26 protein-coding genes and 1 pseudogene (1 of these 27 cut by a window edge) are annotated in these 43,751 nt (G+C 38.6%); 9 read left to right on the forward strand and 18 right to left on the reverse strand.

Annotated features, from left to right (window positions below; translation table 11 throughout):
• The 12 genes from D7004_RS10190 to D7004_RS10245 all read right to left on the reverse strand — a co-directional run.
• Positions 1 to 662: the start of a TolC family protein gene (locus D7004_RS10190; protein ID WP_123205763.1), read on the reverse strand. Its footprint begins 745 nt before the window's first position; only the first 662 of its 1,407 coding nucleotides appear in the window; its start codon is at positions 660 to 662; the stop codon falls past the left edge of the window.
• The gene (locus tag D7004_RS10195) at positions 649 to 3,843 is read right to left on the reverse strand and encodes an efflux RND transporter permease subunit (protein ID WP_123205764.1); all 3,195 of its coding nucleotides are present in this window, start codon (positions 3,841 to 3,843) and stop codon (positions 649 to 651) included. The genes D7004_RS10190 and D7004_RS10195 overlap by 14 nt, the downstream gene beginning before the upstream one ends.
• Before the next feature lie 38 nt (positions 3,844 to 3,881).
• Positions 3,882 to 5,018, reverse strand: a complete 1,137-nt coding sequence (locus tag D7004_RS10200) for an efflux RND transporter periplasmic adaptor subunit (protein WP_407946539.1) — start codon at positions 5,016 to 5,018, stop codon at positions 3,882 to 3,884.
• A gap of 136 nt (positions 5,019 to 5,154) precedes the next feature.
• The gene (locus D7004_RS10205; protein WP_123205766.1) at positions 5,155 to 5,760 is read right to left on the reverse strand and encodes a TetR/AcrR family transcriptional regulator; all 606 of its coding nucleotides are present in this window, start codon (positions 5,758 to 5,760) and stop codon (positions 5,155 to 5,157) included.
• Positions 5,761 to 5,931: 171 nt separating this feature from the next.
• Positions 5,932 to 8,154, reverse strand: a complete 2,223-nt coding sequence (locus tag D7004_RS10210) for a xanthine dehydrogenase family protein molybdopterin-binding subunit (protein WP_208646820.1) — start codon at positions 8,152 to 8,154, stop codon at positions 5,932 to 5,934.
• A 5-nt stretch (positions 8,155 to 8,159) separates the two neighbouring features.
• Positions 8,160 to 9,158: an FAD binding domain-containing protein gene (locus D7004_RS10215; RefSeq protein WP_123205768.1), complete on the reverse strand. Its 999-nt coding sequence runs from the start codon at positions 9,156 to 9,158 to the stop codon at positions 8,160 to 8,162.
• On the reverse strand, positions 9,151 to 9,651 hold the full coding sequence (locus D7004_RS10220) for a (2Fe-2S)-binding protein (RefSeq protein ID WP_123205769.1): 501 nt from the start codon (positions 9,649 to 9,651) through the stop codon (positions 9,151 to 9,153). The genes D7004_RS10215 and D7004_RS10220 overlap by 8 nt, the downstream gene beginning before the upstream one ends.
• A gap of 628 nt (positions 9,652 to 10,279) precedes the next feature.
• Positions 10,280 to 12,121, reverse strand: coding sequence for a glycoside hydrolase family 13 protein (locus D7004_RS10225; RefSeq protein ID WP_123205770.1), 1,842 nt, complete (start codon positions 12,119 to 12,121; stop codon positions 10,280 to 10,282).
• 17 nt (positions 12,122 to 12,138) lie between these two features.
• Positions 12,139 to 13,503, reverse strand: a complete 1,365-nt coding sequence (locus D7004_RS10230; protein ID WP_123205771.1) for an alpha-amylase family glycosyl hydrolase — start codon at positions 13,501 to 13,503, stop codon at positions 12,139 to 12,141.
• A gap of 64 nt (positions 13,504 to 13,567) precedes the next feature.
• A complete protein-coding gene (locus D7004_RS10235; RefSeq protein WP_123205772.1) occupies positions 13,568 to 15,037 on the reverse strand; it encodes a RagB/SusD family nutrient uptake outer membrane protein in 1,470 nt (489 codons plus the stop codon).
• A gap of 4 nt (positions 15,038 to 15,041) precedes the next feature.
• Positions 15,042 to 17,978, reverse strand: a complete 2,937-nt coding sequence (locus tag D7004_RS10240) for a SusC/RagA family TonB-linked outer membrane protein (protein ID WP_123205773.1) — start codon at positions 17,976 to 17,978, stop codon at positions 15,042 to 15,044.
• 329 nt (positions 17,979 to 18,307) lie between these two features.
• Complete coding sequence (locus D7004_RS10245) at positions 18,308 to 20,023, reverse strand: DUF6377 domain-containing protein (RefSeq protein ID WP_148042783.1); 1,716 nt, start codon at positions 20,021 to 20,023, stop codon at positions 18,308 to 18,310.
• Between the two features lie 366 nt (positions 20,024 to 20,389).
• On the opposite strand from D7004_RS10245, the pseudogene D7004_RS10255 reads away from it, so the two are divergent.
• A pseudogene (locus D7004_RS10255) lies at positions 20,390 to 21,457 on the forward strand (DUF6588 family protein).
• 76 nt (positions 21,458 to 21,533) lie between these two features.
• Here D7004_RS10255 and D7004_RS10260 read toward each other — a convergent pair.
• Both D7004_RS10260 and D7004_RS10265 read right to left on the reverse strand, forming a co-directional pair.
• A complete protein-coding gene (locus D7004_RS10260; protein ID WP_123205777.1) occupies positions 21,534 to 22,778 on the reverse strand; it encodes an arsenic transporter in 1,245 nt (414 codons plus the stop codon).
• A 170-nt stretch (positions 22,779 to 22,948) separates the two neighbouring features.
• Complete coding sequence (locus D7004_RS10265) at positions 22,949 to 24,169, reverse strand: MFS transporter (protein ID WP_208646821.1); 1,221 nt, start codon at positions 24,167 to 24,169, stop codon at positions 22,949 to 22,951.
• A 737-nt stretch (positions 24,170 to 24,906) separates the two neighbouring features.
• On the opposite strand from D7004_RS10265, the gene D7004_RS10270 reads away from it, so the two are divergent.
• The 4 genes from D7004_RS10270 to D7004_RS10285 are packed head-to-tail and all read left to right on the forward strand — an operon-like array spanning position 24,907 to position 38,233.
• Positions 24,907 to 28,311 (forward strand): DUF6603 domain-containing protein, encoded by a 3,405-nt coding sequence (locus tag D7004_RS10270; protein WP_148042784.1) that lies wholly within the window; start codon positions 24,907 to 24,909, stop codon positions 28,309 to 28,311.
• Positions 28,312 to 28,313: 2 nt separating this feature from the next.
• Positions 28,314 to 31,529 carry a hypothetical protein gene (locus tag D7004_RS10275; protein ID WP_123205779.1) on the forward strand — a complete coding sequence of 1,072 codons (3,216 nt, stop codon included), beginning with the start codon at positions 28,314 to 28,316 and terminating at the stop codon, positions 31,527 to 31,529.
• A 39-nt stretch (positions 31,530 to 31,568) separates the two neighbouring features.
• Complete coding sequence (locus tag D7004_RS10280; RefSeq protein ID WP_123205780.1) at positions 31,569 to 36,464, forward strand: hypothetical protein; 4,896 nt, start codon at positions 31,569 to 31,571, stop codon at positions 36,462 to 36,464.
• The gene (locus tag D7004_RS10285; protein WP_123205781.1) at positions 36,461 to 38,233 is read left to right on the forward strand and encodes a hypothetical protein; all 1,773 of its coding nucleotides are present in this window, start codon (positions 36,461 to 36,463) and stop codon (positions 38,231 to 38,233) included. Before D7004_RS10280 ends, D7004_RS10285 begins: the two co-directional genes overlap by 4 nt.
• Before the next feature lie 247 nt (positions 38,234 to 38,480).
• On the opposite strand, the gene D7004_RS10290 is transcribed toward D7004_RS10285, so the two are convergent.
• Positions 38,481 to 39,308 carry a helix-turn-helix domain-containing protein gene (locus D7004_RS10290; RefSeq protein ID WP_123205782.1) on the reverse strand — a complete coding sequence of 276 codons (828 nt, stop codon included), beginning with the start codon at positions 39,306 to 39,308 and terminating at the stop codon, positions 38,481 to 38,483.
• 103 nt (positions 39,309 to 39,411) lie between these two features.
• Here D7004_RS10290 and D7004_RS10295 point away from each other — a divergent pair, with 103 nt between their 5' ends.
• From D7004_RS10295 to D7004_RS21000, 4 genes are read left to right on the forward strand one after another with little or no spacing between them, the layout of a single operon-like run.
• Positions 39,412 to 39,978 carry a DapH/DapD/GlmU-related protein gene (locus D7004_RS10295; RefSeq protein WP_123205783.1) on the forward strand — a complete coding sequence of 189 codons (567 nt, stop codon included), beginning with the start codon at positions 39,412 to 39,414 and terminating at the stop codon, positions 39,976 to 39,978.
• A gap of 11 nt (positions 39,979 to 39,989) precedes the next feature.
• Positions 39,990 to 40,508: a cupin domain-containing protein gene (locus D7004_RS10300; RefSeq protein WP_123205792.1), complete on the forward strand. Its 519-nt coding sequence runs from the start codon at positions 39,990 to 39,992 to the stop codon at positions 40,506 to 40,508.
• On the forward strand, positions 40,508 to 40,786 hold the full coding sequence (locus tag D7004_RS10305) for a carboxymuconolactone decarboxylase family protein (protein WP_123205784.1): 279 nt from the start codon (positions 40,508 to 40,510) through the stop codon (positions 40,784 to 40,786). Before D7004_RS10300 ends, D7004_RS10305 begins: the two co-directional genes overlap by 1 nt.
• Positions 40,707 to 41,555 (forward strand): antibiotic biosynthesis monooxygenase, encoded by an 849-nt coding sequence (locus D7004_RS21000; RefSeq protein ID WP_123205785.1) that lies wholly within the window; start codon positions 40,707 to 40,709, stop codon positions 41,553 to 41,555. The genes D7004_RS10305 and D7004_RS21000 overlap by 80 nt, the downstream gene beginning before the upstream one ends.
• Positions 41,556 to 41,591: 36 nt before the next feature.
• Here D7004_RS21000 and D7004_RS10315 read toward each other — a convergent pair whose 3' ends face one another.
• From D7004_RS10315 to D7004_RS10325, 3 genes are all read right to left on the reverse strand, one after another.
• Complete coding sequence (locus tag D7004_RS10315; protein WP_123205786.1) at positions 41,592 to 42,200, reverse strand: hypothetical protein; 609 nt, start codon at positions 42,198 to 42,200, stop codon at positions 41,592 to 41,594.
• Positions 42,201 to 42,845: 645 nt separating this feature from the next.
• A complete protein-coding gene (locus D7004_RS10320; RefSeq protein ID WP_123205787.1) occupies positions 42,846 to 43,418 on the reverse strand; it encodes a hypothetical protein in 573 nt (190 codons plus the stop codon).
• Between the two features lie 3 nt (positions 43,419 to 43,421).
• Positions 43,422 to 43,622, reverse strand: coding sequence for a hypothetical protein (locus D7004_RS10325; RefSeq protein ID WP_123205788.1), 201 nt, complete (start codon positions 43,620 to 43,622; stop codon positions 43,422 to 43,424).
• Positions 43,623 to 43,751: the final 129 nt, after the last annotated feature.

The following is a 43,751-nucleotide window of genomic DNA, read 5'->3' on the forward strand; positions in this document are numbered from 1 at the left end:
GCCAAAGAAGTAAGCTGTCCGGCATCAAACTGTAAATTGATAATTCTTAAGGTACTATCATTCAGTTTTAAGTTCTTTTTTGCGATTTCCAGTTGTGCATCAAGCATCAACAAATTATAATAACCTTGCGCAACGTTGGCAACTAAACGGGTTTGAACCGCCTTCCGAGCCTCTTCAGTTTGCAAAAAACTGGCTAAAGCGCCAGCTTTTTGATTGCGAATTTTCCCCCAGATATCAGCCTCCCAAAACACACCCAAATTAGCACTGTAATCTTCAATGTGCGTTGAACCCGTAAATTGGTTCAGGCTTAATCCATTTAAACTGTTATCAGATGGGCGACTTGAACTCGCCGCCACCTGCAATTTCAATTCTGGTAAATAGCCCAATTTTGATTGTTTAAATAATACTTCAGCAGCATCAATATTTTTTAGTGCAATCTGCATATCGTAATTCTTCAGCAAAGCCGTATCAATTAAATTTTGCACGGTAAGGTCGTTGATAAAGCTTTTTAGAGGCAAATCGCCAACGCTCGAAGAATCTTTTTGCAGTGTATTTCTAAATAATCCTGGCGCAACATTAGGCAGAGATAAATCTTTAGAAATCGAACATCCGCTCCAGATAATTGCAAGGAGCAGGATGGTAATGATATTAAACCGTTTCATAAACAACGTGATTTACAGGTTCTTCCTCATGATGAGCAACAACCTTTTGTGATTTTTTTGAAATTTTTTCTTGAATAGATTGGAAGATGATAAAGAGTACCGGAATGATAAACAAACCTAAAATTACACCTGATATCATACCTCCGGCAGCACCAATACTTATCGAATGATTACCTTGAGCCGATGGACCTGTGGCGCCCATCATCGGGATTAAACCAACAATGAAAGCAAGCGATGTCATGATAATTGGTCGCAATCTTGATTTTGCCGCTTCTAAAGCTGATGCAACCAATGGTTGTCCGCCTCTTCGCCTTTGAACCGCAAATTCTACAATCAGAATGGCGTTTTTAGCCAGCAAACCAATGAGCATAATTAAGGCCACCTGAACATAAATATTGTTCTCAATTCCCGTTAAACCGATGGCTACAAACACACCAAATATTCCGGCAGGAATGGATAAAATTACCGCTAAAGGCAAAATATAACTTTCATATTGAGCAGAAAGGAGGAAGTAAATAAATACCAAACACAACATAAATATTACCGTTGATTGCCCTCCCGATGAGATTTCTTCTCGGGTTTGACCAGAAAATTCATAGCTATAACCTGCTGGTAATTGCTTCTCTGCAACTTCTTCAATCGCTTTAATGGCATCACCAGAACTAAAACCTGGTTTTGGTATCGCATTGATGGAAATGGAATTAAATAAGTTATACCTCGATGCTGTTTCCGAACCATAAATCCGGGTTAGTTTCACTAAAGTATTCATTGGAACCATTTCACCACGGTTACTTTTTACAAACACACGGTCGATAGATGATGGGTCTGCCCTATCCTGCACATCAGCTTGAACAACCACACGATAATATTTACCAAAACGGTTGAAATCCGATGCCTGTGCGCTACCAAAATAGGTTTGCATGGTTTGCAAAATATCTTTCACATTCACACCCAATTGGTCGGCTTTTTCATCATTGATATCCAATTGCAATTGCGGATAATCGGCTTTAAAGCTGGTAAAGGCCACAGCAATTTCCGGGCGTTTCATTAACTCGCCAATAAATTGTTGAGAGATTCCGCTGAATTTATCCAGCTTACCGCCTGTTTTATCTTGCAGAACCATATCCAAAGCTTCTACGTTACTAAAACCCGGAACAGTTGGGAAACTGAATACGAAGAAACTTCCACCAGAAATGGCGCCAAGTTTTCCACGAACCTGGTTCATAATCTCCTCGATGTTTTTCACCTTTCCACGGTCTTCATTAGGTTTAAGCAGCACGAAAACTACAGCCGACGATGGACTGGTTGAATTGGTTAACAGATTAAATCCTGATACCGCAGTTACATCTCTCGAGGCATCCAATTTACTCAAAACCTCTTCTGCCTGAGTCATCACTTTTTGTGTTCCATCCAAAGAAGTTCCTGATGGAGTGTTTACTGCAATGGCAATAAATCCCTGGTCTTCTGTTGGAATAAAACCCGCTGGTGTGGTTTTAACCATGAAAACGGTAACCAAAGTGATTAACGCCAAACCACCTAAACTTAGCCATTTGTTGCGGACTAAAAATTTCAAACCTCCCACATAACGATTGGTTAGGGAATTAAAACTATGGTTAAATCCGTTGAAGAAACGCTGTTTAAAATTCGGTTTTACAGCAGAATGCTCAGCATGTGCAGAATGGTTATCTTTTAAAAATAAGGCAGCCAAAGCAGGACTCAAAGTCAACGCATTTACCGCAGAAATTACAATTGCGATGGCCATGGTAAAGGCAAACTGTCGGTAGAAAACACCTGTAGAACCTTCCATAAAACCAACAGGTAAAAAAACCGCAGCCATAACCAAAGTAATGGATATAATTGCTCCGGTAATTTCGTGCATCGCCTCGTGGGTTGCGGCTTTCGGACCTAAACCTTTGTGTTCCATCTTTGCATGCACCGCCTCAACGACGACAATCGCATCATCTACCACAATACCAATGGCCAGGATTAAAGCGAATAAAGTCAGTAAGTTTATCGAGAAACCGAACAATTGCATAAAGAAAAACGTACCCAAAATGGCAACCGGAACGGCAATAGCAGGAATTAACGTCGACCTAAAATCTTGTAGAAAGATAAATACAACGATGAAAACCAAGATAAAAGCCTCTACCAGAGTGTGTTCTACCTGCTCAATCGATTGGTCTAGGGAAACTTTTGTGCTGTAAAAAATATTCTTCTTTATTCCGGCAGGAAAGGTTTTTTCTGATTTTTCCATCAGTTTATTAATCGCCACCTGGATATCGTTCGAGTTGGAACCAGCCAACTGAATGATACCAATTACGATTCCTTTTTTACCGTTTAAGCGGGTAATGCTGTTGTAAGAATAAGCACCCAATTCTACTCTCGCAACATCTTTCAGGTGCAAAATAGAACCATCGGCATTGGCACGTATAGCTATATTTTCATACTCTTCGGGCTTGGTTAGTTTACCTTTGTATTTAATTACATATTCGAAAACTTCTTTACTTTTCTCGCCAAATTTACCTGGTGCAGCCTCCAAACTTTTATCCTGAATGGCTTTCATCACCTCGTTCGGGGTAACTTTATAGGTTGTCATTTGTGTTGGATTTAACCAAACACGCATCGAATAATCTTTAACACCTCCAAAAATTGCAGCAGAACCTACACCCGGAATACGTTTTATTTCAGGAATGATGTTGATTTGCGCATAATTAGCCACAAAAGTTTGGTCATATTTGTCCTCGTCTTCTGTGTACAAACCAATCGCCATGATGAAACTGTTTTGCTGTTTCGCGGTGGTAACACCTTGCTGCACCACTTCTGCAGGCAGCTGACTGGTTGCTTGCGCTACCCGGTTTTGAACATTTACCGCAGCTTGGTCTGCATTGGTACCTAGTTTAAAGAAAACTGTAATCGCCAAAGAGCCATCATTACTGGCTGTTGAACTCATATAAGTCATGTTTTCTACACCATTTATAGATTCTTCTAGCGATGGTGCTACCGAACGTAAAACTGTTTCGGCATTTGCTCCTGGATAAACTGCTGTCACCAAAACCGATGGTGGTGCAATATCAGGAAACTGTTGTAAAGGCAATTTTGTAAGGCCAAGTACACCCAAAATCACCAATAAAATGGAAATTACGGTTGCCAATACCGGCCTTTGTATAAATATCTTGAACATTTTTTTATTATTTATTTAATCACTATGCGCTTTAAGCTTTAGTCTTTCAGTTTTAATCTTGCTGCCTTATCCGTTCCCTTTTCTGGTTGAATCACTTGTCCTTCCTGCAAGCGGTCTAAACCGCTCAGCACGATTTGGTCGCCAGATTTAACACCATCTTTTACCAGATAATTGGCACCGCTTTTTCCGATAACCGTAATCGGCATTTTGCTTACTTTGTTATCTTTGCTTACCGCGAAAACGAAAACTTTATCCTGCATTTCTACAGTTGCCGCCTGTGGAATCAAAATCGCATCATTATGTTGCAAACCCAATCTAACCTTACCTGTATTTCCAGAACGTAATGTTCCACTTGAATTTGAAAAAGTGGCTCTCAGAGTAATAGCGCCAGTATTTTTATCGAACTGACCATCAATCATATCGATTTTTCCTTTGATGGGATAAGTAGTATTATCTGATAAAAGCAATTCTACTGACGGCAAATGTTTAATTCTATCCGCCGGAGATTTACCCGGATAGTTCACATTAAAGCTGTTGAAATCATTCTCGGCCAGAGCGAAATAAACATGAACCTCATGAATATCAGATAATTGGGTTAGTGCAATCTGGTCGGTTGGCGAAACCAAACTACCCTGTTTTTTAGGGATACGACCAATATAGCCGCTTACCGTAGCCTTCACATTGGTATAGCCTAAGTTGATTTTAGCTGAAGCGACACCTGCCCTTGCTTGCTCTGCATTTGCCTGGGCAATTTTGTAAGCAGTTTTTGCAGTTTTTAACTGAAACTCTGATACCACTTTATTTTGTACCAATGGTGTTAATTTGTCGACCTCCAATTGGGCATTTAAAATCGCAGCTTCGGCTGCATGCAGACTAGCTTTCGCATTATTTAGGGCCTCACGATAAGGATTTTCATTGATTTTAAATAGTGTTTGCCCGGCAGTTACGTAAGCGCCTTCATTAACTAGAACACTTTGTAAATAGCCACTAACCTGAGGACGAACATCAATATCAACAGCACCTTGAATGGCGGCCGGGTAATCAATATACGTAGTTTGCGAACTTTCGCTCACCAAACTTACCGGTAAAATGGGTGGCGGTGGTGCAGCAGCCGATTGGTCGGGTGCCGATTTACAACTAGCTAAAACAATAGCTAGCGTAGACAAAATTAACATTGACTTAACTTTATTAAATGATTTAACGGTGTTAAGTAAAATAAACAGACGATGGATAGCATTCATATTATAAAAATTATAGTGGATTTATGGTGAATAAATAATCTAACAGTGTTAAATTACAGGGTAAAAAAATTTAACTATTAATGGAAAGTGTGATGCCTTTTATAGCATCTTTTAAAATTTGTTGGTTTAGTTCATCTGTTGTTCTGCCATTCGGGCGAACCAAGTTAATGGAAATTAAGCCGTGAATGATAGACCAGTACGTGTAGTATTTTGTGCAAATATCGTTTTCGGATACAGGTTTCTTTTTAAATAGCGATTCGATTACTTCGCCAAGCATGTTACTTACATTTTCCGCCTCGGGCATTGCACTTTTCACGGTACAACAAACCATATCCACGCCGTACATCAGTTGGTAAAACTCTTTGTGCGAAAAGGCGAAATTCCAATACGCAACCCACATGGCTTGCATTTGGTCTTCGGGCAACTCATGACTATCCCTCGCCTCTCTAATATCTTTCCCTAAAATCTGATAACCTCTTCTGGTTAGCTCCAGCAAAATACCTTCTTTGTTAGAAAAATATTCGTAAATAATTGGAGCGGTGTATTCAATCTGGTCGGCAATTTTACGCATACTCAAAGCCTGCCAACCCTCCGTTTGAACAATGTTCAAGGCCGCATCCAGAATACTGGTTCTGGTTTCTTCTTTTAGTCGTAAAATTCTTTCTTTGCTTCCCATGATGTGGAATATAAGGTGATAAATAATCTAACACCGTTAAGCAAATGTATAACCAATTATTAAATTGACAATCATTAAATTGTCAAATATAACTTACATGATTTATTTAATCATAGCTTACCTAGTATTTAAGTAAGTTATCAATCCAACAAATGCTTGTCATAGAATGATTTAGCTTTCCATTAGTTCATCAAAATGGATTGGAAACCGATTAATTCTTTTACCGGTTGCATGGTAAATTGCATTGGCAATAGCTGGAGGCATCGCAACCAGCCCGACTTCTCCAACTCCTTTAATTCCCAATTCGTTGATAATTTTATCATCCTCTTGAACAAAAAGAACATCAAGTTCATTAATATCTGCATGTACCGGGATATGATATTCTGCGAAGCTCTGATTGATGTATTTGCCCAGCTGAGCATCCATAATGGTTTCTTCCATTAGTGCCTTGGAAATACTCCAGACCATTCCGCCCAACACCTGACTGCGAGCAGTTTTAGGATTGATGATACGACCCGCAGCAACAGCAGTTAATGCCCTGGTTACTTTAATTGTTCCAAGCTCTTGATCCACCTCAACTTCAACAAATGATGCACTGTGAACCGCCCTGGCATATTTCCTCAACTTTAAAGCATGAGGATAACCAAAATTGGTTGTACGAATTGGCTTATCTTTATTTGTATTTATAATTTCCAAAAATGAAATGCTGCAGTCTTTATAAATCATCATACCATTCTTAAAAGTCACTTCTTCAATTTCAGCTTTTTTAAAAGCTTCATTACTAGTCTTTGCTATTTTAAGCAGTTTCTTTTTGAGCGCTTTACTTGCAAATACTATTGCTGTACCAACAGTGGCTGTAGTAAAAGAACCTCCTTGAATTGGAGCAAATGGCAGCTTACTGTCGCCATAAAAAAATAATACATCTTCCATATTCAAACCAAATTCATCAGCAGCTATTTGTGTCATCACGGTAAGCGTACCTACACCAATATCAGTTACAGCGCTTTTAACATGCAATTTTCCATCTTTGGTGATGATGGCTTCTGCCCTTGCAGGCAATTGCATGGCATCCCATATACCTGTGGCCATACCGTAACCTACCAATTTCTGACCCCTACTCATACTGCGGGGTTGAGGGCTGCGCTTATACCATCCAAATTTTTCGGCACCCTGTAAGTAGCAGGCCTTCAACTCTTTGCTGGAATAAGGTTTCTTTTCTGCGTTATTAAAGGTGCTGTAATTGATCAAACGAAGTTCGAGCGGATCGATATTAAGCTTGTAAGAAATTTCGTCCATGGTCGCTTCAATGGCATGGAGTCCGGTAGAGCCGCCTGGTGCACGCATATCCATGGGACTATTTACATCTAAGGATACTAACTTTTGTTCAAAAAGTGTATTATCGGCAGGATACATCATTGATGACCAATTTGTTACATTTTCCGTATAATCCTCAAATTGAGAAGTTTCCGCCACGGAAGTGTGATTAAGAGCCGTAATTTTGCCCTCCTGAGTTGCACCAAACCGGGTGTGCTGAATGGTTTGGGGACGATGACCAAATGAAAACATCTGGCTTCTATCCAATGTAACCCTAACATGCCGCTTTAAATCCAATGCTGCCATTACTGAAAGAAACAATTGATATTGGGGCCTTAAGCCAGAGCCAAAAGCTCCACCGACAAATGGAGATACTACCCTCACATTTTTAAAATGCAAACCAAAAACATTACCTACATATAGTTGACAATTTATCGTCCCTTGTGTTTTGTCGTAAATTGTTAACTTTCCTTTACCGTCATAAAGCGTAGTCGTAGTGAAAAGTTCCATTGGATTATGGTGTTCAGTACTATGAATAAATTCACCTGAGGCTTTGAAATCCGATTCTGCATAAGCTTTTTCAAAATCACCAGTTGGTTTTGGCGGAGGTGGCTTAAGCAATGTGGCCATTCCTTTTTTTGCATCTCTCGCAGCAGCTAGGTTTGAATGCAAATCTGTCTGAAATTTCGTTTCCTGGTAATCTACCTTTATCATTGAAGCACCCTCTCTGGCTGCCTCAAATGTTTCAGCAACAACCAAAGCGATAGGTTGTCCGTTAAATTTTATTTCATCATTGTGCAACGGACGGAACGAAGCTCCGGGTGGAGCGTCCATATCGGCATATTGCATATCAAACCAAGCCTTACCAGGCCTGTTCAAATGAGTAAATATCTTTACAACACCCTTTATTTTTTCAGCAGATTCAGTGTGTATTTTTATAATTTTACCTTTGGTTATTGCGCTACTTACCACATAACCGTATAAAAGGTTGGGTACTTTGTATTCACCAGAATACTTCGCAGCGCCAGTAACTTTTAATTTGCCTTCCAGGCGACTAATTGGTTGTCCTATTTGAGTCATGGTATTTATGCTGATGGCTGTGCGCCTGGTAATTGTGTGGATGGATCAAGAGCCATCATGCAGTTGCGAACAATCGCTTTTTTCGCCAGTTTAATCTTGAAGGTGTTATGAGCAAATCCAACTGCCCCTTGCAAGATAATATCTGCGGCAGCAGAGAAGTTTTCCCTATCGGCTTTCTTGCCAATAAGGTAATGTTCTGCATCTTTCACCCGCCATGGTTTATGTGAAACCCCACCTAATGTAATTCTTACATCCCGGATGGTATCTCCATCAAGTTCAAGTCCCGTAGCTACCGAAACCAGCGCAAAGGCATAAGAAGCCCTGTCTCGGAGTTTCAAATACGAATAGTTTTTTGCAAATCCCTTCAATGGCAAATCTATGCTGGTAATGAATTCTCCAGGTTTCAGGTTGTTATCTATTGGAGGCGTATCACCCGGCAGTCGATGGAAATCAGCAAAATCTACCGAACGCTCTCCATCTTCACTTTTGATATTAATTATTGCATCTAAAGCAGACAGTGCAATACTCATATCTGAAGGAAAGACCGCTATACAATTTTCACTTGTACCCAGGATAGCCATGTTACGGTTATAACCGTTAATGGCAGAACATCCTGAACCGGGCAAACGCTTATTGCATGGTGCATGGGGGTCATAAAAATAATAGCAGCGGGTACGTTGTAAAAGGTTACCTCCGTTAGTCGCCATATTTCTAATCTGCGCAGAGGCACCAGCCAGAATAGCCCTTGACAATAAGGGATAACGCTGTTCAATTATGGGGTGATATGCAGTGTCCGCATTGGTTGCTAGTGCACCCAAACGGACGCCATCTTCTATTTCCAAAATATCATGATGCTCGCCAATGGTATTGATGTCGATGAGCGTCGCTGCATTGGTAAGATTATACTTAAGCAAATCAATAAGATTTGTTCCTCCCGCGACAAAGGTTGATTTGCCAACAACATCAGAGACTGTTGCAGCCTTTTGATAATCAAAATTATTCATTATCACCTCCTTTGACTTGCATAATTGCGTCAATAATCTGCTGATTGGCACCGCAACGACATAGGTTACCACTCATTGAATCCTTCACTTCTTCCCTGCTTTTTACTTTTCCTTCTTCCAGCAAACCGATTGCACTGCAGATTTGACCTGGAGTACAATACCCACATTGAAAGGCATCGTGATCGATAAATGCTTGCTGTATAGGATGATTTATCCCTTCGATAGTCGTAATCTTTGCGCCTTCCTTCATCACTGCCAGAGTGAGGCAGCTAATAATCCGTTTTCCATCACAGATTACGGTACATGCACCGCACTGCCCGTGATCACAACCTTTTTTAGTGCCCGTGAGATCCAAGTATTCCCTCAAGGCATCTAATAAACTTACATAAGGCAAGATAGTCAAGGCGTGCTGCTGACCGTTGATGCTTAGGGTAATCGTACGGGGCGTTACGGTAGTAGCCTGATGGGTTTTTGTAAAAGATTCCGTTTCCATAAATTAAAAACAATTTACTTGATTAACCAAAAATAAGTTCAGATGTTTTAAAATCTTAATCAATGCCATTTCACCTGAAATGCCACACTGATAATCTGCCAGAACATGAATTTGAACGTTTTTTGGGACTTTTAAGAAAGTTTATAAACCTTTTGGATATCACAATCTGGATAAATCCAAATTCAATTTTGCATCCTATGAATATGGATTGATATGCAATCATTAGTCAAGCTTCTTGGATTGCTTTTGCGATATTATTAGGATATCTGAAAGATTAAATTCTTTAATTTATCGACTTAAATCTTATTTATTAAAGGATGAATACGACTATGCATAGGCGTTATTAAAGACAGTCATTAAAGGGTATCCAGATATTTTGAAAGTAAAACTTTAAGCTAATTATTGCTACCAATAGGAAGATAAATGAATTGGAACAGCAGTTTCACTTTACACAAAAACCGGTTAAGAAGACCATTTCATAGTTTTCTTAACCGGCCATCTCATAAAAAATTTAACAATCAGCTAAAATTCATTAATCAATAGAAAGTGTAAATAGTAAAACGCGTAAATAAGTGTCATCTTGTTGAGAGAAATCACCTACAGTACAATCTCCTACGCTAGCCAGAAATTATTGCTCCAGTTCTAGTATATAATTACCCTTTGCTGGTATTGAAATTTTATCTTTAAGTTGAAAAGTTTTGCCAGCAATTACATCCTTACCTTTGCTGAATTTGCCCGTTAAGTCGCTATAACGCTCAAGGGTAATATCCTGATCTTTAATTGCACTGTTTAATATTACCAAAACAGTCTTATCATTATGAATTCTCCCATATACATATATTCCACTTTTTGGAGCATAATGAATTAGAGTACCTTTTGTTATGGCCAAACTGGTTTTGCGCCATTGTAATAATTTCTGCAAATAATCCCAAGCTTCATTCTGGATAGGGGAACGTCCGCCTTTATTAAATTCATCTTTTTTATCTCCAGGCCAGCCGCCCGGAAAATCTACCCTTAATCGACCATCCCCATCTTCCTTAGTACCCGTCATAAGTACCTCAGTACCATAATACAACTGGGGAATTCCACGCATGGTTAGCAGATAAGCCAATCCCTGCTTGTAGCGCTTCAAGTCTGTATCTTCTTTTCGTGAAAATCTTCCAAGGTCATGATTGTCTAAAAATGTAAGTACATTGTAGGCATCAGCATAAACGAAATCCTGAGCAACATCTTCGAATAATTCATTTAAATATCCATTATCACTTACCCCATCAAAAGCTTTTTGCATGGTAAATGTTAAAGAGAAATCCATAGGTGTTTTTAGTTGGGAGTTGTTCTTATTCAGAACGGAATTTGCCTGCCACCATGCAGGTGATGTTTTTTTGTTATACCACGTTTCACCTACAATATTAAAATCAGGATACTCTTGGTAAACTTCTTTATTCCAACGAGATAGGAAATCAAAATCCATATAAGAATAAGTATCCTGGCGAATGCCATCTATCCTTGCATATTCAATCCACCAGATACTGTTTTGAATTAAATAAGTTGCAAGATGCGGGTTGCGTTGGTTCAAATCTGGCATACCACGGGTAAACCAACCATTTAAAAAGGTATTTCGCTCGGTTTGCGAAGCATGTATATCCATTACTGAAACTGTTGCGTGATTGGTTTGAAGAAATACCCCATCATTGTTTATCCAGTCTTTGGATGGTAAATCTTTCATCCACCAATGGCTGCTGCCGCAATGGTTAAGCACCATGTCCATCACCATTTTCATTCCCTTATTATGAGTTGCTTCAGTCAATTGCTTGAACTCCAGATTGCTGCCAAATCTTGGATCAGACTGATAAAAATCGGTGATTGCATAACCATGATAAGAGCCACCACGCATTCTATTTTCTTGTATGGGATTTAACCAAACGGTACTTATCCCTAAATCTTTCATATAATCCAGCTTTTGAAGCATTCCGGCATAATCGCCACCATGCCTGGCATTCGGACTACCGCGGTTTACCGAAACGCTATCTAAATTATCATTTGACGGATTTCCATTAGCAAAACGGTCGGGGGTGATAAGATAAAGCACATCTGATGCATCAAATCCCTTAGCCCCGGATTTATCCGTTCGGTTCAATAATGGATACTGATATACAAATTTTTCCGTTCCTGATTTAAAAGTAATGGGCAGGCTTCCCGCTTTGGCAGTTTTTGATACTTCCAGGTATAAGAAAATATAATTCGGGTTTTCAACCTTTGCAACTTCCTTAATTTTAACTCCTAGATAATTCAGGCTTATTGAAGCGGTACTAATATTCGGACCGTAAAGCAGGATTTGAAACTGTGTATTTTTCATACCTGTCCACCAATTTTGTGGCTCAACCCGGCTCACTGTTATTGCTGCAAAAGCCTGTCCAAAGGTTATCAGGCACAATAAGAGCGTGATTAATTGTTTTTTGATCAATATCATGTTTAATAGATGTTAGGTTAATTGTTCAGAACCAGGTATTCATAAGGTTTAAGCTCGATGGATTCTGATAATTTATAAGTGTTTTTGGAAAAAGCATCTCTCCATTTTATCGCTCTAAGCTCGGATGGTATGATATAATTAGCCGGTTTATTGCGCAGATTTGAGAAAACAAGAACCTGTTCCTTTGTCCCTTTTTTGGTGAATACGCAAACATCATCACTACTAAAACTCTTCAGGCTGCCGCGGCGTATCGCTTCGCTTTTATTGCGAAAAGCAATTACCTTTTTATATTCGGCGGTGACATTTTGATTTTGACTGGCTAAAGACCAATCTATTTTCCGACCAGTAAAGGGAAAAGTCAGGCGGAAAGGTGTAGCAATTTCCTGCCCATTGTAAACCATTGGAATTCCTTTCATGTAAGCAACAACAATAAAAGCAGCCATTGACCCTCTTTGTCCACCAAATAAATCTAAAGGTGTTCCATCCGAACCATTTACATCATGGTTGGTAAGATACCTAACCACAGCCTGGCCTTCCGCGGCACCGTTAAAGTCACGCACGTTTAATTCATCTATAGATTTAACGGATTTATTTCTGTTGTAAATGGCCTTAAGGTTACCGAAATAGTTAAAACCAAAGCTATAATCAAAGCCTGCACTAAAATATTTAGAACTGGCTCCCTCGGCAAGCATCAACAGTTTGTGTGTTTTAATGGTTTTAAGACTATCGTTAACTTGCTTCCAGAAATCCAACGGTGGACCATCAGCGTAATCGCAACGGAAACCATCGATGTTGGCCTTATAAACCCAGGATTTCATTGAACGTATCAAAGATTGGCGAAGTTCCTGGTTTTTAAAATCCAATTGGGCAACATCTTTCCAGGTTTCAGGATATTTTATCTGACCTAAACTATCCTTAACATAATAATCAGGTTTGTTTATCCAAGGATGATCCCAGGAGGTGTGGTTGGCAACGATATCGAGCATAACAGAAAGATTTCGTTTATGTGCACCATCAACAAGTGTCCGTAAATCTTCTAGTGTACCGAATTCTTTGCCTACAGCATCGTAATCTTGGGTGGCGTATGGAGAATTAGCACCTTTAAGCTTACCAACGGGATAAATGGGCATCAAATAAATTACATTCACACCCAATGATTTTATGGAATCCAATCTTGCTGTTACCCCTGCAAAATTACCTGATGCGCTAAAAGACCGGGTATTTACCTGATAGAGCGTTACATCCCTTCTATCCGGCACACCTTTAAATGGCTTGCCATACTGAGGTGGATAGGTAAAATTTTGTTGTGCATTTGCCTCATCTGACTTTAAAATAATGAGCAATGTTAATACGCTAAGTGAAAATAAATAAGGGAACTTCATATATAAGAAATAAATAAAATTAACAATTACAGCCGTACAAGCTTTTACCGTACCGCAAAAGAAATTAATAGCCAGGGTTTTGTTTTAGATTAGGATTTGCGTTCATCGCAGCAGTTGGTATGGGGAAAAGTTGCCAATGGGAATCAACAGCAGGAACCAATCCGTGAGCGAGGGTAAAGGTACCAAATCGAATCATATCTTGCCTTCTATGTCCTTCCCAATTCAATTCGAATCCTCGTTCATCGTAAATTTGTTCTAATGAGGGATTACCTGGAAGTGCCGCAAGTCCTGCCCTAAGCCTTACCTGATCAATAAAAGGTTTGGCGGCAGCTGCATTTCCTAGACGCAAATGGCATTCTGCAATCATAAGCAAAACATCTGCATAGCGGTATATTGGAAAATCATTTGAACTACCACTTCCATCATTTGGTGCAACAGGATAAAATTTGACTCCCCTAACCCCTTCCGTAATACCAGCACCAGGATTAATCAAAGAGCTAACCTTTGGTGTATAAGTTACTCCCCCAGGTTGAGGTCCGATTAAAAATTGTTTTCTTCTGATATCTTCGGCTGCATATTTATTATATGTTTCTTCAGGCACAATCGTTCCATTCCAACCCGAAAAACCAAACATGGCAAGACCATTTGGGCCATTAACACTTCTTAAAGCAAGTACATTGTTTCCAATAACATTACGTTTCAGCCAGATTGCCAAAATGGTTTCATCATCAGGGCATACATCTCCAAATAATTCAAAGTAGCGGTTTCCTAAAGGGCTCGATGCGTTCGATGTACCAGGGTGAAGCGTGTATCCACCACTGGCTACTTTCTGACAAGCCGCCAGGCATTCTGCCCATTTAGGTGTTCCGGTGTAAACACCAGCATTCAGATACATTTTCGCTAAAAAGGTATAAGCAGCCCATTTATTAAACCGACCATAAAAAACACCCCCTTTAGTTTCCGGCAGCTGATCAGCGTTTGAGGTAATCTCGGTTACAATCCAGTTAAAAATCTGAGACCGGGTTTGAGTTTTAAGTTGTGCAGTGGTAATATTATTGTCGGTATAAAAGGGCACATCGCCAAAGTCATCAATAAGCAAATAATAAAACCATGCTCGGAGAATTTTTACTTCTGAAATCTTCGCGGCCGGTGCATTCGCCTTAATCAATTGGTCTACTGCCAGATTCGCCAGGTAAATCGAATTGTAGCAAGCGTTCCAGGTGGTGTTTATCTGACCTAAAGTTGGTGTCCATGCACGGGTGTAGAGGTATGCATTTTCAGGGCCCCAATCACCACTAACCCTGTGTGGCACAACCTGTTCATCGGTAGACATATTATTGGTGTCATAATAGCCATTATCTCCACCACCGAATTGAGGCATTCGGGCATAAACACTTGCCAATGCAATATCTGGACCTTTAGGATCGGCATAGAACTCATCTGCAGTATACTTATCGTAAATATTTTCGTCGACTTTTGTACAACCTGATGCCAACAGCAAGGCAGCAAGCGTGTAAAATATAATTTTTTTCATGTTGTTATTTTAAAATGATGTTTAACCCTAATGCGAAATTGCGAACCCTTGGATAAATTCCATTGTCTCCTCCGGTTTCTTCAGGATCGATTCCGGAATATTTTGTAATGAGCCATAAATTTTGTCCTGTTAGTGAAAAGCGAACGGCGCTAATGTGTTTAGATTTACTTGTAGGAATTTTATAACCCAAATTAACGTTCTCTAAACGAATGAACTTTCCGTCTTCCAGCCAATAATCTGAAGCTAAAGGAAAGGCAGAAGTGAACATATTATCATCAATTGCACTGGCAAGCAAATTTGATTTACCAAGATTTTCTAAAAAGCTTAGGTTTGATCTTAAGCTATTGTAAAGTTTATTACCACCCGATCCGCGAATTAAAAGAGAAGCATCAAAATTTTTGTAACTAAAACTCGGCGTAAAGGCAAAGGTATATTTGGGTTGTGCCTGCCCTGCAAAAATCCTGTCAGGGCTCGTAGCTCCGGCATCAATTCTTCCATTTTTATCTTGATCAACGATGGTTTCAGCACCATTTGTACCAACCCCAAGGTGTTGCAGCACATAAAAGGCGCCTATGGGTTGTCCAACAACCAGATATGCATTCTGCCCACCGTATCCAACATTATTGGTTATTAGCGGTACCCCATTTAAAGAACCGCTCAGGTTATTTACCTTTGAATCCATTAAAGTCAGGTTTCCACCCAGGGTTAACCTAGTAGAAGCATTGCTTATCAAATCATAACCTAATGCCATTTCGATGCCCCTACCTTGAATACTCCCAACGTTGGCTTGAATTGAACCAGTAGGAAAAGGAGGTTGAGGTACGGTATAGGCGTATAATAATTTATCCGTTACGTTTTTATACACATCAAAACTACCACTTAGCCTACCTTTTAATAAAGCAAAATCCAATCCTATGTTTGTAGATTTTTTCTGTTCCCATTCCAGGTCGGCATTAGAATTCTGGGTAGTTCTAAAATTGGTTTGCACATTACCTGCAAAATATACCGTACCTGAACCTTGTACAATTTGCAGAGACTGCAAAACATTTAATGGCTGCTGATTACCAGTAATTCCAAAACCGGCCCTAAGTTTTAGTGTAGTAAATATGCTCTGGTTTTTCATAAACGGCTCCTGATCAATCTTCCAGGCAACTGAGGCAGATGGGAAATTTCCCCATTTATGGTTTGCGCCAAATACTGTAGCACCATCTCTCCTAAAATTTGCGGTCAGTAAATACCGGTCAAGGAAAGCATAATTGAAGCGACCCAAAACCGATACAGTGCGACGCTGGTTCCGGTAAGAAGAGTAGTCTCCAGCCTGAACTTTTGAAAAATCACCAAGCCCCAAATTGTTATAGGTAGCAAGGTCGTTGACAAAGCCACGGGCTGCACTTCCGCTTCCCGAATCCATTTGTGCTTGCCACTCATAAACCGCAGCGGCATCAAAATGGTGCTTTCCGAAGTCTTTAGAATAATTTAACTGAAAATCCATCAGCTTATAATCTGAATTTCCATTGCTTACACTTGCATATCCTTTTTGGTCTATCGCAGCTGCTACTGTAGAAACTGCAGGCGTATAATTACCAGAGGTTCCGTTAGTCTTTTGCCAGCTTCCAAAGGCTTCAGCAGAAAGTCCATCGAAAATTTTATAGTTAATCCTAACCGAACCGAGTAAACGGTTTGTTTCGGATTCGCTGATAATGGTATTGGCAGCAGCTAAAACGTTTAGCGGCTGGAATAGATTTGGATCAGTAAAATAACTGCCATCTGGTCTGTAAACCGGGTCAGTCGGTCTGGAAATGTAAGCATTAGAAATCAGGTTGGAAGTGAATGCTGCTCTACCAATAGAACCTGGACTACCATTATTTTCTGAATTGGTTCCATTCAGGGTCATCGTAATGGATAGTTTATTATCTAAAGCCTTCTGAGTTGCTTCTATTCGACCAATGTAACGCTGATTATCCGATCGAATAACAATACCCCTTTGCAAAATCATACCTAGCGAAGCGCGATAAGAGAAGCCATCGTGGGCACCTCCAAGTGTTAGCGTATGATTTTGTGTGGTTCCGTTTCTGGTTAGTAAACCGAACCAATCGGTATCAGCACCAAAATTTGAACTGGCAGGAATTCCTCTGGCTGCAGCCTGGGTAGACCACTCTTGGGCAGTCAGCATTTTAAGCTGGCGAGTGACTACATCAATCGAAGAATTAGCATTATATTCAATTGATGTGCCAGAGCGGCTTTTCTTCATCGTTACAATCAAAACACCCGATGCACCTCTGGAGCCATATATTGCCGTTGCCGAAGCATCTTTAAGCACCTCAATACTTTGGATCTCCGTTGGAGGAATCTGATTCAACAACCCAACATCTCCCTGCACACCATCAATCACCACCAATGGATTATTATTACCCTGTATAGAAGTTATCCCTCTAATTCTGATATTGGGAGCACTGCCAGGTTCGCTGCCGGTTTGCGTAATGGTTACCCCGGCTGCCTTCCCCGCAATTTGTTGTAGCGGACTGGTAATAGCACCTTGATTGAAATCTTTTGCTCCAATACTGGCTACGGCACCGGTAAGGTCTGATTTTTTAGTCGTTCCGTAGCCGACTACTACCACTTCAGAGAGTGATTTTGCATCGAGCTGAAGCTGAATAACCACTTCTCTGGCAGGAGAAATGGTACGCTCGGCCGGATCATAACCTATAAACCTTATCTGAATCGTTAACGAATTTTGATTTAAGTTAAAGGTAAATAAGCCTTTATCATTTGTTAGTGATGTTTGCTGGGTACCTTTGATTTGAACAGATGCCCCGGGCAATGCCTGGTTCTGCTCATCTACGACTTTGCCGGTAAATACATTTTGCTGCGCATAGCCTGTAAAGCCGATGAACAGAAAAAGCAAAATTAATCCATACTTAAATAAGTAATTTTTTCTCATAATAGTTAACTGGTTATTATTTGGTTAGGTGCAAACTTTGGTAAGAGAACACGAATCAAAGTAATAGCAGTTGATAATGAAATGCAATAGAGGAAATATGAAATATTAAAAATAATCTAACTTTAAATATAATAAGTATTTGATAATCAAATTATTGAAACATAAATTAGCTTAGACAAATATTAATAAGGGAAGCTGATTGATAGCTATCAGAACCATTTTATGGCGTGGTTTGATGTGAGATGTAGCAGGGATTTAGCGAAGGATGCTAACGGTACTTCCAAAAAAGAGCAAAAAGTTAGTGTGCCAGAGATTAACTATAATGTTAATCAAACTACATCATTTATTAGCTCCATTTTTATCGCTTTAATCGATAGAATTCTTTCTTTAAACTCATCATTTGGAATTAAAGATCGATTTTTAACTTTAGTTTTATAGGTGTAAATGGTATTAACAGAGTAGTTCAATATCTTGGCAATCGTTTCATTTTCATCTATACCTAAGCGGATAAGAGCGAAAATTCTTAACTCATTATTAAGCAACTGGCCATGAACAGGCTGACTTTGATGTTCTGCATCAAAAAGAGCATTAAACTGAGCAATAAAATCAGGGAAAAGGTTTAAAAAAACCTCATCAAAACTTCTGTAAAAGTGCTCCCTTTCCGAATTGGTGTTTAGCCTATTGAGAATAACCTGAATTTCATCGTACTGTTGAGCATTAATTATCTTTTCGAGTGAACGCTTAAGCCTATCAAGTTTTTCGATGTATGTAGCATTAACATTAAAAAAATAACCAATATATTCTTCTTTAATCAAGTTTGCCTCATCGAGTTTTTGATTGGTATTGATTAAGCTTTGATTGGCTACATCTAGTGTCTTGTTAATTTTTCGCAGCTGACTATTTGCCTGATTCAAATCCAGGTTTTGTTCGATAATGAGTTTATCCGCTTTGCGCAATTTATTAAGTTGGCGGAAATAAGTAGTAGCAAAATATATGGTAAGAATAATTAAAATGGTAATGATCGAAGCATATATGATCAAAGATCGTTTCTGTTTTTCAATATCATCGATTTTGCTGCGCTCGATGATGGGAAGGATATTGCTGATTTCAACCTTACGTTGTTTTGCTCCATAGAAGTTATTGTCCTCAATTGAATAATGTATGTAGCTAAACGCCTCTTTAATCCAGCCCAGCAGGTAAATTTGTTTAGCCAAGTTCAACAACGCCAGTGATTCTTTAATGGAATGAACGTTATCAATTATAGCCGATTCATATAGGTATTCTAAACCTTTTTCAGGTTGATTTATACTGTAATATAAATAGCTGAGACAGCTGTAATTGATGGCACTGTCGCGGTAATTGCTTTTCATTAGCAGCAATTTTTGATATGAAGATATCGCGGCAGCATATTTTTTACTTCTTAGTAACTTGAGCCCCAATCCGGATAGATATTCTGATGAATTTTCAGGATAATTGTTTATGATGGAATCACAATAATTTAAGCCCCGTTGGGTATAGAGTTGGCCGTAATAGTCAATTTTATTATAATCGGTTAGGTCAAAATTTGCTCTCGCTGCCAGATAATAATATTCATAGCGTTCTTTTTGATTTAAAAAATTTACCCGGACTGTTTTCATGGTATCCAGACCTTCCTTAAACATTCCTGATGATATAAGTACAAAGCTTAAATTGACTTTGGCATAATTGACTTTATTTTTATCCTCCAATAATTCTGCACATTGCTTTGCCTTTTTACAATACACATATGCAGAATCATTATTGAAAGATTTATAGGCTTCGAAAAGCCCCATGTACAATCCGTAACGCCCAGATAACGTTTCATCCTGCTTTTTAAATTTTTCAAAAACGTTCAAAATCTCTTTTTGCTTTAACTTATCATATAAGGGCTTCCTCAAAAGCACACTATTTAATTGCGCTTTTAGAGTATCCAGACGCGTTTCGGCCTGAACCAATGTAACTAAAAACAAAAACATAACGGAGAGCCATATTCTGCAGCACACAGGATGTTCGAAATTAATTTTCATTGATTAAATCTTTAATGAAGAAAGGGATTGAGATGGTAGGATCTTAGAGCTATATGTGGTTAATTCAAATATATATTTTTAGACTTCATTTAGACTAGTATAACTATAATTTTACCTGTATGAGCATAGATTGATTGACTTTAATTCGTTTTTCGAAATCAATGGATAATTTGCTTTAAATTGGCCCCACTTCGCCTAAAATGTTTTTCTTGTAATAAGCTAGTTATTAATGAGCTTGCAAATAATCGAAATTGGTGCAATTAGGTCGAATTAATTTGTTTGTGCAACAGCCGGCAATTTTTAAACATTTTGCCTTTTTTTCGGTTTGAACAGAAGTATGCAGAAACTAATTGATGTTTTGTGATTATGAGAAAATTTTTACTAAGATCCTTCGGAATTATCATTCTATTACCGCTGAGCCTACACGCCCAGTTTAATTTTGAGCAACTTATAAAATCGGGTCCTGCAGATGCGGAAAAACTTGTCGATGCTTACGCCCGGCCGTTATTCTATGGTTTGGGTCTTGGTATGAACAGTGCGTGGACCAATACCGCTCAAACACTCAAACCTCTGCATTTTGACCTCAGAATTGTAGCAACAGGAGCCTTCGTACCGTCCTCTAAACAATCTTTCGATGTCAGCGAAATCGGGCTATGAAGCAATCTTCGCCCTGCGGATGCTACCAGGACAGTTTCGCCGACTTTTACCGGAGACACAGAGAATAATGGTCCGCTGGTGGATCTTTTTGACGGAAATAACAACAAGCTGATTTCTTTCCAGCTACCGAGCGCAGTTATCGGAAATATTGTTCCAACGCCTCAGCTTCAGCTCAATGTTGGATTTTTTGCTAATACCGAACTCATGGTACGGGCGGCACCGAAAATAAAATTCGGAGAACGATTCGGTTCTGTAACCTTATTTGGAGTTGGGATAAAACATAACCTGATCAGAGACTTTATCAACGAAAAGACATCCCCAATACCTTTTGATTTATCTTTACTGTTCGGTTATAATACGCTAAATTACAGCTTGCCACTAAAGTTATATCCGACAGAGGGCATGGTACCTGAAAATGAGCAACAGGTAGCTGATTTTACCACTCAGGAGATATATTCGAGATTCAACAAATATATAATTCAGGCCACGCTATCCAAACAGCTTTCATTCTTCACGCCATTTATATCTGCCGGTTATAGCGTATCTGGATTTAAACTCGGCCTTAAGGGTAATTTTCCCATCGTAAACAGCATAAGGGATAATCAAATTGCATACATTACCTATTCAGATCCCTTCAATCTGAACACAACCTATTTAAAAACATTTCGTGGCGATGTTGGCTTTCAGATAAAACTGCCAGTTCTCAGAATTTATGCTTCCTACGGATTTTCAGGAGGTTATGGTATGGCAAGTGGTGGTATCGGTCTGGGCTTTTAAGGATGTGTAAATGTAAACTAGTGGCTCTGTCTATAAACTCAGCAAGCCTATGATTTCTAAAATAAATCTTAAAAGATTAGATAAATAGACAGGCAAGTGCTGATAGCAAAGCGAGAGTCATTACAACGGAACCAATTTTCAAAAACTGCCAGGCACTTACATCCTGCTTTTCTTTTCTAAGGGCCACCAGCCAAAGTATTGTTGCTAAAGATCCGGTAATAGAGAGATTTGGGCCTATATCTACCCCGATCAAAACCGCACGTTGAATTAGTCCAGAGGAATGCGCTTGCTGCATTACATTACCAGCAATTAACCCCGCTGGAAGATTATTCATTAAGTTACAACCTAAAGCTGTTATTCCTCCAACAAGCCACACTGCACCATCGCCCCATCTTGTAACCGCGACATTTAGTTGGGCAGTAATGGTTGAAGTCAAACCAGTTTGATTAAGGGCTTCAACAATTATAAATAAGCCTGCTACCAAGGGAATCACGCCCCAGGATACTCCTTTAATTATTTTTACAGGAGACTTTTTTGATCTCAGCAGCACTAATAAAGATGTTAAAATGCCGGTAACTGCGGTGGGCAGGCCTAGAGGATAATCCAGTGCTGAACAAACTAGAAGCAATACAGCAGTAAAACCTATACCAATCATTGCTGCTTTTGCACCATCCTCAAATGGTGGAAGGGAAATATTGAGGTTTATTTTTTGCTTCAGATCTTCTCTTTGGGTATAATACAAGCTAAAATAGGTCACCAAAATGGCTGCAATTGATGGTACGGTATAATAACTAAGCCACTGCCCAAGCGCAGGCAAGTGTTCACCATAAATAACCAGGTTTGCCGGATTTGAAATCGGTAAAACAAAAGAAGCTGCATTTGCAATAAAGGCACAAATGAGTAAATAGGGTAAAGGTTTCTCAAACTTGGCAGCCTTTACCGCGGCTGCAACAGCTGGAGTCAATACCACTGCTGCGGCATCATTGGATAAAAAGGTTGTCACGAAAATTCCCACAAGATAAATTAAGGCGAATAACCTAACCGAAGAGCCCTTTGATAAAAGTGTTGCGTGGGCAGCTAACCAGTCGAAGAGTCGCTCTTCTCTGGCCGTCTCTGCAAGCAGCATCATGCCTATCAAAAAAAGATAAACATCAAGTCCTTTTAGCACACCAGAAATCGCAGCAGCGGGATTCAAGAACTTAAAAATGATCAGCAGGATGGCTCCCGTAATGGCGTAATAGGCCTCAGAACATTTAAATGGACGGATAATTACTCCGGCTATAGATAGCCCAGAGATAATCCAGATGGCGGCATTGTTCATCAGGGGTTATTTGTTTTTTTCATTTCTATTTAAAACCTGTTGCATTCCGAATATTCCGTTTTCTTTTCTATCAGTTAATTATATTCTATAAACTCAAAATTTCCTGCAAAAGAAATAATTTTTTTTAATAAATGTTTAATAAACTGATTTGTGCTGTTTTTAAGACTATCTTATGAAGAAGACTCCTTTATGGTATTGGAAAAAATTACCCAAAGCAGTATCGATCCGATGGCAAAAGCCCCTAAAATCATAAAGGTAGCGCTGTAGCCAATTCCGTTTGCTATCCAGCCCCCTATTGCCGGACTAAAAGAAGCGCCAAGCCCTTGAACAGTCATAACTGCACCCTGGCCTATATTAACCCTACCCGTTCCATTTAGTATGTGGGCAACTAAACCTGGAACAGCAACACTCTGCAGTCCGGCACCAATACCATCCAAAATCTGAACAGGATAAATACCAACATTACTAACCATATAGGCGGCAATCAATCCCCGGATGGGTAATGCGATAAAGGAGATAAAAAGAACCAGCCAATAACCTTTTGTTTCCGACATTTTCATCGCCAGTAGCGAAGTGACGATCATGGTCAGTTGTGCAATAACAATTGTCATTGCAACAAACATCGATGCATTACCCGAATGTTTTTCCGCCTCCGCTAAACCGTATAAAGGCAACATCGCACCGTTACCAAGATGGAAAAAAGCCAGCGCAGCGGCCAGGATTAATAGAGGTTTGCATTGCAGCAACACTTGGAGTCCACTTGCTTTATCCTCACCCGCCCCTTCTTTCATTCCCCTGGCTGCCTTATCATCAATTGCTTTTGCAGGAATCATCAAAACGGATAAAATGGACAGCAAACCAAAAATACCAGCCAACAAGAAAATGGCCGGCATACCATATTTATAACCCAAAAAGCCTGAAAGCGCCGAACCAACTACGTTTCCCGCATGATTAAATGCCTGATTGTAACCGTTCTGTTTATTAAAGCCTTTCTGGCGAACAATGCCAAGTGTGATGCCTATAATTGCTGGTCCGATGACAGATCCAGCAATAGCCGTTGCGACCTGGGAAATACTCACCAACCAAAAATTCTGGCTCAGTAAGATAAGGCCGGAGGAGATTATGGTAAAGGCTGCCGAAAGCACCACATAGAAGCGTTTTTTTTTCGTCGCATCAATCAACGCACCTGCGGGGATAGTCATAATCATGCCTGCCACACCCCCTATTGTCATAACCGAACCTATTAAACCAGCATTCCAGTGATGTGCCAAAAGAAAAATCCCTAAGAAAGGACCCACACCAGCTTGTAAATCGGCCATAAAAAAATTCAGTGATTGTAGTGGCCATTTGATATTTTTACCAAGTGAGGCCTGGTTAGTATGCTTAGTCATTTTCAGCAATAGAAACAGCACTTAAACCGTTTTGTTTTTCGATTTAATAAGATTATTATCAGTGGATTACTCCTGATTAGAATGGGTTAAATTCCATTTTGAAACCTTCAATCTGAGCGCACTTAGTTACCTATTATCGCTTCCACCATGAAACACTGTTAACCGATTCGGAATTTAGCAAAGGATTGTATACAACCATTCAGAATGAAGTCTTTTATGTGACAAAAAAGAATTAAAGTAAATAACAAACTTATTTAATCAAACCCGCTCTTTTGTTTCATTGGGTTATCGCCCATGATGGGTTTAGAGTTAACTTAATGTTTGTCGATTTACATCGATATGGTATATTCTATTAACTTATTTAAAATGTCAAATTAGTTAAAACCACCCTAAAATCAAGAGTAATATATAGAATATCAAACTTATCTCGACTAAAACCTACCAAAATATTAAACGGATATTTTCAGCAAACTTAATGAGCATCAATATTTTATATAAATTATTTCGTATTTCCTTTGGATTTAAACATATAATAAGCTAGCTTGGCATACGTCTTAATAGTCAGCTCAACATTCTTTTAGATATGAACACTCATTGTTCATTTATTCCTGATACCAAATAACAACACACAGTGAATTTTTTGTAAAGGTTAGTAACCATTTTTTATACTTTAACTGAGTAATGCAGAATAAATGCGTGTTCTTAGGAAAAGTTGTAACCTAAAAAATTCAATGTTTATGGCAGCAGCAGGTACAATTGAATCCATAACTTTAGCATTAGCAAAAGCACTTAAGCCACTTCCAGCTTTGCTAAATCCAGATTTGTTTACAAAACTTGGCGTTCCTTTACCTCAAAGTATCGAAAATAACGCCGGAATCAATACCAAACTTGCCGAAGTTAAAACACTAGCTCTTGATTTACCTGCTTTAATAGCCGCTTTGGAAGCTTCAAGTCACAATGAGAATATTCCTAATATTATCGCAGACGGCGCCAAATTAATAAAGAAAATTACCGATATAATTCTGAAAATTAAAGAATTAGGTATTGCCTTAAATACAGCGATATTAGGATTACCTGCAAGCATACAAGCAGACCTTAAAACCCTTGCAGATAAACTACCTATCAGAATTTTAGAATATTGCCTTGTTGGTTATCTTGGTGAGCATTTACCCTTACTAACCCGTTCTTTAAACTTAATTGGTACAATAGATAAAGAAATCACTTTACCACCAGGAATGGTTTTAAATACACCACTTCCAGGATTTGTGCCTCGTAGAATATATTTAAACAGACTTTTACAGATACTTTCAAATCCTCAGGCTTATCTACAAGAAACTTATAAACTCGGTTTGGCTTCTTTAACCGGGAAAGAAATCTTTGAAAGAACCAGGGCTTTCCTTATCAGTCTGGGTATTCCTGCTGAAATTGCACAAATCGGTTCGGGACCATTAATTTTAGAATCTGATTATTTTAAAGCAGAGTTAGATACCTCCATCAATCCTCCAGGAATTAAATTTGAAGCAAAGGTTAGTGGCAATAACACCTTCGAAAAAAGCTATTCAATTTCTGATTTATGGAAAGCGAAAATACAAAATACGCGTTCTTTTAATGCCGGATTAAAGGGTAAGCTGCAGTATCCTTTGATATTAACTCTACAACCCGCAAGTGGCTCTGCGTTAATGGATACATCCCTATCTTTAATCGCAAAGAAAAGCAATAACGAAGCTTTTATGTTATTGGGATTAACGAAAGGAACACGACTTGAAGCTAAAAGCATTAATGCCAGTGTATCTCTAAATACAGCTTTAAACAATGGAACAAATCAAATTGCCCCTTCTGTAAATGTTGCTATTGAAGGCGGAAAGCTGATTATCGACTTTTCAGAAGGAGATGGTTTCATTAAATCTATTTTATCAAATATAAAAACCGAAGCTAGTTTTGATTTAAAAGCAAATTGGGACGCTGCAAATGGACTTCGCTTAGAAGGAAGTGGTGGTTTCGAATTATTAATTCCGCTTCATATCGATCTAGCTTTATTACTTATAGAAGGCATATACTTTAAATTAGGATTTGAAAATTCGAAGCTTAACGTTGGTTTAAGCGTTATTATAAAAACCAATTTAGGTCCGCTAGTTGCAGTTATAGATGGCATAGGTACAAATTTTCCAATAAGTTTTCCTGATAATTTAGATGGAAACATGTCATTTGCCAACCTTGGCAGTAGTTTCGTTCCACCAACACGTATTGGATTATCAATTGATACAGGCGTAATTAAAGGTGGTGGATTTTTAGGCCTGAATGTAGAAAAAGGTGAATATATTGGTGCGCTTGAACTCTCTTTTCAAGGTTTTATAGACCTTAAAGCAATCGCTATTATTTCTACAAAAATGCCGGATGGTAGCGAGGGTTTCGCATTACTCATTTTAGTTACTGCTGAATTTGTGCCAATTCAACTTGGCTTTGGCTTTACCCTTATTGGTGTTGGTGGATTATTAGCTGTAAACCGAAGAACAGAAGTAGATGCATTGAAAGAAGGTATCCGAACCGGGGCAGTAAAAAGTATTTTATTTCCACAGGATATTGTAAACAACATTACCCGAATCATTAGCGATTTGCAACAGGTTTTTCCGATATCGGAAGGAACATTCATTATTGCACCGATGGCAAAAATCGGTTGGGGCACACCTACCCTAATCTCTTTAGAAATGGGTATTATCATCGATATCCCGGCGACAAAGCTAATTATTCTGGGTGTTCTGCGTTGCATCCTCCCAACCGAGGAAGCGCCATTACTGAAATTACAAGTTAACTTTTTAGGCATTATCGATTTTAGTCAGGGTATTTCCTTTAATGCTGTGTTGTTCGATTCTCGCCTGTTAGCATTCACGCTAACAGGAGAAATGGCCTTGCGAATTGGATGGGGCGATAAACCAATCTTTGTTTTATCAGTTGGTGGATTCCACCCGTCATTTAATGAAGTACCAACCGATTTAAGGAACATGAAGCGGATAACCATTTCCTTGCTTTCAGGTAAAAATCCTCGAATTAGTGTAGCTACTTATTTTGCAGTAACTTCAAATTCAGTACAATCTGGTGCCCGTGTAGAACTTTACGCCGAAGCCTGCAGCTTTAATGTTTTTGGTTATTTGGGATATGATTTATTGGTACAGTTTAATCCTTTCTATTTTATTGCCCAAATTGAAGCGGGTATTGCACTTCGGCGTGGAAGCAGCGAAATTGCCGGAATACACCTTGCCGGACAATTAAGCGGGCCAACACCATGGAGAGCACTTGGTAAGGCCAGTTTAAAAATATTGTTTGTTAAAGTAAGCGTTAAATTTGATGTATCCTGGGGCGAACAGGCTCCGCCTCAACTAGAAGAATCAATAGACATTAAAAAACTTATTGTAGATGCGATAAAGGACGACCGTAACTGGAAAGCTGATTTACCAGCCAACACAAATACTAATGTTACTTTACGTAAACTCGAACTGCCTGATGGAAAGATTATCATCCATCCGTTTACCATTCTATCGCTTAGCCAGAAAGTTACTCCTTTAGATATGGAAATCAATAAGTTCGGTCATAATAAACCATCCGTTGATACCTATTTTACTATTTCTGTAACCGATAATTCTGCAACCCAACCCACATTTGAAGAATTTGCAATCGGAAATTTCATCAAGCTAAAAGATAGTGAAAAGCTTTCTCGAAGTTCGTTCAATCGCATGAAAAGCGGCATCTTCTTCCAAACCACCAATGAGATTTTTCATGGTACAGAGTTACAAAAAGAAGTCATTTATGAATTAAGCTATGTTCACCGGAAGAAAGGAATTGCTTTACTAATTAAAGTTGCCGGTTTTAAACTATTTGATAAGGTTTTCAATATTTTCTCTAAAGGAAATGCAATCAGCAAAAATGCTTATTCGGTAAGTCGTAAAACAGCCGTAATTAAACCTGCAAAAGTAGAATTCAACACCGGGTTATACAGCGTAGTCAACACAAAAGATTTAACTGCTTTTAGCGGTACAGATAACTTAAATTCTGAAGCAGAAGCCTATGCTTTGCATGATGAACTTTTAAGAAAAAATCCGGCATTAAAGAATCAGTTGCAAGTCGTTTCACAATTTGAACTAAACTAAAGATGAGTATAAAAGTTGCAAAATATACCTTTGGCTCATGGTTGCGTAAAGGCATTGCTGGTCGTATTATTACGGTTGATAATCTTGGAAATGGGGCAAGCTCTGGCACACTCCGCTCTGAAGTTAATATTGAAGTTAAAGTAAACGATCAGGTAGAACTGAAAGATTTTCAATTACTCGGTCCTGGTGATATTATTGGCATAAACCCAGCAATGGTAGTGCGCACAGAACCGCTAAACTGGATTAGCAATTTCGAGCCCAATTATTTGCCGTTTATCGAGTTTTACGATGAAGATTTTTTGTGGCGATATACACCAGCAAAAGCAAATGGCGATAAACTCAGACCTTGGCTTTCCCTGATAGTTTTGAAAGATGAGCAGCAGCCAGGAACAGGAGAATTTACATTTAACGAAAGCAAATTACCATTGGCTTCCGTTACGGTTAAAAGTGCAAATAATCTTCCACCTGCCAACCAAATATGGGCATGGAGCCATGTGCATGTAAATGAAGGCCATGATTCTACAACCGAGTTTGAAGCATTCTTAAAAACGCTTAACGATTTAGACAACCCTAACAGCGACCAGATTATTAGTAGGTTAATGTGTCCGCGGAAATTAGATAGCAATACCGCCTATCGGGCATTTTTAGTTCCGGCATTTGAAACGGGCAGACTCTCTGGTTTAGGCTTAGAAAATACCAGTATTGACGCTCAGCAAGCCTCTTGGAACAATACTTCAAATAACATTGAGTTCCCCGTTTATTACCACTGGTTTTTTAGAACTGGCGAAAACCAGGATTTTGAATCATTAGTAAAAATACTGGAACCCAGAATTATGGATTCCCGCTTAGGAATCCGCGATATGGATGGCAGCGCACCAGGTTTCGGCATGACGGAAGCTACTGATATTGGTCAAACAACAACCTTAAATATTATCGGATTAGAAGGCGCATTAAAAGCACCAACAACGGTTTCCGAACCCAAACAATTGGATATCGGAAAACCATTTTTTAATGAACTTCAATCGATTTTAAATTTCCCGGAAACCCTTAAAAACGCATCAAATACCGTTAGTGATCCGGTGGTTAGCCCACCAATTTACGGCCAGAATCATGCACTTACAAACCAAATTGATACTGATAAAAGTAGTTGGCTGCATGAACTCAATAAAGATCCAAGAAACCGGGTTGCAGCCGGCTTTGGAACCAATGTTGTACAAAAGGATCAGGAAAAATATGTTGCTGATGCCTGGAAGCAGGTAGAATCAGTTAAGAAAGCCAATATAAAAATTAAGCTTATTGCTTTTGCCATGAATGTAAGTTATGTTATCAAAACAAAATTTACAAGTAAACTCACACCCGGTCAGTCATTGCTATTTTTATCTCCTTTGTTGAAAAAAGTAAAAGGCTCACCTACAACACTTAGCTATCAATTAGAAGACAGCCTATTACCTGCTGCTGCTGTAAGCTCCACATTACGTAGAATATTAAGACCTCGTGGCCCATTTTTCAGAAAGATCGCAGTTGCAAATCCGGGTTTCACACATACTGGTTTGCTAACAGATATAAATGAGGGAAAAATTACAGCCGCACCTCCAAAAATAATCCCTGTTGGCTTGCCAACGGTTGATGAGAAGCTGAATTCAATCCCAGCCAAAAATCATAACCCCATTCTTATTTGGATTTTAAATCATCTCCTAATCTGCTTATTACTGGTGCTTGCCGCAATTTTTATCTTCGGGGTAATCACTGGCGCCTGGTATGCATGCATTATTGCCGCAGTTATTACTATTGGTGCTTATTTTAAACTCCTTAAAATGAAGGCCAGTCCTCTTAATCCGAAAGATTTAAACAACCCGGAGGTAATGGCAGAAACTTTGGAGCATTTGCCAGAACAACCAGAATTTATTTTTAGAGAAAGTAACCCGCTGATTGTGGAAACCAATAATGGCGATACTGAGGTTACAACTGAAAACCAGGAAACTACAACAGACGCTGAAGGCTTGGCGTATCAGTTTGTAAGCATTTTTACCCCTGGTAGCAATGGAAAAGATAGTGTGGAAGCTGCAAATTTCCGGGCTGCTGCAATAGATTTAAATTATAGAGAGGCTATCAAAAACCCTGAAAAAACATTTAGCCGTTTTGACATAGACAATGCACATTTAAAGTTGCAGGAAGCAATAGATCCACGGAAAGTTTTCCCCAAAATGCTGGCATCATTTGTAATTTATACTTTTAATAAAAAATGGTTGTTCAATTTCGAAAATCTGGTGCCGGCCATGGCTTATCCAGATATGCCTGAACCGATGTACGAAAAGCTAAGAGATATATCTTCAGAGTTATTGATTCCTAACTTAAAGCTCATTCCTCAAAACACCATCTCCTTATTGGTAACAAACCCAGAGTTTATCGAATCGTACATGGTTGGATTAAACCACGAATTTGGTAAAGAATTGCTTTGGAGAGAATATCCAACCGATAAAAGAGGTAGCTACTTTAGACAGTTTTGGGATGTTAAGGGGATCATAACCAACCATAACAACCTGGATGAAAACCAACTTAAAGAAGAATTTAAAGATATACAACCCATTGATAAATGGTACAGCAACAGCGCTTTAGGTACACACCCTAAAAGAAAAGCTCCAGATGGAGAACAGGTCGTATTAGTTATTAGAGGTGAGTTGCTGAAGAAGTACCCGAACACCATTATCTATGCTCAAAAAGCTCATATTTTTAAAGATGCAAGCGGCGTAATCGATGCAACTAAACAGCCAATCATTAATCCTGTGGCTACTACTACAGAAATGGCTTCAGAAATTAAATTCCCAATGTTTAAGGCAGAAATAAATCCGGATATAAAATTCTTTGGTTTTGATTTGACGGTACCACAATCAAAAGGAAAGGATGAGCCTACAATTGAATCAGATGATTGGGGATGGTATTTTATCATTCAGCAAATACCTGGCGAACCCCGTTTCGGGATGGATATAAATTACGAGAAGAGCGGTGATAAAGTAAGTTGGGATGATTTGAGTTGGGACAAATACAGTCCACAGAATGGTTTTATCAATATCGATGTTAAACCAAATAGTGATTTTAAACCTGCCGCACCTGAAACTGTGGATGATTGGGGACAAAATTCGGCTAGAATGGGTCATATTCTTTATCAAAAACCCGTAATGATTGCCATACACGCCAAAGAAATGTTAAAAAGTATATAACCCGCAAATTTGATTACGAATATGGGATATCTTGAATCAATGAAAGAAATTAAGGAAATAAAGGCGCAAAGAGATAAAGCTGCAGACGAGTTGTATAAACTGCAACTGCAATACATTAATTTGCAACGCGAACTAAAAGCTAATCCAAATGAAAAACATCAGGAGCAGCTTAGCGCATTACATGCTCAAATTGAGAAACGTAGCCTAGACAAGAAATCGATTACGAACACGACCAACCAGGTTATAGAACGTTTGTACCTTAAACAACAGCCTGAACAGTTAATAGAAGAATGGCAAGACGATATTCCAATAAACTTATTTCCGGTAAGGTTAGAAACCAAATACAGAAAAACGCTCAGAGGCACACAGCTCTTGGTAAGGATTTATCCTGATGACATTTCGATAACTACTCATGAGAAAATGCTTACTGAAAGTGAGCTTACTTTTGGACGCAAACATTGGGAAATATTATTTAAAAACTCGAACGATAAAGAACTTACAAACAATGCCTGGAAAAATTTATGGAGTAGATTTGGAAGCAATAGAGCCACTTGGGTAGCCAAAAGCACCAAACCAACCAATTGGAATCAACGGGCAGATTTATCATTACCCGAAGCGCTGATTTTCGCTGATGCGGAAACTAAACCAGATAGCTGGACAAAAGCACCCCATACAAATGTGTTACCAGACAGGTTTGTTTTAATGGGCTATAGAGCAGGAAAAGAAATGCTTCACTTGGTTGGAAACCAAATAAAAGATATTGTAGTTGTTGGCCCAGCGCCTATTATAGATGAGAACGACCCGTCATTTACCCGAGATGACCTGGAAAACCGAATCCAATATGGAGAAGATTTTGCCTGGATGGCAGATTTTGAGATCGCTGTAGCGCAAGGTTTAGGGTTTATGATTACACAAAGTGATGAAGATGTAAAACTTGGATACGACCAGTTGTTGGTTGTAGGTTTAAAAAGCTCGGCAGATGAAAAAGACGGTAAGGAATTATTTGAAGCTTTAATTGATAATCATAAATATAGTGAGGAAGGCTTTGCCCTACTTAAACAAGGTACACCAACCAATAACACAGATAATGAAGATTCTGGTTATCAAAGGCAAGAATCATTAGAAGATTTTATACTTCTGGCAGAACAAGACCATATATTGTTTACACCATCTGATAATTTTAAAGAAGCAACTGACGGACAAAGACTTGCAGAATATTTTGGTGTAGATTATGAAGTTTTTCAATCTGTTAATAACGGTAACCTAACCGACCATAGCGAAGCCATCGCAATGAATACCGCATTACATCCCGGTACACTCGGCTATTTTGTTACCAGCATGCTTAATGGTGTTTTGGATGAACCGGATAAAGAACTATTAAGAAACCATTTCATAAATTACGTTTCTGGAAGAGGTCCATTAGCTTCCATTCGTGTAGGAAATCAACCTTACGGAATAATCGTAACCAGTGACTTTAACTCTTGGTCGTATCCTTCCAAACGGATAGAATATAGTCTATCAAATTTACCCGATAGCAGTAAGGTCTTCTACCAAAAAATGTATCAGATATTAACTTATATGGCGGCTAAATGGAAGGATAAAACCGATAATTTACCGCACATATCAAAAAATGGCGATGCAGGTGCAACCTTGTTAAAAATTCTTGGTCTGCATCCTTCCTCTGTGGAGCTTTTCCAACGTAAAGGATACAGTTATGATTATCTAGAAAATTTGGAAAAATTCAGCATCAACGGAAAATATTTTGCTGATACGATGATGATGGCAATTCATGCATCAAGTTTAAATACCCTGCTAAAATCTTGGGGCTATAAAACACAGAAGGAAAATGGTGCAAAAAAAACACCACCAATGCTGCTAGAAATCATTTTTCAACATTACAATACCCGATTGGATAAATACAACCTGGTAGATGCGCAACCTTTATCTGAAGAGCAAAAAATAAAGCCTTATCAGGATGATATAGATTTAAATTACATCGACTGGTTACTGGCCAATATAGATAATGAGACCAGTTTAGAAAAACAGGATTTTGGCGACAAGGACAAACCCAGTTCACTTTTGCTTATGATGCTAAAAAATGGATTGTTGCTGGAAACCAACCACAGTATTTTTAAATTTTTAGCGACCAAAAATATTAATGCCTCAGAATTACTGCAAAGCAGAAAGTTTATGAACATGAGTACATCAGCCTCTGTAAGTCCTTGGGAAATTTATAAAGCACCGGTAAATAAACTCATCAATACAGAACAGTCTGGCGCCACATTATTTAATCATGTCCATAAAGCACTTCTAGATATTAACATCACCAGAAATTTAAAAGAAAATAAATGGGCGCTTGAAATTTTAAAAGATTTGCCAACAGCACGTTTGCAAAGAGCATTTATAGAACATGTAGATACACTCAGCTATCGCCTGGATAGTTGGCAAACTGCTCTTTTCGACCAACGAATTGTAAGCCACCGAAATACAGCATCAAGTATAAAAGAACGCAAAACAGGATTGTATTTAGGCAGTTACGGTTATTTGGAAAATGTTAAAATGCGCAATACCCGTAAAAAAATATCAGAAAACGCCTTACCGGCAGGACTTATTGAGGGAGAAGACAATTTATACCTTGAAAATGAAAATGGCGGATATGTGCATGCCCCAAGTTTAAACCATGCAACCGCAGCAGCAATACTGCGTAATGGTTATTTAACGCATGCAAATAGAGACGAGGCAGATTTATTATCGGTAAACCTTTCGTCTGAACGGGTTCGCAGGGCAAAAGCCATACTAGAAGGCATTAGAAACGGACAAACACTTGAGGCATTATTAGGTTATCAGTTTGAACGGGGTTTGCATGATTGGAGCACGAAAAAAGTAAATCCGGTAATTTTAAATCAATTAAAACCCGACTTTAGAAAAGCCTTTCCCATCAAAAAAACCAAGATTCCCCAAGAGGGCAATACAAGCGGACCGGAAGAAACTATAGTAAATTACGAGGTAATAAACGGCCTGGACTTAGCCAACGTAATCTTACCTTTCCCATTTGGTGTTGCGAATCTGCCAGCGCTAAATGCCGAGCAAATTAAAGCCTTGGAGTTCGAAAAAAATAACCTGCAAAACACACTTGATGCACTTAAAGATTTGATGACGGCAGAAAGTGCTTACCAAATGGCTACAGGTAATTTTGAACGGGCAGCGGCAGTTATGCAATCTGTATCAATTGGAAACATCCCACCTGAGGTGGAAGTCATCAATACCGCCCGCAGTACACAAATGACATTCACCAACAGAATCGTGCTAACATTAGATGCCACCCTTTCTACAAATCCTTGGTCAAATGTACAATCAAGTGCAAAATCGATAACAGAGCCTGCATTAAACCATTGGATTGGGGAATTATTAGGTAATCCTGCCGATATACGCTGCCTGGTAACGGCAAAAGATTCAGCCGATAATGTAATTAATGTCGCTGTAAGCTTGGAAGATTTAAATTTGCAACCCTTAGATTTTGTATTGCTTATTCGCAATAAACTGGAAACTTCGGGTGCATCTGAGTTAGAAAGCCGAATACGCTATTCCTTTCTCAAATCGCAATCTTTGCCGGATAATACCTTAGTTACCATCTTATTTTCTGATAGTGGTAGTCCGAACGATTTGTCAAAGAAGTCCTTTGCCGAAATTTTACCATTTGCGAACTATATCCGTCAATTAATTGGAAATGGCCGTCCACTTAACGCCATAGATTTTGTTTCTACAACAGTCACCGAAACTCAGCCAAACGATAATCCTACTAAGATTGACTTGACAGAACTTAAAAACAGAACCGCAGCCTTATATCAAAACTATTTAGAAGCAGCCATTCAAACCCTTCAAAATACCCTTAGTGCAATACAAATTAGCTTAACCGATACGACACTTGAAAATTTAAGAGAAACACTGAAGGCAACGGCCGACGTTCATTTTAATTTCGCCTTTCCAAACATGGTATTTGATAAAAGTGCAGACGCTGCTAAGTTGCTTATCGAACAGGCAAAAACCGTTTTATTAAGATTAACTGAAGTGCAACAATCCTATTTAGCGCAAAACGCCAAATTAAATCCAACCGGAGAAGCCGAGCAGGAAAGCAAGAAGCTCATAAAAATGATTCAAATAATTTTGGGCGACAACTCTATGGTTATTCCAAAATTTAGTTTTAGCAACAAAGCAGAAATCGTAGCTGCAAATGCTTCATCAGATGAATTATTGACTTACGCTAAAAGTGCTGTAAACCCACCTGCAGGCGAAAGTGCAGGTTTGGGCATGAACTTACCGGTCGCAGAATTTCTACACAGCGCATCTTTAGTTCGTGAAAAAATGCATACGCTGGAAATGGTAACATTACTGCACAATAATTTTAATCAGAATGATTTAAATGGAAAACCTTTGCAGCTTCCTTATAAAGAGAATGATAGCTGGCTTTCAGTCGAATTTCCTAAAAACACAGAACTGCTCAGCGACACGATTGCCTATGTTCATTATGCACCGCAAGGATTTAACCCGAACAATGCTCAAAGTGGATTATTGTTTGACGAGTGGACAGAAACCATTCCTAATCGGGAGGAAGTGAGTGGAATAACCTTCAATTATAATCAACCAAATAGTAGTCCACCGCAAGCAATTTTATTAGCAGTTAGCCCAAATGAAACCGGCAAATGGAATTGGAATGATTTAACCAATACGATATTAAACACTTTCCAACGGGCTAAAGAACGTGCAATTGAACCAGATGATGTAGACACCATGCCTAATTTGACAACCTTACTACCGGCTACCATGGCCGAGTTTAGCGCAAGTCGCTTCACTAATATTTCCCTGGATTACTCCCTGAATTTATCTGAGAAATTCTTAAATGTTAAAAATCTGGAAACTAAAATCAAATTACCATGATTCAACTCACCGACCAAATTAAACAATTCTCGCCTGATGTGTTAGTTAAGGATTACAGGATTTCATCCATTACTGCCTATAACCGACTTGAACCAAGGCCAAGAACGGAAAATTTTAATGAAAGCTTAAAAGCTGCTGTGCATGATGGGTTGTGGTTTTTAACCAGGCAGTGGCAAATGGGTGAGTTTGAAAGTGAAGATGCGGGCTCTGCAATAGATGCCAGACTAATTACTAAACAACTCCACATTGATAGAATGGCGCTTCAGCAAAACCCAACCAAGCTGTATAGTGATGAGCTTCCGATGGAAGCTCAGGTTGAAAGGGAGCAAGTTCCATTTAGTTTAGCCTTGAAAATTCAGGTATCTCAATATTTTATAAGCTTACATACTCCAACTCAAAAATCAACATATTATCCCAAATATGTAACTACGTATCCTCTAACAGAAGATAATAACCCTGACTTTACCAACCAGGAAAGCAGTAAACAGTTACTAAATAGTACCATAAAACGTTCTATTAATGGTGAACTTTTACTGGCTGATATTCTTGATGGAAGTTTTAGTAGCAAAGTTGGCATATCTAATGTAGACCAAGCAGCGATGGATATCCTTATTTCAAATTTTAAAGGTTGGTATCAACGAATTTATACCCAACCCGAAAATAATATGGAGAAAACTTGGGATGGACAAAAACTAAGTTATGGCTTCACAACGGCTGCACCTAGGGCAGATGGTACTCATTTGGTCTTAGAAAGTCCTGAATACCATAATGGAAATTTGGATTGGTATAACTTTGATGTAAACCTGGAGCAAAACGAATTAAAGTTAGAGCAAGCTGATTATGAACCAAGTTTAACAACAGAAAGCGCCATTTCATTTATTCCGACTGCCACCACTTTCAAAGGTATGCCAAACCAACGTTTTTGGGAAATGGAAGACCGCACAATCAACTTTGGAGACATAAACGCTAAAACAACCGACCAACTTCTGCTGCTATTTGCCGAGTTTGGTTTGGTATATGGCAACGACTGGTTTGCAATTCCGTATCGGATGAAAACAAATACCTTATGCGAAATTGATGGCTTTGTCGTAAAAGACGTATTCGGCGACCGCACCTTAATTCAGGCAGCTGATGCAGGATTAGACCAGCAATGGCAGCGCTGGAGCATGTTTAATCTGAGCAACAAAGATCATATAGGAAGTTATAATAATCAATTTTTTCTGCCTTCTACATTGGCCAATTCCCTACAAAGCGCACCTTTAGAAAAGGTGAACTTTATACGCGATGAAATGGCGAATATGGTGTGGGGAATTGAAGAAATTATTCCTGATGGAACGGGTATTGGTATAAGCGGACACGATGCTGCAAAAAAGGACAATGTTTTACCGGAGCCTCTACCCCAATCTGATGCCTTAATTCATTACAAGCTGGGCAACTTCGTACCCGAAAACTGGATTCCTTTTCTTCCAGCGCAACTACCTGGAAGCCACCAAGATATTCATTTTCAAAGAGCTTCCCTGCCAAAATTCGGTTTACCTCAAATCGATACCGTTAAGGCTAAAGGAATTATTTTAACAGAACAGATTGCCCCATACTTTATTAATGAGGAAGAAATCCCCTACTCTGGTACCATAATTAGTCGGGCCTGGCAAAGAACAAGATGGTACAATGGCAAAACCTACAATTGGATTGGAAGGTACAGACAAACAGGAAGAGGAGAAGGAAGTAGTAAGTTGGCTTTTGACCAAATCGTTAATGCTAAAGCTTAGGCTTAAAATGATAAAAAACCAGGAACTGAACCTTTCCAAATCATATAAACTATGAATTGGTTGTATTTTATAGCCCAGGCAGTGTTACTGTAGGCTTGATGAGCATGCAGCGATAAACCGACTTTTATTTGCCCATAATAGATAACCTTTTTTGCTACTGAATGCCGTTTTCTGTATTTTCAAAAATTGAGCTAAAAGAACTAAATCATTTCAGCCGGTTGTTTGAAAATTAGAACCAATATTAACGCTAAGTTAACCTTGCCCTAAAGTCAGTGGGCGTTAGCCCAAACAGCTTCTTAACGTACCGTGTAAAAAATGAAGTACTGCTGAAACACATTTCATCGGCTATCTCGGAGATGTTAAGATTTGTGTTTTGTAGCAGCAAAATAATCCTTTCTTTTGCATGGCTATGTATCCAATCAGAAGCAGTACGATCTGAATGAATTTTGCATAGGTAGTTTAAGTATTTCGGCGTAATATTCAGTTCATTGGCGTAAAACTGCACTTCCCTTTTGGTAAGACAATGTTGCTGTAGTAGTTTAATGAACCGTTCATATAGCGTTCCGGTTTGCAAACTGTGACGGCGACGTTCGTATTCATTAGCAAAGCTATGCCACATTTCGAGGATAAACAGACGCATCTGTAATTTAAGCGCCTCTTCATAAAAGCGATGTTCGGATTCCTGGAAACGAAGAATTAGCCATTTAAAATTGTTAAGTATCTTTTCTTTTTCCGCCTTTGAGTTGATGTCTTTAACAGGAAATACTCTGGAGTGGAGCTGGGCATTGATGCTCCAACCCTGATCAGGAACATTATCTATCAAAAAATCTTTTTCTACCAATAAAACAGTCGACTTAAAATCTTTCGACACTTCTACCAAATTCCATTTGCTTTCGGCAAACCAAAATAAAAACTGACCAGATGCACAGGTCATGTGCTCTTCATTGAAAACAAAATCCAGCTTTCCACTATGGCAGTACAAGTGGACATGGTATTTTTTTAAAAGTCTTTCGGTTGCATCATCAACACTTTCAAGGGATAATGATAATACTCTTGGCTCGGGCGTTTCAATCATTTAATAGAATTTGAAAACTAAATTAGGTAATATTTGACATTTTTGGCGCCATTAGTGCCATAAATCAGAACTAAATTGGTCGGAAATTTGGTGCTTTGATAATATGAATAATTCAGATAATTCAGTATTCGATGATTTAAGAAATGGTGAGGCGATAACCTCTACCCATCCAGGGAGAGCGGAGCTCAGAAAATCAGCATATGAAACAATTCAATTGCTACTGCAGATGAATAGTAGCGCCGATCCGCTTACCATTATAAAATTTCTTGGTCAAATTACCGGACAAAAGATTGATGAAACGGTAGCCGTTTTTCCGCCATTGTACATAAATTATGGCAGACATCTAAGTATCGGAAAAAATGTTTTTATCAACTTCGACTGTACTTTTTTGACTTTGGGTGGAATCGTGATTGAAGACAATGTACTTATCGGCCCTAAAGTAAGTTTACTTTCTGAAGGTCATCCACTGGCACCAACAGAAAGAAGTGCATTAGTGCCAGGTAAAATCCATATTAAAAAAAATGCCTGGATAGGTGCAAATGCAATCATTTTGCCAGGAGTTACGATTGGAGAAAATGCTGTGGTTGCTGCAGGTGCGGTGGTATCAAAAAATGTTGATGATAACACCGTTGTGGCTGGGATACCTGCCAAATTTGTTAAACAGATTTAATGCAGTTGATAATGAGAAAAATTGCAATAATTGCCACAATAGCCTTATTTAGTGCGCTACAGTTGAAAGCACAAACAAAAGTTGAAAAAATTGAAAATAAAATGAATACTAAAGTTCCAAAAATAAGCGATTTCCCAACGGGAGAAGAAAATACCGGCTTTGCAAAATATTTTACAGGCAAATCGTATCTGGCTCCTTTAACCAATAATAAAGACCTTAATGTGCCATTGGCAAATGTAACCTTCGAGCCAGGCTGTAGAAACAATTGGCACAGCCATACTGGCGGTCAGCTGCTAATCGTAGTTGGTGGCGAAGGACTTTACCAAGAGCGGGGAAAATCAGCAAGACATCTAAAGGCTGGAGACATTGTGGAAATTGCACCAAACATAGAACATTGGCATGGCGCCACAAGCAACAGTTGGTTTTCTCACCTAGCCACCAATGGCAGCCCTTTATCAAATGAAAATAAATGGCTTGAGGCAGTTAGCGATGAAGAATACAATAACGCACACAAACAGATCAATAAATAATGAAAAGAATTAGCTGGAAGGTTGGATTGCTATTTTTAATTACCAACACACTTATCTCCACCATTAGCGCACAAAATATGTCAGTTTTAACTCAACAGGAAAAAAGCCTTGCCAGCATTTCTGCTGCAACGGCAACAGGTAAATTAGACTTGCTTAAAATTCAACTAGCAACTGGCCTGGACAATGGCTTGACAGTTAATGAAATTAAGGAAACACTCACTCAACTGTACGCACTGTGGCTTCCCAAGAAGTTTAAATGCTATAAACACTTTTTCTGATTTATTAGCTGAGCGTAAAGCGAAAAACATTTCCGATACCGAAGGACAGAAAATTATCGAGAACACCGTTAAGGATAAATATGAACAGGGTCGTAAAACCTTGGAAGAATTAACCAAAACACCTCAAACCAAGCCAGCACCCGGTTTTGGAGAATTTGCTCCGCGTATTGATGCTTTTCTAAAAGAACACCTGTTTGCAGATATTTTTGCGAGTAAGGTACTCGATCTTCGAAAAAGAGAACTGATTACAATCGCCGCACTGGCATCCATGGAAGGCGTAGAAAGCCAACTACAATCCCATATTAAAATGGGCAAAAATACAGGCATTTCAGATGCCGAATTGAAGGAAGTGAGCATCATCATCCAGCAAATCGTCAGTACGACACAGGCTAATACGTTACTTAGAAATATCGCTCAGCCCATTCTTCCTATTATCAAACCCGATATGATGATTCGTATTTCAGAAATAGAAATTGTTCCTGAACATCTAGAAGCATACAAATCTATTTTAAAGGAAGAATCTGGTGCTTCCATAGCTAAAGAACCAGGCGTGATTGCTATTTTCCCAATGTTTCAAAAAGAATACCCTACACAGGTAAGGATTGTAGAGATTTATGCAAACAAAGCCGCTTATGAGCAACATTTACAAACACCTCATTTTAAAGAATACAAAACTTCTACTTTAAAAATGGTGAAAGACTTAAAATTGATAGATATGGAAAGTCTGGATAAAGAAACTATGCGGTCGATATTCCGGAAATTGGAATAAATCTGACTATTATGCCCTCAGACCCTTCCCTTTCTGCTAATGAGTAATTTTAATTATAAAATAAAAAATTGGAGTAAAGATAACTGCAGCAATAATCAGTGGTTTCCAGATAGGTTTTGCTCTATATTTTTTTTCCACGCCGATGTCACGTTTCCAAAACGCCTCATACATAATCCATATGCCTAAAGAATTGACGACGAAAGGTCCAATCAATCCAATATTGAAATCTATGTATGATAAGACTATTAATGCAATCGCAGTATATAAAAAACCAAAAATTATAACCTGCCAACCTTTTCTTCCAGCAAAATTGCAATTTGATGCCAGCATAAATGAGCCGAAAAAAACAGAGAAAAGAATCGAAAATACATATATTGCCGATTGTGAATAGTATTCAGGAGCTTCTGGATCTTCTACGACATTGCTTCTCCAATGATGTATCGTTTCCTTTTTTTTATTCTCTTTTTGCAATACGAGCTCTTTTTCTATCCTTTCCAATGTATCTACAGGCAATTCAACGTTTCTATCTTGCAAAATATTGAAGGCACATCTAACAGCGTCCTCAGTATGTCTGCCTACATGGTCAATATAGTAAACGAGTTGAGCATCAGTTTTAGCATTTAATTTGGTTTTTAATACGCTCATCTTTTATGTTAAATACTAAATATCGATAATACTTTACGAAGATAATTATTTTCAGACGAACTGGTCAATCGGCTAAATTAATTTGCTATGCAGCAATTCGCTTCATTTTCATTGGATAACAATTATTGTAAGTGCGTTTAGAATTTATAGTTTGGAAAAAATCTATTAGCAAACGACTTTATATCTACCCTTAAGCTCGATTTAATCCCCCTCTCTGCCGCACACCTTTCGCTTATGCATTTAAGCCTATAAAGACCATCGAAAATACCAATTTCAACGAATCAATTGGCTTTTATAAAATGAGAAACTGGTTTCACTTTAGCTTGGTAATTTTAATCCACACGCTTGAACCTACATACACCAGGCAGATACATATCCCTACAATGTTACAATATTTACTTAGTAATTTTTTAGAATTTGTAATTACTTCTCCTAGTAATGTCTTGATTATTGCAATTTATTCACACGTGGCACGCGTGCGCCAGCGAGGGCTCGTTCCACTTGTCGGCGAACAGCAGCTATTAGTTCTAACCCTTTAAATGATTTAGGGTTCGAATTATCATTGTTAATTATTCAAACCAGAGGTACTTTATCTTTAGTGTTAGAGTGGTATCCATTACATCTTCTATATTTCATACATAATGGTTATTGATAGTAACCGATGTAATCTATTGCCCAGTTATTATTAATCTTTGATAGCGTAAATATTAATTTTGTCTCATATTTAGGTATAAAGAATTGCGCAATACATTTGTTGCTGATTATTGCGAATTCTTTTAAAACCCCTTCTTTGTAATGTTCTAAAATAAGTTCAGGTTCTAAGCTTTGCAATGGTATATCAAGGCCAATCCCATCAACCTTAATAATTGCACTTCTTTCAATTTTAGGGCTACTATCTAATGTTTTTCCAATTTCATAGAAATATTGCCTTAAGTTATTGAGGTAAGATTCTGAAAAAAGACCAGATGTCCTGTATCGATTAAGATATAACTCAACACCTTTTTTATCAATTGAGATTTTCTTCATATTGCCGGTAATTGTTTCCTTGGTCAAGGAATATTTTTGGGAACCAGGTTTGAGATTATCTTTGATATTATCCCATTCAAAAAATTTGAAAATTATTTCTTTAATAGGCTCTGTAGACTGATTTCCAGGATTTTGACTAAAAACTATCTGAACTGTAAAGAGGAGACTTAATAATGTAATTAATTTTTTCATGATTTATTTGGCTATGCTTCTTCTTACCTGCGTTAGTATGAAATCATGGTGACCTGTTCGGTTACCATACTGGCTCATAGTTTTCCCGCTTATTTTTCCATCAGCAGAGTTATAATACAGTTTGTTTTTTGAACTAAGTACGTAAATCCAATTGGTTGAACTGTCGTAAAATGCGAAATATTTTCCATTACCATCTATTCCCATTGCTACATTTACAATAAAGTGGTCAGCGCTATTATCATTTCAAATAGCAGTTTGAATAATTCAATTGGCTTATGGCAATATTGTCAAAACTCGGTTTCATTAAATTGATATGTCTCGTCCTGAAATAGG

Origin of the sequence: Pedobacter jejuensis (genome assembly GCF_003725795.1) — a bacterium.
Taxonomy (GTDB): Bacteria; Bacteroidota; Bacteroidia; order Sphingobacteriales; family Sphingobacteriaceae; genus Pedobacter; species Pedobacter jejuensis.

Excerpts from the sequence above, each read along its gene's own strand:
- D7004_RS10270 (WP_148042784.1), top strand. The coding sequence starts at position 24,907 with ATGGCAGCAGCAGGTACAATTGAATCCATAACTTTAGCATTAGCAAAA.
- D7004_RS10325 (WP_123205788.1), bottom strand. The coding sequence starts at position 43,622 with ATGGGAATAGATGGTAATGGAAAATATTTCGCATTTTACGACAGTTCA.
- D7004_RS10205 (WP_123205766.1), bottom strand. The coding sequence starts at position 5,760 with ATGGGAAGCAAAGAAAGAATTTTACGACTAAAAGAAGAAACCAGAACC.
- D7004_RS10285 (WP_123205781.1), top strand. The coding sequence starts at position 36,461 with ATGATTCAACTCACCGACCAAATTAAACAATTCTCGCCTGATGTGTTA.
- D7004_RS10305 (WP_123205784.1), top strand. The coding sequence starts at position 40,508 with ATGAAAAGAATTAGCTGGAAGGTTGGATTGCTATTTTTAATTACCAAC.
- D7004_RS10195 (WP_123205764.1), bottom strand. The coding sequence starts at position 3,843 with ATGTTCAAGATATTTATACAAAGGCCGGTATTGGCAACCGTAATTTCC.
- D7004_RS10240 (WP_123205773.1), bottom strand. The coding sequence starts at position 17,978 with ATGAGAAAAAATTACTTATTTAAGTATGGATTAATTTTGCTTTTTCTG.
- D7004_RS10300 (WP_123205792.1), top strand. The coding sequence starts at position 39,990 with ATGAGAAAAATTGCAATAATTGCCACAATAGCCTTATTTAGTGCGCTA.
- D7004_RS10210 (WP_208646820.1), bottom strand. The coding sequence starts at position 8,154 with ATGACTCAAATAGGACAACCAATTAGTCGCCTGGAAGGCAAATTAAAA.
- D7004_RS10260 (WP_123205777.1), bottom strand. The coding sequence starts at position 22,778 with ATGAACAATGCCGCCATCTGGATTATCTCTGGGCTATCTATAGCCGGA.
- D7004_RS10320 (WP_123205787.1), bottom strand. The coding sequence starts at position 43,418 with ATGAAAAAATTAATTACATTATTAAGTCTCCTCTTTACAGTTCAGATA.
- D7004_RS10245 (WP_148042783.1), bottom strand. The coding sequence starts at position 20,023 with ATGAAAATTAATTTCGAACATCCTGTGTGCTGCAGAATATGGCTCTCC.
- D7004_RS10230 (WP_123205771.1), bottom strand. The coding sequence starts at position 13,503 with ATGAAGTTCCCTTATTTATTTTCACTTAGCGTATTAACATTGCTCATT.
- D7004_RS10290 (WP_123205782.1), bottom strand. The coding sequence starts at position 39,308 with ATGATTGAAACGCCCGAGCCAAGAGTATTATCATTATCCCTTGAAAGT.
- D7004_RS10265 (WP_208646821.1), bottom strand. The coding sequence starts at position 24,169 with ATGACTAAGCATACTAACCAGGCCTCACTTGGTAAAAATATCAAATGG.
- D7004_RS10315 (WP_123205786.1), bottom strand. The coding sequence starts at position 42,200 with ATGAGCGTATTAAAAACCAAATTAAATGCTAAAACTGATGCTCAACTC.
- D7004_RS10295 (WP_123205783.1), top strand. The coding sequence starts at position 39,412 with ATGAATAATTCAGATAATTCAGTATTCGATGATTTAAGAAATGGTGAG.
- D7004_RS10225 (WP_123205770.1), bottom strand. The coding sequence starts at position 12,121 with ATGATATTGATCAAAAAACAATTAATCACGCTCTTATTGTGCCTGATA.
- D7004_RS10235 (WP_123205772.1), bottom strand. The coding sequence starts at position 15,037 with ATGAAAAAAATTATATTTTACACGCTTGCTGCCTTGCTGTTGGCATCA.
- D7004_RS10220 (WP_123205769.1), bottom strand. The coding sequence starts at position 9,651 with ATGGAAACGGAATCTTTTACAAAAACCCATCAGGCTACTACCGTAACG.
- D7004_RS10280 (WP_123205780.1), top strand. The coding sequence starts at position 31,569 with ATGAAAGAAATTAAGGAAATAAAGGCGCAAAGAGATAAAGCTGCAGAC.
- D7004_RS10200 (WP_407946539.1), bottom strand. The coding sequence starts at position 5,018 with ATGTTAATTTTGTCTACGCTAGCTATTGTTTTAGCTAGTTGTAAATCG.
- D7004_RS10215 (WP_123205768.1), bottom strand. The coding sequence starts at position 9,158 with ATGAATAATTTTGATTATCAAAAGGCTGCAACAGTCTCTGATGTTGTT.
- D7004_RS10275 (WP_123205779.1), top strand. The coding sequence starts at position 28,314 with ATGAGTATAAAAGTTGCAAAATATACCTTTGGCTCATGGTTGCGTAAA.
- D7004_RS21000 (WP_123205785.1), top strand. The coding sequence starts at position 40,707 with ATGAAATTAAGGAAACACTCACTCAACTGTACGCACTGTGGCTTCCCA.